Raw genomic sequence first — 57,671 nt, forward strand, 5'->3', positions numbered from 1 at the left:
TTCCCACATCGTGATACAGTGCTCCTACCCTGACCAACATACTGTTGGCTCCAATCTCATTTGCGGAAGCTTCAGCTAGATTCGCGACGTTTAAGGAATGGTGAAACGTTCCCGGTGCTTTGTTTGATAGTTCCTTTAATAACTTTGAATTGGTATCGCTCAGTTCTAACAGGGAAACATCTGAAACCAAACCGAAAATCTTTTCATAAAAATAAATCAATGGATGCGCAAAAAGTGTTGCCAAACCGCAGAGAATGAAATACTGGAAATTCTGCCATTCCATTGTCTGGATGTTACCTTCCTGAATAACGAAAAAGGCGAAATAACCGAGAATATAAATCAAGGTTATCTGTCCAACAGAAATAAAGAGATTGGCTCTTTTATACAATTCTGAAACAGTAAGAATTGTAACAATACCTGCAATAAACTGCAGGAACATATATTCAAAACTGTTGGGAACTATAAAACCGAGCAAAAGAATGGTCAAAACGTGGACAAATAGCCCGACGCGCGGATCGAAAAATGCTTTTAGTATAAGCGGCAGGATACAGATAGGCACCACGTAAACATAGTCTGCGTGTACTTTCAACACTAATGTGGTTAGAAAAACCATCAAAAAGATGTTGAAAAATATAAATGTGACCTTTGTATTGTTGTTGTATATATAAGGTCTGTAATTTTTCAGAAATAGAAAAAGCATTAAAAACACCAGTGAAACAAGCATGGAATACCCCACCAGCAACCACAAATAATTGTTCTTGCTCCAAATCTGACTGTCAAATTCAGCTTTTAATGAATTTAATATCTGAAACTTATCACCCTCAACAACTTCACCTTTGGCAATAATTCTACCACCTTTTTCAATGACTCCCCTGTTGGGGTTTAATGCTTTTATTTCAGCATTTATAGCCGTTTCAGTTAATTTAGAATTGAGTTTTACGTTGGAGGTTATTACTTCACTTAAAATGGTATAGAGCAGCGCTTGAATATCTTCGGTTTTACTCTTTTCTACGAGATCCCGAACTTTTTTATTGAGATTGTCTTTCTTAAAAATCTGCGAATAGGTGCGTTCCGCAATCTCATTCCCCTTTTTTAGGTAAATAAGCCTGTCACCATCATACGCGTGGATTTCATCAGTAACCCCGTTTTTATAGGCATCGGCAATAAAGCGTTCTCCCAATCTTTCAACCGTCCGTGCCGGAGTGGTATAAAGGCTGTCTATATATGTTGTTTTTAGGTTGTTTTGGAAATCTTCTACAACTTCCTGCTGTACTTCACTGTCATATTCAAAATACGGGACAGCATTGGCTCTAATTTTTTCCCTTTCCTTTTTAAGAGTGTCCTCATCTTTTTTAATGGTGAAACTGAAGGGCGCATAAAGGTTTTCATACTGCCAAGGCTTTCCTTTTTGGAAATTATACTTAAATTGCCCTCCTTTCGGCAGAAAATAAATAACTAATAGCGTAGAAAATATGAAAAGAAAAACCTTATAAATAAGGGATTGATTTTTTGCGAACAAAGAAAAAAGGTTCTTCATAAAATTATAACTTGTAGTAAAGGTATAAATAAGGAATGAGTTATCCCAAAACCATTACCTGCAAAGATTGATATTTAAGTTAGAAATATGTAATTTCGCAGTCCTTATTTCAAATATAAAAAACAGTAGCATGAGTAATAAAGTAGTTATAGTATCCGCAATCAGAACTCCAATTGGAAGTTTTATGGGCAGTCTTTCATCATTAACGGCAACTCAATTGGGTTCTGCCGCAATAAAAGCTTCCTTAGAAAAAATAAATCTTGATCCAAAATTGGTGCAGGAAGTTTATATGGGTAATGTAGTACAAGCTGGTGTTGGGCAAGCTCCCGCACGGCAAGCTGCTTTAGGTGCTGGATTGTCTGAGGATGTTCCCGCTACAACAATTAATAAAGTATGTGCTTCAGGAATGAAAGCGGTAATACAGGCTGCTCAAGCAATAGCTCTTGGTGATGCCGATATAGTGGTTGCTGGTGGAATGGAAAGCATGAGCAATATTCCACATTACGTTCATATGCGTAAGGGAACAAAATTTGGTCCAGCTACTTTGATAGATGGGATGCAAAAAGATGGTTTGGTAGATGCTTATGATAATAACGCAATGGGAACCTGTGCCGATTTATGCGCAACAGAATATAGTTTTTCACGAGAAGACCAAGATGCGTTCGCAGTTAAGTCCTATGAACGTTCCGCAAAAGCTTGGGCCGATGGAAAATTTAATGAGGAAGTTGTTCCTGTGGAAGTGCCACAGCGCCGTGGTGAACCAGTTGTAGTTTCTGAAGACGAAGAGTTTAAAAATGTTAGAATGGACAAGATTTCTTCTCTGCGTCCGGCATTTACAAAAGATGGAACTGTTACTGCTGCCAATTCATCAACAATAAATGACGGTGCAGGTGCTGTGGTTTTGATGAGTGAAGCAAAAGCAAAGGAATTAGGCCTTACTCCATTAGCTTATATAAAAGGTTACGCCGATGCCGCTCAAGAACCAAAATGGTTTACAACGGCTCCAGCAAAAGCCCTTCCTAAAGCGATTGCCAAAGCTGGAATTGATATTAAAGATGTTGATTATTTTGAATTTAATGAAGCCTTTTCAGTGGTGGGACTTGCCAATATGAAAATATTGGGTCTTGATGATAGCAACGTAAATGTTAACGGTGGTGCTGTTTCTTTAGGGCACCCATTAGGATGTAGCGGCGTTCGTATCTTGATAACACTTCTAAATGTGTTAAAGCAAAATGATGCTAAAATTGGTGCCGCAGCAATCTGTAATGGCGGTGGTGGTGCATCTGCAATGGTAATTGAAAGAATTTAAATAGAACCGTAACTGTTATCAACAATTTCTAAATGGATTACGGTATCTGTAATTTAAGCATTGTCCCTATTCGAGCGGAAGCTTCAGATATGAGTGAAATGGTGACGCAATTACTTTATGGCGAACATTTCAAAGTTTTGGAAATTCGAAAAAAGTGGAGTCGCATCCGTTTGGCATTTGATGGCTATGAAGGCTGGATTGATAACAAACAATACATAAGTATTTCTGAAAAGGATTATTCAAATTTTGAAAATAAAGCGGTTAAGCTTTCTTCAGATTTGGTCGATTTTGTAACGGGTTTAGATAAGCAATTGTTCTCAATCTGCCTGGGAAGTACTATTTCTTCTTCAGAATATTTTAACCATAAATTTGAAGGAAGATCGCTTTCAAAACTTCTTCCGAAGAAGCATTTAATTGAAACTGCCCTACTCTATTTAAACAGTCCTTATTTATGGGGAGGAAAAACCCCTTTCGGAATTGATTGCAGTGGTTTTACGCAAATGGTTTACAAGTTGAACGGCCATAGATTATTGCGCGATGCCAGTCAGCAAGCAACGCAGGGAGAAGCGTTAAGTTTTATTGAAGAAAGTGAACCTGGTGATTTGGCATTTTTTGACAATGAAGAAGGAAAAATCACGCACGTTGGTATTATAATGAAAGATAATTACATTATTCACGCCCACGGAAAAGTACGTATTGACAGACTGGATCATAGTGGGATTTTTAATTATGAGGTTCGGAATCACACCCATAAGCTTCGAGTTATAAAACGGATTATCTAATACCAGCTGGATTTTTAAATGGCGTTTTAAAAAAAATTAATCTAAAAGTAAAAAGCCCCTGATCGATCAGGGGCTTTTTACTTTTTATAATTAGATAACTATATTATCCTTTAGTCTCTAAAGCCTCAAGCTTGGCCTTCAATTCCTTAAATTTTGAATCGTCTCCCACTTGACCGTACATATTCATTAAAGTTCTAATAACTTCCACATTATTTGGATCAAGTTTATGTGCTTTTTCTAAATAAGGAATAGTTTCCATATAAAGATCTTTTCGTTCCTGCTTGAGTGCATCGTATTTCTTATTATCAGCGGCAGAACTTCCAAGACTATTCATTTTTTCAACGAGTTCGTTTTCTCCAGAAAGTTTTAAAACAGCTAAATTTATTAAGGCTCCATTATAATCAGGTCTCAATTCCAAAGCTTTTTTATAATATTCAATTGCTTTCTCCTTATCTCCTATATCTGCACTTCCAACACCTAGGTTGAAATAGATTTCTGGATTTTCTGGGTCGGAGGCCACAATTTCACTCATCAATTTATTATATCTTGCTACATCGCCCATTTTATAACTCATATCGGCATCTGCGCGCATAAGGTAAACATCATTTGGGTTTTCAGCGCGAGCTTCTTTCATTAAACTTACCGCTTTTTCGTCATCATCTTTTTCAATATAAATCAAGGTCATATTACGAAGGATTTCACCTTTTCTGGATTCAGATACACTTGTTTCAGGTTTAATGTATTGACCAGCTTTAACGGCAATGTTTCTTAGATTTTCAGAATCAAAAGATTCTACTTCTCCAGTTTCTTTATTGGTGGCTACGAACTCTTCAGTTTCTCCCGTATATCCAGCATCAAGTAACATTTGATAATACTTTAAAGCAGCATCGTAATCCTTTCCAGTAACCGCATTTGCGGCAGCGAAATACAGATCGGAATTATCTTTAGAGACCGTATAACTCGTGTAAAGCTTTTCCGTAGCTAGTTCATAACGCTCTGCTTTTTGATCTGCCACTGCTCCATTTATTAAAGCTGCACGTAGGTTTTTTAATTGAGGTGCCAATTGCTCCTGCATTTTCGGGTCAAGTGAAATTGCTTCGGCAAAAGCTGAAGCGGCACCTTTCAATTTTGCGAAATCGGAGCCTGCAGAGCCCAAAAGAGCTTCGCCTTTTAATCCGAAATATTGCGCTTTCATGGAGTTGTCTACAGAGCCAATCATAGGTTCTGCCTCGTTAAGATAGTCTAAGGCTTCATTATAGGAGTTTGACTTTATTGATTTTTCAGCTTTTCTGATTTCTTTCTTTTGACCAAATGAAATAGCAGATACAAAAGCCAGTCCTGTTATTAGAATTCGTTTTTTCATGTGTTAAAGTTTAATCGTTATTTTCGGTTTGAGTTCCATCATTATCAAGAGTGGTGCCATTATTGTTTTCGTCGGTAGTTTCACCTTCAATTTCAATGTCCTCAATATCTTCTTCATCCTCTTTCATTGCTTTTGCAACTGCAGCAATGGCATCGTCCTCTCTTACTTTTATTAAACGAACGCCCTGAGTAGCGCGCCCCATAACGCGAAGATTTGCAACTGCCATTCTAATAGCAATGCCAGATTTGTTGATAATCATTAAATCATCTTCGTCGGTTACATTTTTAATGGCTACTAATTTACCGGTTTTTTCTGTAATATTAATAGTTTTTACTCCTTTTCCACCACGGTTGGTGATTCTATAGTCATCAATTAAAGATCTTTTACCGTAACCGTTTTCAGAAACAACAAGTATATCTGAATCACCTGGATTTACCGCAATCATTCCTATAACTTCGTCGTTTTCATCACCTAAGGTAATTCCGCGAACTCCGGAAGCGTTTCTACCCATTGGTCTTGTTTTCTCCTCTTCAAAGCGAATTGCTTTTCCTGAACGTACCGCGAGCATTACTTGACTGTCGCCCGTTGTAAGTTTTGCTTCAAGCAATTCATCGTCTTCGCGAATTGTTATGGCATTGATACCGTTGGTTCGTGGACGTGAATATTGCTCTAAAGGCGTTTTCTTGACTTGCCCCTTTTTAGTTGCCATAATCACGTAGTGACTATTGATGTATTCTTCATCTTTTAAATCTTGGGTACAGATAAAAGCATTCACTTTATCATCTGGCTCAATATTTATTAAGTTCTGAATGGCTCTACCTTTTGATGTTCTAGATCCCTCAGGAATTTCGAAAACACGCATCCAAAAGCATTTTCCCTTTTGGGTGAAAAACAACATATATTGGTGGTTGGTACCCACAAATAGATATTCCAAGAAATCTTCATTTCGTGTAGATGAAGCTTTTTGGCCAACTCCGCCTCTATTCTGTGTTTTATATTCTGAAAGCGATGTGCGCTTAATATAACCTGCGTGCGAAATGGTTATTACCACTTGCTCATCAGCAATTAAATCGGTTATGCTAACGTCACCACCTGCATATTCTATAGTAGAACGGCGTTCGTCACCATATTTAGTGCGAATTTCTTCAAGTTCTTCTTTTATAATTTGCATTCTACGTTCCTTACTAGCTAGAATATCTCGGTAATCTTGAATTGTTTTCATCAATTCTTCATACTCCGTTCTAAGCTTATCTTGTTCTAGACCTGTTAATTGGCGTAAACGCATTTCAACAATGGCCTTGGCTTGAATTTCACTTAGCTTAAAGGCTTCAATCAGCTTCCCTCTGGCTTCATCGGCATTGGAAGAAGCGCGGATTAAGCGAATCACTTCGTCAATATTATCTGAAGCAATAATTAATCCTTCTAAAATATGGGCGCGTTCCTCTGCTTTTCGAAGTAGATATTCCGTACGGCGAACTACAACTTCGTGGCGGTGTTCCACAAAATAATGGATCAGCTCCTTTAAGTTTAGCATTTGCGGCCGTCCTTTTACCAGTGCGATATTGTTCACACTGAAACTGGACTGCAATGCAGTGTATTTATATAAGGTGTTTAAAACAATGTTTGGGATTGCATCTCGTTTTAAGATGTAAACAATGCGCATTCCATTTCTATCACTTTCGTCACGAATATTTGCAATGCCCTCTATCTTCTTGTCGTTTACCATATCTGCGGTCTTCTTAATCATGTCCGCCTTGTTTACTTGATATGGAATCTCAGTAACAATAATACATTCTCTACCCTTTACTTCTTCAAAAGTAGCTCTCGCTCGCATAACTACACGACCACGGCCCGTATGGAACGCTTCTCGCACGCCTTCATATCCATAAATAATTCCGCCGGTAGGAAAATCTGGAGCTTTGATGTGTTGCATCAAGCCATCAATATCTATGTCATTATCTTCAATATAGGCAATGGTTCCGTCTATAACTTCAGTTAAGTTATGTGGCGGCATATTGGTTGCCATACCTACGGCAATTCCAGATGCTCCATTTATTAAAAGTCCTGGAACCCGTGTTGGTAGCACAGTTGGTTCTTTCAAGGTGTCATCAAAATTCAATTGGTGATCTACTGTGTCCTTATCAATATCTGCCAGCATATCTTCAGAAATTTTCTGCATACGAGCCTCAGTATATCGCATTGCTGCAGGACTATCGCCATCAACAGAACCGAAGTTACCTTGGCCGTCTACTAATAGATAGCGCAAACTCCATTCTTGGGCCATTCGCACCATGGCATCATAAACGGACGTATCACCATGAGGGTGATATTTACCGAGAACTTCCCCCACAATTCTTGCAGACTTTTTATGCGAGCCGGTCGCTCGTATTCCTAATTCGTGCATCCCGAACAAAACCCTTCTGTGTACCGGTTTCATCCCATCCCGCACATCTGGCAGCGCACGTGACACTATGACCGACATCGAATAATCGATGTAGGCAGATTTCATTTCATCTTCAATGTTTATAGGGATCACTTTCTCACCTTCAGTCATAAAAAATAGAATTAATTATCGTTATTAAACTAATGGAGCAAGATACATATTTTCGTAGGCTTAATGGGGTTTTTACGAGTACTTATTCGCCTTTTTATTAACAAAAATGGGGGGCTAAATCGTTAATAAGTATCTATGGAAAAACTTTGAGTTCCAGCATATATTTTGTCCTTTTACTAAAATGATCTGAAAGAGGAACAGTTTTTGTCCTATTTTGGTTAATTTAGTAGTTTAAAAAAGAAGAGAGGATATTTAAGATATGGATGATAATTTTTCCCCCAGAGTAAAAGATGTAATAGCTTACAGCAAAGAAGAAGCTCTTCGCTTAGGTCACGATTTTATTGGTACTGAGCATTTAATGCTCGGTTTATTAAGAGATGGCAATGGCAAAGCGGTGAGCATTCTCAATGCGTTAGCCATAGATTTAAACCATTTAAGAAGAAAGGTTGAAATATTGAGCCCTGCAACTCCAGGGGTTACAACAAACACAAACGATAAAAAGAACCTTCATCTCACCCGCCAAGCGGAAAGAGCGCTGAAGACTACATTTTTGGAGGCCAAGCTTTTTCAGAGTAATTCTATTAATACCGCACATTTGCTTTTGTGTATTCTGCGGAACGAAAATGACCCCACAACAAAATTGTTGAACAAAATGAAGGTTGACTATGACGCTGTTAAAGACCAATTCAAACTTATGATAACAAATGATGATGATTATATAGAATCTCCCAGAGCCGAATCATTTCCAAATGATGATGATACATCTTCGGATGATGCCAACAAAGAGAATTTGTTTGCCGGAACCACGGCAAAAACGAATAAAAAGTCAAAGACGCCTGTTTTAGATAACTTCGGAAGAGATTTAACAGCTATGGCCGAAGATGGAAAACTAGATCCAGTGGTGGGTCGCGAAAGTGAAATTCAACGTGTTTCCCAAATTCTAAGCCGAAGAAAAAAGAACAACCCATTGTTGATTGGTGAACCTGGAGTTGGTAAATCTGCAATTGCCGAAGGTTTGGCTTTGCGTATTATCCAAAGAAAGGTATCGCGTATTCTCTATGACAAAAGAGTTGTAACTTTAGATTTGGCGAGCCTTGTAGCGGGAACTAAATATCGCGGACAGTTCGAGGAACGGATGAAAGCGGTTATGAACGAACTTGAAAAGAATGAAGATATTATTCTTTTTATAGATGAAATCCATACTATTGTTGGTGCCGGTGGCGCAACAGGCTCCTTGGATGCTTCCAATATGTTTAAACCAGCATTGGCCAGAGGTGAAATTCAATGTATAGGTGCAACCACTTTAGATGAATATCGCCAATATATTGAAAAGGATGGAGCACTAGAAAGACGTTTCCAGAAAGTTCTGGTAGAACCAACAACGGTTGAAGAAACTGTTGAAATCCTTCAGAATATAAAAGATAAATATGAAGCACATCACAATGTTATCTATACTGACGATGCAATAATTGCTTGTGTTAAGCTTACCAATAGATATATGACCGAGCGCTTTCTTCCAGACAAAGCTATTGATGCTTTAGATGAAGCTGGATCGCGCGTTCATATCACCAATATCCACGTACCTGAAAAAATCTTGCAAATTGAAAAACAATTAGAAGAAGTACGGGAACTAAAAAACACTGTGGTCAAGAAACAGAAATACGAAGAGGCAGCAAAACTTCGCGATGACGAAAAGAACCTTGAAAAAGATCTTGCTACACATCAAGAAAAATGGGAAGCAGATTCTAAACTTCATAAAGAAACAGTTTCTGAAGAAGACGTTGCAGAAGTAGTTTCCATGATGACTGGCGTTCCAGTGAATAGAATTGCACAAACGGAAAGCAAAAAACTCGCTGCCCTCCCCGACCGTATTAAAGGTAAAGTGGTTGGACAAGATGAAGCAGTTGCAAAGGTGGTAAAAGCAATCCAACGAAATCGTGCAGGATTGAAAGATCCAAACAAACCAATTGGCTCCTTTATTTTCTTAGGTCAAACTGGTGTAGGTAAAACGCAATTGGCTAAGGTTTTGGCCAAGGAGTTGTTTGACTCGGAGAATGCGTTGATCCGTATTGATATGAGTGAATATATGGAGAAATTTGCCATCTCCCGTTTGGTGGGTGCACCTCCAGGATATGTTGGTTATGAGGAAGGTGGCCAGTTAACCGAAAAAATTAGAAGAAAACCTTACGCCGTAGTGCTTTTGGATGAAATTGAAAAAGCGCATCCAGATGTTTTTAATATGTTGCTTCAGGTTTTGGATGATGGTTTTTTAACCGATAGTCTGGGAAGAAAAATTGATTTTAGAAACACTATTATCATTATGACTTCAAACATTGGAGCTAGACAAATTAAAGATTTCGGACAGGGTGTTGGTTTTGGAACTTCCGCAAAGAAAAGTCAAGAAGCCTCTCATACTAAAAGTGTAATAGAGAACGCGCTGAAGAAAACTTTTGCTCCAGAATTCCTAAACCGTATTGATGATGTGATGGTCTTTAATGCTTTGGAAAGAGAGGATATTCATAAGATCATTGATATTGAATTGACTAAATTATTCCTTCGCATTGCTGATTTAGGTTACGATCTTAAACTTACTGACAAGGCCAAAGATTATATTGCCGATAAAGGTTTCGACAAACAATATGGAGCAAGACCTTTAAATAGGGCTATTCAGAAATATATTGAAGATGCCTTGGCAGAAGAAATAATCAACAGCAGTTTGCAGGAAGGTGATGCCATAACAATGGATCTCGATGAAAAGACGAACGAGCTAACTATTAAAATAAAGAAGCAGAAGAAAACTACAGAATCATAGTTATTTAATGCAATCCTTACCATTAATCTTCCCTAGGTTTTCCTAGGGAAGATTTTTTTTTTATAAACATTGTTAAGTCAACTAATTAAAAAACCCTATTTTAGATGTGCGGTAATCTTATTCTATGGTAAAAACCCTACATTTTGAATTTGGAGAGATTCGAGTCTTTCAAAGTTTTGTGGTGGTTGTCATGAAAGAAGGTATTACTGTTAAGCCAGAGCATAACGATGATTTAGTAAATATTTCAGAAAAATACTTTAAAGACAAACCTTTTGGTTATATAACCTACCGAAAAAATAGTTATGCGGTAAATCCAATGGTTTATTTAAAAACTTCAGAAATTGAAAATTTGGTAGCTTTTGCTGTTGTTTGTAAAGACGAATTGAATATAGGCAATCTGGAAGTGGAAAAAATGTTTCTTAAAAAACCTTTTAAGCAATTTATTTAGATGATGCAAAAAATTGGGTGAAAGAATTAATTCGAACTAGCACCAATTAAATCTCAATTTTATTATTTCACAATTTTAAAGGATTTCTTAGTGTCACCGAATCCAGTGGCCAAAATTATATACACACCATTTTGATAATCTGATAAATCAATTCCAATGGAGTTGCGTCCTTCGTTATTTATTCCATGGAGTCTTTTTCCAGAAATATCGAAAACACTTACATTTTTTACATCTTGCGTATTGCTCAAGAGGCAATTATTGCTATTGTTTTGTTTTGATACAACGAGATTTTTCAAATTATCCTTTTTTATTCCTAAATGAAGCGGGATACAATCATCAATAGAATCGAGGTTTGCATAAAAAATTTCGGTGTTTTTAAAGAAACAACTTAAATGCCCAGCTCCGTTTATATCTGGCTTACCTCCTGGAGCATTGATTAAAGATAAAGACCCTGCTCCTTCTATCCAAACAGCATTGTTGGTACTTGTTGTATTTCCGGGGGCAGGTGAAAAATAAAAATGATTATAATTATTGCCATCGGCCAAAGGTTTCGCAACAATGGAATCAAGTAAAAAAGCACCTCCATCCTCAGGGAAAGGACTTATTGGGTTTTTCATATTAAAAACGTCTCCTTCGCTCAATGAAAAGTCATAAAGCAAAAAATCTTCATTAAAGCCTTGATTGACAATATTTAAATACACTTTTCTATTTGCAACGTCTTCACGGAGCAAAAAGGTACGCGAAATAAAATGATACCCATCTAAAATTTTATAAGTCTTGCCATCTACAATCGTGTCACTGTCGGTATAATAAACATCAGTATGGCAACCGAAATAACAAGAGGTAACATGCCATTCATTAATAGTATCCAAGAGCGGTTTATAATTTTGAGAAAAAGCAGCGGTTCCAAAAATTAGAAAACTAGCAATGACTACAATTTGTTTCATGGTTTTAAATTTGATTTAGCAAAAGATTATTTCAGAATCAATATCCATAGCTTTCAAAAATGCAACACTGGCGTGGATATCTTCCGCCATCACTCTATCATTTTCTATAAAAGGAACGATAGAACGATAGGGTTTTAGGAAGGATTCTACAAAAGGAGATGATTTTTTTGAATCTCTAAAACTAAGGGCCTGAGATGCATTCATGAGTTCAATAGCGAGAATGGTTTCAATGTTTTCAATGACACGCAAGCATTTTGTAGCGCCATTTGCCCCCATACTCACATGGTCTTCTTGTCCATTAGATGAAACAATGGAATCTACAGAACTTGGGGTTGTCAATTGTTTGTTTTGGCTTACGATACTTGCCGCTGTGTATTGTGGAATCATAAATCCACTGTTAAGTCCTGGGTTATTAACTAAAAATGCCGGTAATTCACGAAGTCCAGAAACCAATTGATAGGTTCTTCTTTCTGAAATACTTCCAAGTTCAGCCATTGAAATAGCTAAATAGTCAAGCGCAAGTGCTAAAGGTTGTCCGTGGAAATTCCCTCCGGAAATAATAAGATCTTCTTTTATAAAAATATTAGGGTTGTCTGTGACTGAGTTAATTTCAGTTTTAAAGGTCTTGTGTACAAAATTCAAGGTGTCCTTGGTTGCGCCGTGCACTTGAGGAATACAACGAAAGGAATACGGATCCTGCACGTTTTTCTTTTCTGAAAGGCCTAATTCACTTCCTTCCAAAAATTCTAAAATTTGCTCTGCAGTTTTCACTTGTCCACGATGTGGTCGAACTAAATGTACCAAGGCATTAAAAGGGCTCATATTGCAATCAAAAGCATCTGTTGAAATAGCTGCAATCAAATCGGCTAAATAGGATAATTTGTAACTTTTCAGAAGACAATGAACTCCATAAGCGCTCATAAATTGGGTTCCGTTTAGCAAAGCCAATCCTTCTTTTGCCTGAAGGGTGATAGGTTCCCAATTAAACTTCTTGATCATTACCGCTGAAGCAATTTTTTTTCCGCCGTAGTAGACTTCCCCTTTCCCAAGTAAGGGTAAAGCAAGATGAGCCAAAGGAGCCAAATCACCAGATGCGCCAAGACTTCCTTGTGTATAGATTACAGGTAAGATATCATTGTTATAAAAGTCAATCAGCCTTTCAACAGTTTCAATCTGAACCCCACTATAACCGTAGCTTAAGGATTGAATTTTAAGCAAAAGCATTAATTTAATAATGGGCTTCGGTACAAACTCACCAGTACCACAAGCATGAGACATTACTAAATTTTCTTGTAACTGTGAAAGGTTTTCAGCAGAAATCTTTACGTTACACAAAGACCCAAAGCCTGTGTTTATTCCATAAACGGGCGTGTCATTATCCTTCATTTTATGGATTAGGTATTCGCGGGATTTTCTAATGTTGAGTTGCGCTTCTTCAGATAGCGCTAATGTTTTATGGTTTTCGATTATTTCCTTCACTAAAGATAAATCGAGAATTTCTGTACTTATATAATGGGTCTCTTGCATGGGAATCTATTATTTCTGCAAAAGTACAGATTTTTAATCTTTGTTCCAGTTTTCTTCCACTTCAAAGCGAATACTTGTTGCTTATTTCAGGTTTATAATAGTCTTTAAAATAATTAAGCTGCAATGAAAGTATATGCCTGCACAATTTGTAATTTTACAAGCATATCAAAAAATAGTTCTATATGAAAAAAATAATTCTAATTTTCTCTGTGCTTGCAGTTATGTCTTGCAAACAGGAAGAAAAACCTACCTATTCTATTATTGACGGAACGGTAGAAAATAATACCGCAGACAACGTAGTCATTCGAGGCAATTCTATTGAAACCAAACTTCCAATTGATGGAAGTGGAGGTTTTTCCGATACTGTTCATATAAAAAATGATGGTTTTTATGAAATGTATATCGGTAGAGAACGCACCGGAATCTATCTCGAAAAAGGTAAAAATCTTTCCGTGACAGTAAATGCCGATGGGTTTGATGAAACTATAAAATATTCAGGCGACTTGGCAAATACCAACAATCTTTTAGCTTCAAAGTTTCTTTGGGAAGAACAAAATACCGATTATAAAGAACTCTATACCTTAGATGAAAACAGTTTTTTGGAACGAGTGGACCAAAGACAAAAAAGTCTTGATAGTCTTTATTTGACCAGTAATATTGCTAACGAGGTTTTCAATAATGCACTTCAGGATGAAGATAGCTATTCAAAAGCTATATTGATTGAAAATTATAGCGATGCCCACAGCTATTTTATGGGAAAAGAAGATTATAAGGTTTCTGATAATTTTTACGATCAGGTAAAAGGTATAAATTATAAGGACACGGTAGCCTACCGTAATTCCGTAGCCTACCAGAATTTATTGAATGCCCACTTTAATCGTTTAGTAAGTGAAGAAACTGCGAAAAACCCTGATGGGAACGAGACTCTTTTATACTTAAAGAAAGTAGATGCCGCACTTCCAAATGGATATGCAAAAGATAAAATAATGAGTTCTTATTTGCAATTTGGTTTAAAAGCCGATGCGTCACTTGACGAGGCATACACTATTTATAAAGAAAGCAATCCGAACGCAGAAAACCTGGCTAAAATTACAGGACATTACAATAAACTAAAGTCAATTACTGTGGGCAGCCCATCCCCTACTTTCAATTATGAAAATCATAAAGGTGGAACTACAAGTTTGGCAGATCTAAAAGGAAAATATGTTTATATCGATGTTTGGGCTACTTGGTGTGGACCATGTATTCGCGAGATTCCTTCGCTTAAAGAAATGGAAAAGGACTACGGTGATAAAAACGTTCAGTTTGTAAGCATTTCCATAGACGAACCGAAAGATTACGACAAGTGGAAAGCGATGGTTTCTGAAAAGGAATTGGTTGGAATTCAGTTGATCGCAGACAACAATTGGAAATCTAAATTTGTGGAAGACTATGCAATCCTCGGAATTCCAAGATTTATATTGCTTGATCCAGAAGGAAACATTGTTTCATCTGATGCACCTAGACCTTCAGATTCACAGCTTAGAAAAACTTTTGACGAATTGATGTAATCTTCTTTTCGACTAAGATTTTAAGCCACGAATTCACGAATATAATTTATAATTCGTGAATTGGTGGCTATTTTTTTTCCTCTGGTTCTGTTGGCGCTTCATTTGCATCTTCATTTTGAAATAAATCGAGATAAGCTTCTGATAAATTTTCTACGATATCTCCAGACATTACAGCCTCATATCCCATTTGTCCCGCAGCAATATCTCCAGCCCTTCCGTGCATATAAACTCCAAAAACAGAAGCTAATAGTGGATCATATCCTTGAGAAAGTAATCCTGTTAATACGCCACTAAGCGCATCTCCACTTCCTGCAGTGGCCATTCCTGGATTTCCAGAAGTATTGATATAAAGTTGATCGCCAAAAACAATAGCGGAATATGCGCCTTTAATAACCACAACAACTTCGTGTTTATTTGAAAATTTCTTTACTTTTTCCAGTTTATCGTAGTCGTTTTTCCATTTGTCGATAAGTCGCTTTAATTCGCCAGGATGTGGGGTTAAGATGGAGTTCTTCGGAAGTAATTTTAACAAATCCTTGTTTTCTGAAATATTGTTTAATGCATCGGCGTCAATGACGAAAGGAGCTCTATTGTTTTTAAACAGTTTTTCAAGTGCTTTTACAGTTTCTTTGTTTTTTCCTATTCCCATGCCCACTCCAATTGCCGAAGGTTCAAAATCCAAAGTGATATCACTTATAAATTTCTCTTCTTCATCAGTAATCACCATGGCTTCAGGAATTGCTGTTTGTAGAATAGTGTAGCCACATTTTGGGATAAAAGCTGTTAGCATTCCAGCGCCTATTCTAAACGCTGCGGTGGTTGAAAGAACAGCAGCTCCTATTTTACCATAACTTCCAGCAATAATCAATGCGTGGCCATAAGTATTTTTATATCCGAATTTTTCCCGAGGTTTATAAAAATGCTGGGCTTCAGCTTTTGATATCAGCTGGGCCAAAGGTTCAGTATTATGAAGAAACTCTTCATCTAGACCTATATCCAATACATCAAAATTTGTTGCAAAAGGAGCGGTTTCGGGTAAAAAGAAAGCCAGTTTTGGGGCTTGGAAGGTTAAGGTGTGATCTGCTTTTAAAACCGCATCAGGATCAGTGATAGGTGAATTTGAAAAAAGACCACTGGGAATGTCAATAGCCAGTTTATATGCATTGCTTTCATTTAGATATTGAATTAATTTTTTCACCCAACCTTCTGGGCACCGATTTAAACCAATACCGAAAATAGCATCCACAATAATATCATCATCATTAATTTCGGGAAAATCTGCTTCTCCTTTCATTAAAAATCGCCCGTTGTTGGTTATGGCTTTTATTTTTTGATAGTTATGAAGAAAATTTTGCGAACGCTTATCGCTGCAGTTTACTACATATATCAAGACGGTATAGCCATGTTCCAGCAAAAATCTACCAAGCACAAGACCATCGCCGCCATTATTCCCGATACCACAGAAAATACGAATAGGAACTGGCGCGTTGTTTAAACGTTTATGGAGCCAATTGAAAACCTGCGTTCCCGCATGTTCCATAAGTTCTTCAGAAGTGATTTGGTTTTTTTTGACAGTGGCTTTGTCGGCTTCGTATAGTTGTTCTGCAGAAAATATTCTCATAATACTATTTTTCGTTTTTCAATATGAATGAAGCGGTGGCACTTTTATTTAAAGTAAATGTCGCCGAATAATAAGTTAATTAGTCAAAGATAATAACAATCTGCCGCATTGTTGAAAAGAACGTTTATAACTAAATGCTAAAGTCTCAAAAAACCGATCTGAAATTTATAATTTTAAGAAAAACCAAATTATGGAAACGAGAGACAGCTTACTACTAAATATGCGCCCGGAAATTCCAAGTGCAAAAATTAACTCTAATATGTCTGCCGACGAGTGTTTTCAAAATAAAACCCTTCGTCCAGTCATAAAATTTCAAAACTATCTTTTGCTCGCAGCTTTTAAAAATTATGTGAACAAACATAAGAATGTGTTTTATGATCTAAATGTAGAAAAGAAATTGGATTATATTGAAAACGCAATCCACAAGGATATGAAGTTCCGAAACTCCTTAAAAGGGATGATTATTGGTCAGTTCACTATAGAAGAATTTGATATATATATTCAAAATTCTTCCGCTTTAAATAAACGAATGATGGATATGGTAAAGGAAAGACTGAAAAGCAATATTCAACTTTTGGAATATGATTTTGCTTGATAGTTGGAAGGCATCCGTTAATTTTTTAAATAACCATTCATCATACCTATTCCATTAGAAATTTTCTAACAGACTCGTATGAATTTATATCTATCAGTTTAATGAAATACAGACCCTTTTCTAATCCAAATACATCAATAACATCAATTCCGCGAGCATTTTGTTTAATTAATATTGGTTGTCCCAATTGATTGTATACCTCTGCACTCACAATAGTCCCTGTAGTTTTAATGTGTAAAACGTCCTTTGTAGGATTTGGATAGATAGTTATTTTGTTTGTTTTAAAGTTTTCTATACTTAATTCATCAACAATGGTAGTTGTTACTGTATTTGTGATAATAGGCGCATTAAAATCAAAGTATATATTGGCAAGATTTGAAATGTTGTCTCCTATATCCAAGGAATTTATAGGTTTTATTTTATATTGAATATACCCATGTGATTCATGTTCATTAATCGTGGATGCGGGTAGATTAATACCATCAAACCTGAAGGTCAATTGACCGCCATCTCTAATTTCTACAACTGTATTATGACTTGTATTTTGCAATTGAAGGGTGGTCCAATCTAAATTGGCGTCAAGACTATTTGTAACCTTCACGTTTATTGCTGCAGCAGTACCAACATTTTGAAAACGAATAATATAATGTAGAAAATCATCAGCTTGCTCAAGTAATATTTCATCACCTTCCAAAACCTGAATATCATTTGGATCAAAAGAGTTGACAACTGTTTGGTTACACGTAAAAATATTGTCTTCTTCAGTATAATCTCCACTAACTGGAGTTATTTCTGCAACAAAAGTCAATATATCGCCCTGTTGGTTGATTGGTGGAACCGCCACTTCTAAATTCACATCAATAGTTCGAGTTTCAAAAGGTAGGAATTCAGCATAATCAAAAGTTAAACTGTTAGTTGTTTGCGATGTAACTGGTTCGCTGGCGTCAAGAAAGCTAAGTTTAGTTCCATCAAAAGTTAAATTAATGTTTCCATTTAGTTCTGTTGAACCTACGTTAGAATAAACTATTTGGTAGTTTGCATCAAAACCTGGCTGAGCCTGACTTAAAGGATAAACGGAAATATTTAAATCATTAATACTTTGATTGCGCTGAATGCAGAAATCTGCAATTGCTACTTCACCTAAACCAGTGAAATTTGAATTATAAGAAACAGGATTGATATCATAATAAAACGGAAGCTCATAGGCAATAGTCGTAATAAAATTACCTTGCCCAGTATTTATTGAATATAAGCCATTGTTTTGTGAAAATGTTGCATAACTATCTGTTCCATTATCAGTAGTTATAAGAACATTGGCTATTGCAGAACTGTTTGTGCTACAGCCATTGTTTTCAGTATCAAAACTTATTTTTCCGTTTACGGCATTATAGATTGTTCCCAAGTTTTCATACCAAGCTATTTTATTATCATTTTGCGATGCAGAAAGAATATCCATATCACCATCTCCATCAATATCCTTTGCATACACGTAGTGGGCTCCATCAGCCACGGAAGATATAACTTGTTGAGCTCCAAAGTTTCCGAGGCCATTTTTATTTTCGTACCAAGCAATTTTATCGTCGTTAAAAGATGCAGAAATTACATCTAAATCACCATCATTATCAATATCTGCTCCAAATACTGATCTGGCTTCTAAAGCATTCGTTGTAATTATACGTGCTTCACTAAATGTACCAGTACCATCTAAATTTTCATACCAAGCAATTTTATTGTCCGATTGTGAAGCAGAAACAATGTCATTATCACCATCATTGTCTACATCAAACCCTTGTACTGAATGTGCTCCCATAGCATCTGTGGCAACTATTTGTTGGGCGCTAAAACTTCCCTGACCATCAGTATTTTCATACCAAGCTATTTTATTGTCTCCGGAAGAAGCTGAAACAACATCCATATCAGTATCGCCATCAAAATCGCAAGCGAATACACTTTTTGCAGAAAGGGCATCTGTACTTATAATATTCTGAGGGCCAAAATTGCCAGCGCCATCTGTATTTTCAAACCAAGTTATTTTATTGTCATCTTGCGAAGCGGCCAATATATCCATGTCGCCATCACCATCAAAATCAGCTGCAAAAATTGATTTTGGCTCAAGGATTTGACTATTTATTCTAATTGCAGGTCCATAATTACCCAACCCATCAAGATTTTCAAACCAAATAATTTTGCTGTAACTATTATTATTATAAATAGCTGTTACAAGATCGTTGTCGCCATCACCATCAATATCTGTGTAAATGACAGTATATAATTCATTCTCGTTGCTTTCATATACAATATTTTGGTGGCTAAATGAACCTGCACCATTTAGATTGTTATACCAAGCAACCTTACCATCTTGCCAAGATCCAGAAACCACGTCTACTGTACCATCATTATTTATATCTGCTGCTACCACACAACTGGCACCATCTGCGTTTTCAGTAATGATTTGTTGTTCGCCAAAAGTACCAAGGCCATCTATGTTTTCGTATAAGGCAACTTTATCTTGTATTTTAGATGCAGACACCACATCCAAATCGCCATCAGAATCAGAGTCAAAAACATATATAGAATAGGTTCCAGGAGCATTACTACCTATTGTTTTCAAAGATCCAAAATTACCTTGACCATCAATATTTTCAATCCAGAATACATTTAAGGCATTTCCTTCTTTGCCAAACACAAGATCCATATCTAAATCTCCATCTATATCAGCCGCTTGTACGGACCTTAAATCACTTATGTTTGTTATGATTATGGGTGTTGCAAAAGTTCCTTGTCCATCCGTATTTTTATAAAGTAATGCCTTATTTTCGACATTAGTAACTGCAATAATATCCTTATCACCGTCATTATCAATATCAGTAACAGTAACGTCATAAAATCCTGTAGTGTTACTGTCAATTAATCGAACGCCAGTACCAAAACCTCCTACTCCATCTAAATTTTCAAACCAATAAACACCTCCATAACCAACTTCCCCTTTAGCAGCAATTATGTCTAAATCGCCATCGCCATCTAAATCATCAGCATAAACAGCATTAACTTTTCCTGAGACACTTTGTAACAAAATTTGCCTTGGTCCAAAATTCCCTAACCCATCCAAATTTTCGTGCCAAGAAACTTTAAGATCCCAACTGCCTGTTATTACGTCCATATCACCATCACCATCTAAATCAGCAGCAAAAATTCCTCCAACAGGACTTGGGTAGCTTGAGGGAAATAAACGTTTTGGACCAAAATTTCCTAACCCATCTAAATTCTCATACCAACCTATACTCGGCTCATTACTATCACCAAAACCTGCAATAACATCCATATCTCCATCGCCGTCTAAGTCTGCGGCATATACTTTTCTGGAAAGATATTCTATGTCTGTAATAACGTTAACTTGTCCGTATTGAAAGCTTCCGTTGTTGTTAGCGTACCAAGTAATACCACTTGTAATAGAAGCAGATAGCAAGTCTTCATCGCCATCACCATCGATATCTGCAGCAAAAACAGAAGTAGCTCCATCAGCAGCAAATGTTTTATCGATAATGATATGCTCTGTAAAACCAATTTGTGAAAAAATTGGTAAAGATGTTAGTACAAAAATGAAAGTTTGTATTAATATTTTCATAGATCCTAAATAGTTTATTCTTACAAAAATATGTGAATTTTGTTAAAATATTATCTTCAATTTATATTTTCCAATTGATATTATTTAAAAAATGATCGTTATATCCAAAATTCATCTGCATTAAATAAACGAATGATGGATATGGTAAAGGAAAGACTGAAAAGCAATATTCAACTTTTGGAATATGATTTTGCTTAAATTAAGCTTTACATTCTAAGGGATAGCTTGTAAAATTTTCTTTATTTTTCTGATTTGAAACTAATTAGCAATTACGCTAATAATTTCTCCCATCTATTCTATTTCCGAAAAAGGGATATTCTGAATTCGATATGATTCCCAACCCTGAAAATCAAAATGCCACCATTCAAATTCGTAAACCTTAAAGCCGTGTGCTTCCATTTTACTTCGCAGAAGGTCTCTCATTTCGCGTTGTTCAGCAGTTCCTCCTTCATATTCTGGGTAGGAACGCTCAGTCATCTCGTCATATTCACCCGTCATTGCTACTGGTTTTCCTGTGCTTAAATCTAATAATGTTAAGTCCACAGCGCAACCTCTATTGTGGCGAGAGCCTTGTTTGGGGTTTGCTACAAATTTTTTATCTTCTTTCGAGGTTATATCCCAAAAGACTTTGGTTACACTCCAAGGGCGATATCCATCAAAAATAATTAGACCATAACCCAGTGGTTCAAGCTCCTTGTTTACTTTCACCAGCTGCAAAGCCGCTGGGCGTTGTAGAAAAGCCCTAGCTTCGGTATAAACTGGTCTTCCCACAAAATTATTGCTACCCGCATAGCGAATGTCTAATTTTAAAGTTGGATCTAGCTTTATTAATTCAACTAAATCAGTTTGCTGAAAATTTCCTTTTTCCTGAGGTGGTTTTACCGCACAACTGCTTATTAATAATACAAAACAAAGAATGAAAGTAACTAAAAGGAAGTTTTGTTTTTTCAGAAACATAGTGAAATACTTTATTGATTTAAATTTGCTAATGATAATTTAATATTTTCTTCTAAAACAAGAAGACATTAAATTCTTTGATTAAGAATATCAAAGGTGCGATTATAAAATTTATATTCTATAATTAATTTCAATATGATTTATACCAGAATTTCCTACTAAAAGTGTTTGCTCTTCTAAAACTTACTCCAAAAGGGAAACTCCATTCAAATCTGTGGTTAAAACATCGCTCATATAATCAAAAAATGGACGGAGTAAGCTATAGTGATGAATCAGGTTTTCCTTAAAGTCGGGCGCAAAAACCTCTTCATCTGTAAAGTCATGTTTAACAGTAAAACTTTTAAGACGAATTAAATCTATGTTTTCATCTTCTGCATTAAAACCTCTTGGCGCTGTTTTAACTGCATTTCTTTGTATAAAACCTCCAAAGGCTTTTTTGAAATCCTTCTTCGCTAAAATCTCTCGAACTTCAGAAGGATCCATTTCAAACTCTTTTCTTATTCTTAATAGATCTGCGGGATTTGGATCAAAAAATCCTCCGGCCATATAACTGTTTCCACACTCTAAACGCAGGTAATATCCGCCACGGCGCTGTGCTCCTGCCCTACTGAAACTAACACTCCGGTGCGAATTATAAGGCGTTTTATTTTTACTAAACCGAATATCGCGGTTTATTCTAAAGATTTTAGTTTTTGAAATCTCATCGGTTATATTCAAACTCTTTTCTACTTCGCTATAAAATTCCTTTAAAGCTTTTTCGTTGGTTAAATATTCTTTTTTATGCTCCTGCATCCAATCGCGATTATTGTTTTCTTTTAATCTTAAAAGGAATTCAAAAGCCGATTTTGGTATGATCGGATTCATGTTTTTTTTATTTTGAATCATTAGTGTCCGATTAAAATATCACGAAATTTTGTTCAGCCAAAGCTGACAGGCGCTAAAAGCAGTTTTATTAAGTGACAGCTTTCTGTTAGGTTCACTATTGAAATTTAACAAATAAAAGGTGTGTTTAATCAATTTGACCTAATTATCAAGCTATTAGCAAGCAAGTCTTATGTCTTACCTCTATCAGCGAAGCGGCCCGCCCGCCGTAGGAGGGTCTTACATCTTAGTCGGACACGACTAATTTTGAAAGCAAATATAGGGCTTACAAAAACAACAAAATGATAAGCATTCACTTAACTCAGCTCAAAATATTATTCGATTCTAAAACGTTTATCTGGGCTTCGGGATCAATTTTGTATATTATGTTTTTTATAACATCAAGTTTTTTGGTATTTCGGGTTACCAAAATCATTTTTTCATTGCTATCGTGGTGAATCAATTTTAAGATTCCATCGGTGCTTTTTCGGTTTAATAAAATCTCCTCTTGAATCAAAAGGTTTTTGGTAGAAAAGACTAGAATGGTTTTGTTCTGTACGGACTTCTTCATATAATATTCTATGGTCTTACTGATGGCTATGATAGCCACGATACTATAAGCAGCCATCGTGAAATCTGCAAACACCATGGTGCCCAAAAATATTACACTACCATCTACAATCAACATCAACTTATTATAAGGCAGTCTTATTTTAGTGGAAAGGATTCTAACCAGGATGTCATTCCCGCCCGTTGTTGCGCCAGCGTTCATTACGATAGCAACTGAGAAGCCAATGATCACACCTCCAAAAATTGAAGACATAAGAACGTCATCTATAAAAACCTTTCCTTCAGTTATGGATGAAATAATATCAATATAGAATGATACAAGCACCATGGAGAACAAGGTTTTTAATCCTGTCTTATTTCCCAAAACCTTCGTGCCCCAAATTAAAAGAGGGATATTAAACAACAATGCAACCCAACCGATTGAGAAACCCGTTAATTCTTTAATTACGATACTCAAACCCAAGATTCCACCGGGAACTATATTATGCGGAATGATCAACAGCGCATATGCTGCTGCCAAAAGCGTGGAGCCTAAAAGCACATGAGTATAGCTTTTTAACTCGCTTAATACTAGTTGCTTTTCTAATTTGATGGCAAAAACATTTTTCATATTTAATCTTCTGGTTTTTATTTTGTTTAGGATGTAATTGGTATCAATAATGGAAATAAGTGTCGTGCGTCTTAACTTTCTAGCTTACTTCATTAAATAAAAAAAGTCCCTTTGATTTTGGGTTTATCAAAGGGACTTAAAACAATTATTGAACTTTGTTTTATTCACTTTGATAAATATGTACATGCTTATGGAGGTTTCTCAACATCCAATGTTTATTATAATTGTAATGGGATGATTTTTTCATTTTATAAAGTGTACTATACTAAAAAAGCGTTCCTTTTGGGGGAACGCTTTTTATAATCTATTTATAATCGTCCTATACCCCAGAGAATTCTCTGTACATTTTACAAATTGTATGTGAATGTAAGTGCTTCATTATTAGAGCGCGAAATTAGGACTATTTTTATGCTATTAAAATGGGCTTTATGAAAACTTTGACGTTTTTAAACCACTTCCTCAACAGCACGTTTTGATTTTCTATAAAGATAGTTTGGATAAATTGTCCGTTTTGCAAAACGGTTAAGCTTATCGCTATTCACCATCTTGATATATACTTGTCTGGTTACTCCAAAATACTCATACGTACTTCCATCTAAATAGGTAATCTCCAAAAGCATTCCTTTGTGTTGAAAATCGGCTATTCCCGAATTAGTAACAGTTTCGGTGTATTCTGCAAGATTTGCTTCTTTTGTTTCAGGAGCTATGCTTACAAGAAAATGATACCCATCTATTATTCTTCGGCTATTTACTTCGGCCTCCTCCTGTCTTTCATCTCCATCTTGAAATTTATCTGGATGCCACTCTTTAACCAAATTACGGTAACTGGTCTTTAGAGCTTTTAATTCTATTTTTTGTTCAACCCCGAAGAGTTTTTTGTATTCATTAATACGTTTCATACTTTGTTTTTTCGAAGGCGCGAAATTACAGTATAATAGCTTACGAATTACATTTTTATGAAAAATAAAGATTTATTTAAAAATTCGCTTCACATTGTATTCTGAAATTGTATCTAAGTGTGTAACTGTATACCTCAATTGTATAATAATTATACACTTTCTAAATCACGTGTTTTTGAACACACTTGTATTTCAGGGTGTTATCCAATGGCATAGGAGTTGACAATAGGGACACGAACCAAAATACATTAAAGCATCCCTACAATGAAAATGGAAATAGAGACACTTACCTCAAACAATACAATCGATCAAACTAATATAAATTCATCTACTACTTCTTCAGAATATAAGAGAACGGAACAACTGGAAGAGATAGAATCGAAAATAAATAAAATGGAAAAACCTGGGAAAAAACGATCAAACCCTTGGGGTATTTTCGTTCTGTTCAGTACTTTTCTATTAATGATTGGAGCGACTTATCTTTTCTTCTATCTGGATACTGACTTTGCTGCATTTCGCGAAGAACGCTTAAGTTCAACTTGGGGCTTTGCTTTTTTAGTATTGGCTATGGGGCTATTTGTTTTTAAGGCGGGATTCTTTGTGTATACACTCTACCAATATTTTAGATATAAAGCTATTGAGTCTGTATCAAATGAGGAATTGCCAACTTGTACGGTTATCGTTCCAGCTTACAACGAAGGAAAACAGGTTTATGATACTTTAATGAGCTTGGCAAATAGTGATTATCCTGAAGCTAAATTACAGCTACTTTCTATTGATGATGGTAGTAAAGATGATACTTGGTACTGGATGAAGGAGGCCAAGAAAATATTGGGTGATCGTGTTGATATTTACCAACAGCCAAAAAACAAAGGAAAACGTCACGCATTATACCGTGGTTTTAACTTAGGCTCCGGCGACGTTTTTGTAACAGTTGATAGTGACTCTATAGTGAAAGCGGACACTTTAAGAAATTTAGTAAGTCCGTTTATCGTTGACGAAGATTGCGGTGCGGTTGCGGGTAATATTCGTGTGTTAAACAATAAAAAAGCACTTCTTCCAAAGATGTTAGATGTGAGTTTTGTATTGAGTTTTGAATTTGTGCGTTCGGCAGAAAGTAATCTAAACTCTGTATTATGTACACCGGGCGCCTTGGCAGCCTATAGAAGAACTGCTGTTTTTGCCTGCCTTCCAGAATGGATCAACCAAACTTTTATGGGGAAACCATCAGATATTGGGGAAGACCGGGCCATGACTAATATGATCTTAAAACAAGGTTATAAAGTATTGTTCCAAAGAAACGCTTATGCCTATACCAATGTACCAGAAAATTACACTGGACTATATAAGATGTTTATTAGATGGGGCCGAAGTAATGTTCGCGAAAATATTGAAATGTCAAAATATGTTTTCACAAATTTTAGAGAAGAATCAAAAACAGGAATCCGCTTGCTATTTGTAAGCCAGTCGCTAAAGATTATAATGAGCTATCCGTTTATCTTATTTATGATGTTCTTTATTGTAACGCATCCTATTTTATTCCTCAGCTCGACACTATTTGGAATTCTGATATTCTCAAGTTTCCCGATGTTATTTTATGCGAAAAGATATAACTTATCAGAATCCTTTTGGGCATTTTCATACAGTGTATTATACACATTTGCCTTATTCTGGATTACTCCTTATGCTATTGCAACCGCAAGTAAAAGAGGTTGGTTAACAAGAGGCTAGACATTAATTAAATTGAAATATTTTATTTCTTTATATTTAGGGAACACCCGCATTACCAAGTTAAACAGCTATTAACCAACTAAAAACTAGTTTTGCGGGTGTAATATAAAAGATTGAAATTGGTTGTATAAACCAAAAAGAGACGTTAAGAAGGTTTGAAATAAATTCAGCTTCATAAGGTCTTTTTTTATGGAAACTTGTTCGGGTTTAGATGAGTGAAAACGTATTAGGTTTTAAAAATATTTATTACAAATCTATTTTCCGCTTAATATTATCACCAAGTATTACTGAATGCTTGAGTATATTCTTAATTACAGAGTTTTCATCTTTTTTGCGCCAATTAATATATAAATCTACTTCCTCGGGTAATTTGATGAATCTTACGTTGGAATTAGCTCCAAACTGAAATGAATACGGCAAAATAGAAATTCCTAAACCATTGGAAACCAAATTTAATATCAGCCCTCCAAAATCGGTTTCTATATTGGTTTTAGGATTAAACCCATAAGTATTAAATATTTTTCTTAATAAAGAGGCGAAATAAGTGCTATGATGTAATCCTGAAAGTATAAAGCTTTCCTTTTCCAAACTTCTTAAATCTTGGAAGTCTTCCTCAAGTAGCCAATGATTTTTTGGCACCACCAAGCACACCGGCTCCGAATATAACTTACGTGAAGAAAGCGCAGGATGTTGCACTGTATCTCTACTGAATGCTATATCAACATGATAATCCAATAGCAATTTTTCATTAATAGCATCTGTAGGTTCTACAAGTTCCATTTTCATGTCTGGCATTTCGGCCGTAAAGGTTCTGAGTAATTCAGGTAAGAAAGTGGTTGAAATAGAACCTGGATAACCAATGGATATAATACCGGTGTTTCCAAGGCTGATTTTCCTGGCCTGTGTATGCGCACGCTCCATTTCGTCTACTATACCTTCCCAGCGTTCCTTGAGAAATTTTCCTGCGGCTGTTAGGTTTACATTTCTCTTATCTCTTTCAAACAACTTAAATCCAAGCTCTTCTTCCAATGTTTGGATTTGTCTGCTTAGGGAAGACTGAGAAATAAACACTTTCTCCGAGGTCTTCCAAAAATGTAGCTCTTCTGCAAGAACCAAAAAATATCTTATTTGTTGAGTAGTCACGATTAATTCATTTTATGCATTAATACGTCAAATATAAATATTTTTAAGATACTGCATATACCATTTCTTTGCATTATAATTGAAGAACTATAATCTACTAAGAAAACACAAATGGGAATCGAAAATTTTATGACCTTTGGGATGACGGCATTGTTTTTTATAATGATTCCTGGAACGGATACCTTGTTTGTTTTAAACAGAACGATAAGCCAGGGAAGGTCTTCAGGCACCTATGCTGCATTAGGTGTAAATGCTGGTGTTATCGTCCATACCCTTTTGGCTGCCTTAGGTTTATCTATCCTTGTTGCCCAATCTGATTTAGCTTTTAAGGCAATTAAATATGTTGGGGCTATTTATATTATCTACTTGGGTGTGGCTCAAATAAGAACGAAGGCAACTCCAATGACCATAAACGGAGTAATTCCAATTAAAGGCACACGGAAGAGCAACTTTGTTTCGGGCTTCTTTACCAATGCTTTAAATCCGAAAGTTGCATTATTCTTTTTGGCATTCTTTCCACAGTTTATAACTCCTAGTCAAATTCAGAGTCCAATTCCATTTCTTGTTTTGGGTATCACCTATACCTTGATTGGAATTGGATGGTATCTTTTTTTAACTTTTTTTGCGGGTCAATTTTCTAAAAATTTTCAGGAAAATCCAAAAGCAAATCTATGGATTAATAAGATTTCGGGGATTGTTTTTGTCTTGATGGGACTTGGAATTGCATTTGCAGGGTAAAACATTAAAATCTTTATCTCCAAGATATTTTGGCTGAATAATACAATCCCAAAATTAAATTATATAGGATAGGTGGAGTGCAGGAATATGATTTGGACTGTTGTAAATTCTAACTCAAGTTTTCATATAAAAAAAGACCATCCGCTAAGATGATCTTTTAAATATTTGATTGTTAGCTTGTTAAATCAACTTTACTTTTACTGCGCTAGGGCCTTTTTCATCTTGTTTCACATAAAACTGAACACGGTCATTCTCACGAATTTTATCAATTAGATTGGTTGAATGAACGAAAATATCTTGATCTGAGTCTTTTTCTTTTATAAAACCAAAACCTTTCTTCACGTTGAAAAATTTTACGGTACCTTCTTTGAGAACCTTCTCTTCTTTATTATTATTGAATAATCTATTTATAAATTCTTTTAACATTATTTCTGTTTTTAATTAAAAACCTGCTTTCCACTCATTGTTGGGTACACAGTTTCTTTTTCCTAAATTTTTATACGTTTAAAATTGGGCTATAGCCACAAGCCCTAATTATTTTTTAAATGAAAAGCTGCATTGTATTCTTCAGAAGCTTTAACTACAAATTTATATATTTTACTCAATCTGCATAATGTCAAAACCTAAAAAACCTAAATATACTGATATTTATGTCGTGTATTTTGGAGATATAGTCCTTTATGTTAAGGGATTAATATACATATAAATAATTAAGCGAAGCAAAAGCTATAGAACGTAAATTCGCACTTTTTTCTTTTTAAGTCGGCTATTGTTCAGTTTGTCTACCAATTGATTTGCCAAGACTAAGGGAACGGCAACAAACGCACAATCTTGTTTTAACTCTATAGTGCCCAGTTCTTCTTGGCTAATTCCGCCTTGCTTGATAAAGAGCCCAGCGATATCCCCTTTGGAGATTTTATCTTTTCTTCCGCCAGAAATAAAGAGGGTTTCCCATTGTTCAGACAGTTGAGAATTTGATTTCGGAATTTCAATAGGCTCGGTCTTTTCAATAAACTCTGGTAAAAGTTGGTTTTTCCATTTTAGTACGTAAGCGGTACCTTTTTCATTAACTCTTGCTGTTCTTCCGTTTCTATGGGTAAACTCTACTGCCGAATGCGGCAACTCGTAATGAATAATAAATTTCAACTCAGGAATGTCAATTCCTCTGGCCGCAAGATCTGTAGCCACTAAAATTTGACTGGTACCATTTCGAAATTTTATAAGCGCTCTTTCTCTGTCTTTCTGTTCCATTCCGCCGGAAAAACAAGCGTGACTTATTTTGTTGTTACTAAGAAAATCACTTACCTTTTCAATACTATCCCTAAAGTTGCAAAAGATGATCCCAGGTTGATTTCCAAGGTATAAAACAAGTTTCAACAAGGTGTCCAGCTTATCTTTATCCGGAGAGATTATCGTTTTAACAGCAAGTTTAGGATCCACTTTTTCCGATAGATAATCTAAGATCGTTGGCTTATCAAGTTTTACAAACTTCGGAACTCCAATTCCTTGTGTAGCAGATGTTAATATGCGCTTACTTACATTTGATAATGAATGGATGATCTCACTCATTTCACTCTCAAAACCTATCTCTAATGATTTATCAAATTCATCCAATACCAGTGTCTCGATACTGGCTTTTGAAAATCGGTCATCGTCAAAGTGATCTAAAATTCTACCAGGCGTTCCAACCAAAATTGCTGGAGTATGTTTTAACTCTATCTTGTCCTTGCTCTTAGCCCTACCTCCATAAACCGCGTTCACTTTAAAGCCCGACCCCATATCGCGAATTACTTGCTCAATCTGGATGGCAAGCTCCCGGGTGGGAATTACAATTAAAGCCTGTACTTCTGGATTGTCAGCATTTAAATTCTTAATAATCGGCAATAGAAATGCCAATGTCTTCCCTGTGCCGGTTGGGGATAATAGAATAGTATTTGCAGTTTTTTCAATAAGGGCAATTGCTTCCTCTTGCATTGGGTTTAGCGCAGCAATATTTAACTTTGCTAAAATATCCTTTTGGTCTTTTATTTCGTTTGCCATTATTGTTTCTTCTTCTTTTTCTTAGCAGGTATTTCTGCTTTTGGAGGCACAACAGTAGTCTGCGCCAATTGATGGGCCAATATTTTATCTATCAGCTCCTCTTTGGTTAAATGGTGGAATATCGTACTTATTTTTTCCTTAAACTCTGGAGAAATAGTTCGATTCGGTTTTGTTTTAAAGATTTTCTTTGCCCACAAAAGCGTATTGTTTTCCTCGGTGCTTTGGGCATCTGGTTTTTTCATTTCGTTAAAAACAATACCTAATTCTTCTTCAAATTCTGGGATTTCAAAGACTTCTTCTTGTTGAAGTATGGTAACCGAAAGGCCTGCTGCCCCTGCCCTGGCCGTTCTTCCACTTCGGTGTACGTAGGTTTCGTAGGTGTCTGGTAAATGATAATTGATTACATAGCTAATTTCCTTTACATCCAGCCCACGTGCCGCAAGATCTGTTGCGACGAGAATATCTATATGCCCTTCTCTAAATTGCCCCATTACGCGGTCCCGTATAGCTTGGGTTAGACTTCCGTGAATGGCTCCCGAGGAGAACTTATTAATGGCTAGGTTTTTCGCTAGTTTATTGACTGCCGCTTTTGTTTTACAGAAAATGATGCCTCGTTCTCCTTCCTTCCCGCTTAAAAAATGCATCAGCACCTCCAGCTTTTCAATTGGTTCCACCACCATAAATTGATGGTCGATACCTTGGTGGCCCATAGTTTCCATATCGGCTTCTATGTGCAACACGTGTTTGCTCATATAATTTTGAACCAATTGCTTGATGGTGCCGGGCATGGTGGCCGTAAACAGAAGCGTTCTTCTGGCTTTGGGAATTTCAGCAATTATGGAGTCCAAATCGGTTTTTAAGGCACTAACCATTTCATCGGCTTCATCCAAAACCAAATAGGTTACATTTTTAAGGTCAATAGCGTTGCGGTTTATTAGATCTACCAACCTTCCCGGAGTTGCCACTACAATATGGGTAGTGCTTTTTAAACGCTCTATTTGAGGTTTTATAGGAATACCGCCACAAAGGGAAGCAATACAAATTTCAGGACTATGAGCGGAAAAGGCAACTAGGTTACTGTGTATTTGCTGCCCAAGTTCTCGTGTAGGCGCTAAGATGATAGCCTTAATATTGGTGTTTTTAGAATCTATAAGTTGCATTAATGGCAACCCAAAAGCAGCCGTTTTTCCACTTCCTGTTTTTGCCAAGGCCACTACATCTTTAGTTTCCTTTAAAATGAGTGGAATAGTTTTCTGTTGAATATCGGTGGGTACTACAATGTTTAGATCAGCTAAACCTTCTTGTAGTGAAGAATTAATTCCTAAATCGGAAAAAGTATTGGGCATAAATTGATTTTTTGCAAAGATAAGGCGGGTTTTGGTGGAAAGACTTAAATATTGAAGGAACTTAAGACTGTTTCCTTAGAAAATAGAAAAATTAATAGGAAGCGAAATGTTGTTTAGATCTAGTAACACATTTTAATTGGATGGATAAAATAGACGTACCAATTTAACTTGGTTCCAAGAATGGTTTTATCTGATACCTTCTTATCCTTTCAGTTAATTAATGATTTGATTCACTGTGCTTTAAAGATTAGAGTTTATCCTTAAAATTAAGGATAAACTCTAAAAATCCATTAGGCTGGGACTTCCTCAGCAATTGCCATTCGTTCCCAATTTCTATGTTGTTTTATGGCTTCTATAAAGGCAGTTGCATCTTCATCTACTAATATTGCTTTGTCATTTGTGTGCTTTCCAGCGTAAGTAGTTCTTAGAAACTCTTTCCCTTCCCCATCAACTGCGATGGCTTTACAGTGTTTAAATGCTTCATTTACGAATTTAATATACTTCGCATTTTCTCCTAAGGCATTAATAGATTTCTTACCTCCGGGAATGTAAACAGCATCAAAAAGAACACTTTCCGTGGTCATTATGGAGGCATCTACTTTGTGCTCCATATTTTCATCGCACGTAATAGTGCCGCCCATTGGTGCAATTATATTAACCGAAGCACCTTCTTCTTCAAGTGAAGACTTCATTTTCTCTAAATTCTTCATACTAAACCCATCCCCAACCAACACTGCTATTTGACGGGTTTCAATACTATCAAATTTGGTTTTCGCCTGACTTAAAGCGGGTGATTTGTCCAAATAGTTTTTCTTTGGTCCAGGTTGCTGTTTTTTTACATCTGCATCGGCGCCGATGGATTGATTTATAGGTTCATCAATTTTTGACGGCACTTTTAATCCCAATCCTTGCGCCACTTTTTTGGCCAAGTCATGATCTATCTGGTCAATCATATAGAGCATGCGCTCTTTTATATGGTCTATTTTACACTTTCCTAGTTCGAAAGTATAAGCGCCAGCAACGTGTTCTTGTTCCCATTTATCCAAGCTTCTATAAAAAAGTGCGGGTTGAGAAAAGTGATCGCTAAAGCTCTCACTACGGTTCCGAACTTTTTTCGCATCTATACGCTCTTCATAACTCCCAAAAGCACCTTCAGCCATTTTGGATAAATGAGGGCATCCGCCACTAATGGAATTTGGAAAATAAGCTGTTTGGCCTTTGGGTATGTCCATTTGCATTTGTCCGTCGCGCTCATTATTATGCGATTCGACTACGGGTCTATTAATTGGAATTTGATGAAAATTGGGTGTACCTAAGCGTGAAAGTTGCGTATCTCGATAAGAGAATAAGCGACCTTGTAAAAGAGGATCATTTGTAAAGTCAAGTCCCGGAACAATATGTCCAGGTAAAAAAGCAATCTGTTCTGTTTCAGCAAAGAAATTATCCGGGTTTTTATTGAGTGTCATTTTTCCAATAATTTGTACAGGAACCATTTCCTCAGGAATAAGTTTTGTGGGATCGAGTAAATCAAAATCAAACTTATGCTCATCTTCCTGCGGAACTATTTGTATTCCAAATTCCCATTCAGGAAAATGGCCGGCATCAATAGCTTCCCAAAGGTCGCGGCGGTGAAAATCTGAATCGGCCCCGTTTATTTTTACGGCTTCATCCCAAGTTACGGAATGTACACCCAATTTAGGTTTCCAATGAAATTTCACAAAGTGGGACTCTCCTTTCTCATTGATAAAACGAAACGTATGAATTCCAAAACCCTCCATCATTCTAAAACTTCTGGGAATGGCTCTATCGCTCATCGCCCAAATATGATTGTGCAATGTTTCGGTAGCGTGAGAAACAAAATCGTAAAAAGTATCGTGAGCGGAAGCTGCCTGGGGTATTTCATTGTTTGGCTCTGGTTTTACCGAATGCACCAAATCTGGAAACTTCATCGCATCCTGAATAAAAAAGATTGGCATATTATTTCCAACAAGATCCCAGGTACCTTCGTCGGTATAAAATTTAGTTGCAAATCCGCGGACATCTCGCGCCAAATCTGGAGAGCCTTTGGAACCGGCAACTGTAGAAAACCGTACAAACACAGGGGTACGCCGATTGGTATCATTAAATATTCCCGCTTTGGTGTATTGAGGTATTGCTTCATATAGTTCAAAATAGCCATGTGCTCCACTTCCCCGTGCATGTACAATACGTTCTGGAATGCGCTCATGGTCAAAGTGGGTTATCTTTTCGCGAAGCAGAAAATCTTCCAATAAGGTGGCGCCCCGCTCCCCAGATTTTAAGGAATTATTGGTGTCGTTTACCTTCACTCCTTGGTTCGTTTTCATAGTAGAACCTTCTACTTTCCAAGTATCTTTTTGAAGTTGTTCGATTTTTTTAGTTGGCTTTTCGGAGGAATCGTTTTTCTTTTTCATAGTAATTTTTTTAGACTTTATTGCTTTTCTTTAAAATTACTGTATTTAGGATTATTTATGTTTTTTTGAAATGATTTAGTTTTAAAAATTATCAATACTTTAACAATAGTAAGCTATAATTGTGATTATAACAATCGTTTAAATTGTTAATTTTGAAGAGAATATGACATTTAGGTAATATCAAGGGAGAGCCTTCTTTTATTCGAAGAAATCTTACGGATCCAAAAAATAAAACCATTAAGAAGTTAAGAGGAATTAAGAGTATTGTTCTAAATTACTTATTGGTTTAAAAGACAATATTGTAAAATAACAAATTGTGAAATATTTCTTGAGTTGTTACTCCAAAATAGAGTATATTTTAATTTAAATGAATAATTATGGGAAATGTAGAAAATGGTTTCAATAAAAAAAGAGATCACAATCAATATGGAGAAGAGAATAAAACTCCTGAACAGGAAGATAAACATAGAGAGCTCCCAAAAATGCCTAATAAAGGTACGCAGCCTAAACCGAATAAAGATAAAAAATCCAAGTCTAAGTAAATATTCGATTTTTTGTTCTTGGGTAACTATTTGCGTTTTTGTAGTAAAACCTAGCTTATAAAGAAAAACAAAGCCGCATAAAGCGGCTTGTATAATTATTCTTCTGTAAAACAATCAGTTTTTATTAGCTCAACTTCAAACCATTAATATCGATTCCTAAAGCTTTTGCAACACCCATTCCATATTCCGGATCTGCTTTATAGCAATTGGCAATATGTCTTTCTTGAATAAATTTTTCGGCACCGCCAACTTCTGCAGCGGTATTGCTAAACAAAACCTGTTGTTTCTCTGGCGTTAAAAGCCTAAACAGATTGCCGGGTTGTGTGAAATAATCCTCATCTTCTCGGTGATCGTAATGAAATGCCGCACCTTCTAATTCCATCGCTGGTTCCGCAAATTCCTTTTGCTCTTGCCATTGTCCGTAGCTGTTAGGTTCATAATGAATTGTTGAACCTTCGTTGCCATCAACGCGCATGGCGCCATCTCTATGATGATTATGGAATGGGCATTTTGGTTTGTTTACGGGTATTTGATAATGGTTTACACCCAATCTATAACGTTGTGCATCTCCATATGAAAACAAACGTCCTTGTAACATTCTATCGGGAGAAAAGCCAATTCCTGGAACCACATTTGCCGGATTAAATGCTGCCTGTTCCACCTGTGCGAAATAATTATCAGGGTTTCTATTCAGCTCCATTACCCCCACATCTATCAAAGGATAATCTCCATGTGGCCAAACCTTCGTCAAGTCGAAAGGATCAAAACGATAGGTTTTGGCATCGGCTTCAGGCATAACCTGAACTTTAAGTTCCCATTTAGGGAAATCTTCATTTTTAATAGCGTTAAATAAATCCCGCTGATGACTCTCTCTGTCATTACCAATAAGTTCCTTGGACTCTTCATTGGTCAAATTTTCGATGCCCTGCATACATTTAAAGTGAAATTTCACCCAATGTCTTTCATTTGCAGCATTGATAAAACTAAAGGTATGGCTTCCAAAACCGTGCATATTTCTATATGATTTCGGAATTCCCCTATCGCTCATTACAATAGTAACTTGATGCAATGCTTCTGGTAGCAAGGTCCAAAAATCCCAATTGTGGTTGGCGCTTCTAAGATTGGTTTGTGGATCGCGTTTTACCGCCTTGTTTAGGTCCGTAAATTTATACGGATCTTTCATAAAAAATACTGGCGTGTTATTTCCTGCTAAATCCCAATTGCCTTCTTCAGTATAAAACTTTAAGGCAAAACCACGGATATCCCTTTCTGCATCTGCCGCTCCACGCTCTCCAGCTACGGTTGAAAATCTAGCAAACATTTCGGTTTTCTTACCTATTTCAGAAAATAACCTTGCTTTGGTGTATTTGGTAATGTCGTGTGTAACGGTAAAAGTTCCAAAGGCTCCTGATCCTTTTGCGTGCATTCTTCTTTCGGGAATTACCTCCCGGTCAAAATGCGCTAATTTTTCAAGAAACCAGAAATCTTCCAATAACAAAGGTCCATGTTTTCCTGCGGTCTTTACGTTTTGATTTTCGGCAATGGGCCTCCCTGAGACCGATGTAAGTTTTTTCTTTTCTTCCTCCATTTTGTTACAGTTGTTTACAGTATTAATTGATTAGATTTAGTGTTTAAATTAATTTGAGTATTTGTTTAAAGTTTTATTGACGTTTTAAGCAGTCCAATTTAATATGGAAAGCACACTATGAGATACTTTAGCGCTACTTTTTAAAACCGAATGGGCAAAACGTGGCTCTTTACTTCATAAATTTAGAAGTGCCAATTAAACATTAAGCTAAAGATACTAATTATTGGGAAGAATGGGAATGTGAAAAACGAAGCTATTGCGATCTTCATATTCGTCTATTTCTGAAAACTAATATAATGCTATAAAACCTAAAATTTAACAAGAAAAAGTCTCTGAGAAGTATTGCATGTTCAAAACACGAGCTCGTCATAAAGAACCTCGTCTGCAATAGTCTCCACATTCCCAGGATATGCTTTCCCTCGCAGTTTAGCAACTGTATGTGCCGCTAGTTCATCGTGAGGGTATTCCACAATCAATTCCTTTATTTTTTGAATGTCGAGATCATCATTGATTTTATCTAACCATCGATCTTCCAATTCTGTGGGCAAAATAACTGGCATTCTTGGAGCTTTTAATTTAGGATTGTTATGAATTTTTGCCATCATGGAATTTCCACTGGTAGTAACGATCGAAAATGTATTTAAAACTCCCCTAGTATCTGGATTTTTCCATTCACTCCATAATCCAGCGAGTGCCATTGGGTTTTTGTCTTTTCTGTAGATAAAGAAGGGATAGGTGTTTCCATCAAAATGGTGGTGTTCATAAAAACCATCTACATAAATGATGCATCTATTGTTTTTTGCGGAAGTTCGAAAGGATGATTTTTCAAAAATGGTCTCTCCCCTAGCATTTAATGTATTGTTCCATTGCTTTTTTAGATCATCTTCATTCTTCACCCAATGTGGAACCAAGCCCCAAGTTGAAACTTCTGGATAATTTGGTGATCTATCAGTGTATATAAGGAGTTCGGAATGGCTAAAACCGGAAGTGTGATAAAGGGGTAAATCGGTTAAGGGAATAAGTTTTTCAAGTATTTCTTCTATAGCTTGTGGATCGCCTTTTCGTCTTGCCCTGCTCAATTGTGATTCTAAACTCGCTTTAATATCGTAACACAAAGTATTATTTGTTTAGATTTTTAATAGATTTATCAAAAGAGTTGAAACCTGAGATTTCTCTATTACCGATTTTATTTCGTGAACTCAAAACCAATTTCTTTAGGCATTATATGAAGCGCCCTCAAATCTCTTTTTACCTCAATTTGATGCCATAGATTGGCCGGTACTACTAAACTGTCCCCTTCAGCTAATACATGATCCTTATCATCAAAGCGTATAACACACTCACCTTCTATAACTACAAGTATGGATTCATGAGACGCCTTGTGTTTAGGCAAAAATTGCCCCGAATCTCCGCTCATTTGCTTTATTCTCAAGTTTTCACCATCTTCCAAAAGCTTTACTTTTGGATTGCTTATCATCGTCATAATAAAATATAATTTTTAAATGATTGTAATTAAATGAACTAAACATAAAGATAACCAAATGATTTTTTCTTAAGCAATTTACCCTTGCAGATCTTAAAGCTTCCATCGGTATGAAATTGATAAAATTCCTGCTATACCCAATCAGAAGCAATAGTTTATATAATTGAAGCTTTGCAGGTTCAATTACAATTGACCGTTATACTTTTCTTTTAAATTCCTCAGCTTTTTTCTCGGCATTGAAAATCGAAAGCTTGTTTTTTTATCGGTTGAAGTAACCTCCATTTTGCCACCATGAGCTTTGGCAATTTCCGAAGAAATATATAGTCCTAAGCCTAATCCCGATTTGTTATTAGCGGAATTGGTTGTGAAAAAAGGTCTAAAAAGATTGAGCATTTTCTTTTCCGGAATTTTTTTACCTGAATTTGAAACGAGGATTGAAAAGATACCTTTCTCCGATTTCACCTCTGTAAAAATGGGTTTGTCAACAGCCCCGTGTTTCATCGCATTTCCTAAAAGATTAGAATACAGCTGACTTATTCTATTGATATCACATTCAACCTCTTCGTCTAATTCAATACTTAGATTGATTTCGTGATTGAGGTCAATGGTTTTAATCTCTTTCGATATTTGTTTTATCGATTTTTTTAGTGCTTGATTGTTATTTTCAAGATCCAATTGAATTCCCTCGCCCAGATGGCCCTTCGCAAAATCCAATAAGTTATCGATAAGCTCTTGCATCCTGTATGAAGTGGCCTTTATGGTACTAGCTTGTCTATTTGCCAATTCCGGAAGGTCCATTTGCAAAAGAACGTCGGCACACATTCGGGTTGTGCTAACAGGATTACGCAAATCGTGTCCTAAAACCGCGATAAAAGTTTCCCGCAATTCCCCAATATGTCTTTCTTGTCTAAGACTTTCAGTTAATTCTCTAACTTCCTGTAAGGCATCTAAATGAAATGAAATTAATTGAGTATAAAGCACAAACAACTCCCTTGTTTCCTTATTGTCAATTTTAGCGGGTTCTGGGTCTATAGCACAAAGAGTTCCAAAAAAACTTCCATCTTTTCTGAAAATAGGGTATGAAATATAGCTCTGAAAACCGTATTGTAAAGGTGTACGATGATTGCAAAACACATCGCTTTTGGCAACCTCTTCTATTATAATGGGGTTATGATGTTGCCTTATTTCGTTGCAGAGTGTTGTTTCCAAAACCAATTCATCTCCCGATTCCAACCCGAAGTTAATGTCGTCTTTGGACATACAGGTTATCCATTTTTCATCTGTAACTCTGGCAACGGCAGAAAACCGCATCCCTGTAATTTTACAGATAACGTTTAAGATTGACGGGATTGCACTTATTTGAACAATATCCGCAATGTCCTTATGCAAATCAGGATTTAATCTGTTTTTCATTATTGGTAGGTTGAAGAATTAAAGATAGGGATTATTTTGTTAATTGGTTTTCCGCTAAACGCCTTGAAGTTACAGAATGCTACGTTTTATTTGCTCGGAAACTTGAATACTGATTTTCTCGTTTTTATAAACTTCGTGCGCTCCATCTTTTATAATTTCCAATTCTAAATTTAGACTGGCTATCCATTCTTCCTTTGGACTAAATGTATCTTTTTCACCGAATAATAGATGGATTTTACAATCTGGTTTTTCGGTTTCATATCTTAATCGCGTTGACGAAAGAGCATAAAGATTAATAATATTTAGTCCGTTTAAGCCTGCTTTCCAGGCTATGGTTCCCCCAATACTAAATGCAAGAATATGAACTGGGGCTTTTTCCAGCTTAACAAGATTTTCAACAGCAGTTTTAATTCCATAGTTGATAAAATGGGCATGGATTTGTTTTTCGTTTAAAGCTGTAGATTCAATTCCTGCTAGTTTACAAGAATCATAAATTTTTAATTCAAAATGAGGTTCTAGTAAAACCTTATACTGATCCAGCCAAGATGAATCTGCTAATCCCCATAAATCTGTCAGTATGATAAGTTTTGATTTCACTTATAAGGTTTTAATAGCTAAAGTTTAAAAGAATTAGAAAGGAAGCAATAAACAACTACTTTTTGGATAAACAAAAAACGGAAGCGCTTTTGTCTATTTTTCGAAAAGTAATTTGATTTCCTGAATTTCCTCTCAGGCTTATTGCTTTTACCAACATCCTCCCAAATGCCCAACCCACGTAAATCCTTTTCACTCAAAGAGCTTAGCCTTACATGTGGTTGGGTTGAATTATTTCTCGAGTTCTATTGATGTGAATACTTTTAATTAAACACTTCCAATTAACCCTGCATTAATGAGTATTTTTGCCTATTCTATTATTTAAAAGGAAATATGCAACATTTTAAAGAGACCACAAAAAACAAAGACAAATCAAAGCCAAAAGTTACGATGCTTCAAGCTTTCAGAACTATAATTTGGCCCAGGCGAAATTTAGTTTTTATCGGCTTAATTTTGATCGTTCTTAGAAGTTTGTCTGGGTTGGTTTTACCGTGGCAAAGTAAAGTGTTACTTGATGATGTGGTTCCCAATAAAGATTACTCCCAACTCTATACCCTAATTATCATAGTGATAAGCGCTATAACAGTGCAGGCGGTAACCTCGTTTTTACTCACTAGAATCTTAAGCGTACAAGCGCAGTATTTAATAAGTGAATTGCGATCTCAAGTACAGAAAAAAGTACTTTCATTACCTATCAGTTTTTTCGACAACACCAAATCTGGCGCGCTGGTTTCAAGAATTATGACCGATGTGGAAGGCGTTAGAAACCTTATAGGTACAGGCTTAGTGCAACTGGTAGGCGGTTCCTTTACAGCTATAGTGTCCTTAATTATCTTAATAAAATTAAATGCTTGGATGACGCTTTTTGTATTTGTGCCCTTGTCCATATTTGGCATTATAGCCCTAAAAGCTTTTAAATTTATCAGACCAATTTTTAGATCCCGTGGTAAAATCAATGCTGAAGTTACCGGAAGATTAACCGAAACCCTTTCGGGAGTTCGTGTTATTAAAGCCTTTAATTCCGAAGAACAAGAAAATATCGTTTTTGAAAAAGGGGTTGACAGATTATATCAAAACGTAAAAAAGAGTTTAACGGCAACCGCCTTGATGACGAGCTCTTCCACATTTTTAATTGGAGTAGCCACAACAGGAATTATGGGAATGGGTGGTTATTATATGATGATTGGCGAAATGACCACTGGAGATTTTCTTTTCTTCACTTTAATCCTTGGGTTTATGATTGCTCCAATTATTCAAATGAGCAATATAGGAAGTCAGCTAACCGAGGCCTTAGCTGGTTTGGATAGAACGGAAGAACTTATGAATATGACGGCGGAAGAAGATAACCAAGACAGAGATATTCAGCTAGAAACCCTAAAAGGTGATATTGAATTCGATGATGTTTCCTTTTCCTATGAAGAAGGGAAGCAAATTTTGCACAACATTAATTTCAAGGCACCAGCGGGTTCTGTAACGGCTTTAGTGGGAAGTTCAGGTTCTGGAAAATCTACTATTGCTGGTCTTTCGGCTACCTTCTTAACGCCACAATCAGGAAAAGTTACTATTGATAATCAAGATTTATCACAAGTTAAACTAAGCAGCTACCGTCAATATTTAGGCGTGGTTTTACAGGATGAATTTTTATTTGAAGGAAGTATTCGTGAAAACATCATGTTCCCAAGACCCAATGCCACTGAAGCAGAAGTGCAAAACGCAGTAAATGCAGCTTATGTAAACGAATTTACGGATAGGTTTGACGAAGGCTTGGATACTTTAATTGGGGAGAGGGGCGTAAAACTTTCTGGCGGACAAAGACAGCGTTTGGCCATTGCTCGCGCTATTTTAGCAAACCCAAAAATTATCATTTTAGACGAAGCCACTTCAAGTCTAGATACCCAAAGTGAGGCTTTAATTCAAAAGAGTTTAGCCCAATTGATTAAAGACAGAACCACGATTGTTATTGCACACCGTTTAAGTACCATTAGAAAGGCAGATCAAATTTTAGTGATTGAAGCCGGACATATAGTAGAACGTGGCAACCATGACCAGTTGATTGCTAAGGAAGGTAGGTATTATGAATTGTATACCTATCAAGCGAAGATTTAAGGGATTAACTTACTGTGAGGACACGGACGGGACGCCTGCCCCAGCGGGGAATATTACAGATTAATCCATTTCCACTACTACAAGCCCAAAATCATTAGTGCTTTTGATTGTAATTGAAGAAATTTTGAGGTCTTCAATAAGCATTAAGTTTCCGGTTTCCAGTATATAATTATCATTCATAAGATGTAAATGGATAGTACCAGAAGTAGCGGATAAGAATAAATTCTTGCAAGTCTTTTTAGGTTTTAGCGTATAATTCTTAGTCGCCAAACTCGAAATATGATATAACTCGCTGTGCTTTTTACCTTTGGTCATCACATTAAAATCTGTGCAGGTGCCAATGGCTGAGGTTTTCCAATCTCCACTAAATTCATCTACATCAAAAGGTTTTAGATGCTTGCTGTAATGTTCTTCATGAGTAATATTTATTTCTCCTTCCAAAATCATAAGCTTACGGTCTATACCCGGCAAGGCAGTAAAAGTAGATTCTTCAACTTCTACTTTTGCCTTACTTATCCGTAACTCAAAATTGAGCGCTGCATACGAAGCCGTGGCAGGGAATATATAAAGTTGCGTAGTGCTGCCGCCAGACCATTGACTGGTGTGGAAATGTTGAAGGGAGAAGATTGTTGTTTTCAAAAAGTGAAGGTTGTTTTGTGAGATAAAGATAGGATAATTTGGGGATGGTTTTTATAGGTTGATGTAATTATCAGCAAACGTGTGGGACGCCGACACTTGCAAAGTATTTAATCTTTTCCGGGTTAATTCCCCGAGGCTCTGCCTCGCATTGTTTTTTTTATGGAACCTGCCCGTCCGGTTCACCCGCCGTAGAAGGGCAGGCTGGTTTGGAGTTTGTTTTTTGGTATTTTATTAGCTACCTTCTGTTATAATTATTAGAAAAACCTACCATATGCACTCCAATAACAAGTTGGGAAAACAATTTATATCTATTACATACATTTTCGCATATTGATGACTGGTTCTGTGTATTGCACTGTCCATTACTTAGACAAAAATTAAGATCGTTAGCATTTTCTATAGTGCTATTCATATTTAAAGCAGCCGCCCCCATATAATAGTTACCTCTTCCTATGTGGGTTTGAAATGAGAATGTTTTAGAGACATTTTCAAATTGTCCGTATTCATTTGTTTCCATCGCATAGCCTCTGTATGCTTCTCTATTTACTTTTATACCATCATACCGAAGTATGGGGCCGTTTCTATAACTCAAATTCAAATCTTTTTGATACATCAAATATCCACCGTCTATTGCAACTATTTTTTGTTGAAAATTATTAGCATCATTCACATATCTTAAAGTGGGATTCGGATCTAAATATTTATTATAATATGGATCTATTATTATTTTTAAATCTTCATCACCAAAATCCCCCATTATCAGATCATTATTTACGCTAAGCTTTGTTCCTTGAGGCACACAGATTGTCAAACCTGAATGTAGATCTTCATAAATGTCATATTTAAATTGAAGGTAATTGGTGTTATTCATCATGGAATAACCATTTATTATTTGTTGAAGTCCGGCTGGATCATCAATGGTGTACATCATTTCTTCAACCGATCTAACCTTTGTTTTAATAAACTTAAATTGACCGTATTCAATATAATCAACATGGCTCTCTTCTAATAAATTTTCCGAAGCAAATGAAACCTTAGCACCGGTTCCGCAATTTAAAGAGTGTGGAAATGATTCATTGGAATTGAGCAATGTAGCCAGTCTATCAGCTTTTACGCCCCAACTAATGGAACTAGCCCCCTCTTCCAAACCGCCATCTGCAATTCCAACTAAATTGCCGTTGCCGTCAATTATTGGGGAGCCAGAAAAACCCGGTAATAACGAACCATCTAGATAAAATATTTCAATGGAAGGGTTTGGCCTTTTACAAATATTTAGGGCGTCCTTGATTGTTTTAGATAGGAGACCTTCAAGCTTTCCATTTGAATTATATCCAAGTCTTAATGTTCTATCTATTATAGAATTTAAATTACCCTTTCCATTGTACCCCATAGTATAGAGACTGGAATTTATTTGGGGTGAACTATTAATGTTTGAGATAATTGTTAAATTATTTGAGGCCGATTCAAGTTCAAGAAGTACGAGATCGTGCTCCTTTAGCACCTTAAGGACCTTGGCACTCTTGACGTCATTTGCAAGGGTAATCTCAATTTTAGAGAAATTATCAATTACGTGTAATGTTGTGACCACCCAATTTTTATTTTTCCATAAAAATCCTGTACCAATATTACGTCCACTTTCAATTCTAACAATAGCACTCTTCAAGTTTTCGATGGTTGTATTTGAAGGTTGTGCGCTCGATAAAAAGGATATAAAAAGCAGTAATTGAAAAACGATTATTTTCTTTAAGTTATTCCTCATTACATAAACATTTTCGAAATATATGAAGTGTTGATTTTTGGCTATTAACAGCTACATCTGACTCAGTTGCGACGGCAATTTTCTCCCAGATCCCTCCCATTCGCTTATAGGAGTTCAGTTCATTTTCTATTGGAAAACCTTCATAGCCTCGTAACTTTTCACAATTTGAAATTGATATTTCACTACCGTATAGAACCGAAGTACCTACTTTTCTGTCTAATGTGGAATCAATTTTAACTCCAGAAGGAATAAACCCAAAGCGTTCATACAAGACGTACGTTTTGGCTTCATTTAAACTAAATAAACTATCAGAAGTCCACTTTTCAATTTCTGACTTCACGCTTGGAGTAAAGGAGTTGTTAGCTCTAAAAAACAACCCCGTTAAAATTGCCAAAGAACAAAAGAAGCCAAAGGATCCAACTCTTAGGGTTTGCAAATTTGAGTCCCCTTTTTCTTTAAACCCTAATAACACAAGAAGCACTGAAGCTAGCGCCCCTATAACCAATCCAACAGTTCCAGAGGTGGACATACCAATAAGTAAACCTATCAAAATACCCAATCCGGCTCCTCCAAAAATTACGGTTGACTTCTTCATAAGTAGTAATTATTAATTAAAATAAACTTATAGCAATTGGCTTTTCATATTATAGCAATAGCACAACTTTAAATCAAATTATTAAATCCATAATGGTTTAAATTTTTTCACGCTCAAAACCTCAAAAGGAGGTTTTGAGCGGTTGAGGTTAATCTAGAAGTGAGGAGTAAAGCAAAACAGCTTTAATTCAAATGTATTAAAATTATTAATTACTTTAACATAATTATCTTAAAAAAATTAACATATTGTGTCTATTTGTTGATATATATTATTAAACAATAATAATTTATATGTTTGGATGGGTTTTATGCAATTAGTTTATCCTCTTAGTGAAAGCTCAGTTTTTTGAAATAAGATAGGATCTAACAAAAAGATTAACAAGTCTTCCTCCTCCGGCGGACAAGTTTAAACCTGTTAGGTCTGAGATGAGATTAGGCTTTAAAACCCTTTGAATAATGATTAAAGACCGGAGTTTAGTAAATAAAATCCGAATCAGCCGGCTGGCCGGCAGAAAATCCGTGCGTCCCGTTAGCTATGGGGATTCGAAAGTAAGCAAGTTGTAAGCTATAAATTACGATGTTGTGTGCGGCGATTATATTCCGCCAGACTTTACACTTTCTTGATACGGAATTTTAGAGATTCAACTTTTTTTCAAATAGGTTAATGATTTGCATCATTGATCTCGATCCAATATCCGTCAGGATCTTGAAAATAAATTTGTCTTACACCATCTGTTCTTAATTGGATTATATTGCTCTTTCCTGAAAAATTTGAATATGTAATGCCTTTTTCATTTAAATATTTTAAATAGTCATTAAAGTGTTTTACGGCAAAAGCAAGATGAAGCACCTTATTAACTTTTATATCACCATACTTATCAATCTGTGCTTGCGCTATGTGAAGTTGTTGATTCTTTCCAGTTTCAAAGAACCGTATCAATTTATATTCTGGCCAAGGGGTTTCCAGTTCCTTTAGATTTAATATGTCTTTGTAAAACTCAGCGCTTATATCAATATTTTCAACTTGAATTGTTGAATGGTCATGTTCCAGTCCAAAAGATTGCGTATTAGCGTAAATTGAACTTAAACTTAAAGTGAGAAATAATATCAAGCTTTTCATTATTGTTGGCTTTCAGTTAAGATATGTAAGGTACATAAAAAACTGATAACTACTTCTATTTGAATACCGTACACTAATTTAGTAATGTTGCGATCATCAATATATACAACATGTAATACCATATATATGGCAATTATCCCCAGGTTTTTTTACTTATCAATCTTTCATAATTGAACTGGGAACTAAAACCGGAACAAACTGCTAGCATTATTGGGTTCAAACTTTTCACACAGAACAAAGCATAATCTTTTAATATCTTTTCTTAAATTCTATTACTTTTAGCTCCTGCTCGTAAGTTATATATTGGGGTTGCTCGCCGTTGTGGAAGAAAGGGCGTGGTTGGGCTAGTCGTAGAATTTTGCCCTCTATAGAGGAGGGCAAAATAAAAGCCACTTAATAGCGGCTTATATGGTTTCGGTTTTTATAAAATTATGAGGTTGTGCAACGGTTACTGACGTGTTGTACGGTTATTGCTTACTTAGTATAATTTGATCTGTAAAACTCTCTGATCCAACAACACAAGATCCATCACTGTTGCTACCACCTATTATTTGAATACTGTCTGTGCCTAAAAATTTATTTGAATCAAATTCAAAATTTAAATTCTTTTGCGAAATATATTGACTTATTACTTCTCCCTCACAATGTTCAGTTAATTGCGTATAACTTATAGTTAGAGAATCTCCATTTAAACTATAATTATTTACCGTTAAATCTCGGTTTAACTCAGGATGACTATATGTTACGCTTCCGTTGCTGTTAAAAATCAGCAATACATCTTGAGCACAATCCGAACAATTTGTAATTGTGAGAAGCCATTCTCCAGATAAATCTATACCAGTACTTGCATTAAAAGTAACTACGCTGCCAATAGTTGTTCCATTAGCCTTTTTGACGGTTGCTTCAACAGTTTGATTTTCATTAGTTTCTCCTAAAGTCCATGCAACTTCTGCGTAACCATTACTATCGGTCATTACAATTTGGTTGTCAATCGTTCCGTTTCCGGACGCAACGTTAAAATGGACAGGAACATTTTTAAGATAAAATAAACCAGAATTATCCACGATTCGTACTTTCAACGGATTAGCCAGTTCCTCTCCCTGATTTCCTGTTTGGTTATCTCCTGAGATCAATTCAATTGAATCAGGTGCATTCCAAATAGGTTGTGTATATATATTATAAGGTATAAATGGTAAGGAAATTAGAGTTTCGCCTAATATACCAATACTTGCCCCTAGGTTTATATCAAACTTTGCATTCAAATACGCATCCCAATCTTGAGATGCTCCCACGTTCACTCCAAAGTTACCTGATAAGATAGGGTCAATTTTTGGACCATTTATTCCATAAAATGCAATAATCACTTCAGGTACGATTGCTATTTTTTCATTGACATTTATATATGAACTACCTAACTCAACAGGATGATTAACGAAATTAGGATCAATATCAGCAATTGTTGTCCAAGTATCGTTTTCGTAAGTTGCCCCTAAATTAAGTATAGTGTTATGTTCCAGTTTTTTAGAAAGGGAGAGCGTACCTGCGGTTTCTATTTCAGAAGTGGCTTTTACTTTGAGATAAACGGTTGCAACAACCGGAATATTACCAATAGGTTTTACAAAAGTCTTGCTGTTTTCATACAATATATACTCCGTAATAGGAATTGTAGTACCGGCATTCGCAGTTAGGTTAAGCGTTAATTCTGTATTGAGTTCCGCATTTTCTGATACAAATTCAAATCGGTCTAAAGAGAAGAAACTATAATCGAGATCAAACTCAAACATAGGATTAAATGTTAAGGAGCCACTGGTTATTTTTAAATCAGCATATGCATTTGAGCTAATTTCAACATTCGCAAAATCCAATGTAAAATCATCTCTTCTACTGACGCCTTGCCCAAAATTTTCATAATTTAATCTTTGTGAGCTATTGCTAGAACTCAGCCTGTTGAAAGTCGGTAGGTCGGTTGAAAAGTTAATATTGGTATTGCCAAATACGTCTTCCATATTAGCTTGATCCGTTTGCATGGTCAGCACATTATTGGATGAACTAATGCTAACGACCTTTCTTAAAAACCCCAAGCCTTCATCACCAACTATGATGTCATTAACTTCTATTTCAGGTGGAGTTTCATTAAATCGTATTTTATAAAGACCACTCTCTAGTTCTAAATCCGCACTGATTAATTCCGAATTTTCTGCTAAAATAACGACAACATTATCTGCAATTATTGCATTTGGGTCTTGTGCTTCAGATTCCTCACTATTTGAATCATCTTCTAAACATCCAAAAAGAATTAAAAGTGATAGTAGAATGGCTATTTTTTTCATATTACGTTGTTTTATATGTAATGTTAGTCAATAGTTCAGTTCCATTCAATACCCTATAGAAGGTATATTGAGCGAGTTCTCAAATTGCGCAAATCATAAAGTGATGTATATAGCGTACTTCTACTTAGGTTTTTCTAGTAATTTATTTTCTAAAATTTAGTAGGCAACTAAAATATCAATAAGCCAGTAGAGTTATTAGGCTTAACTTTTTTAGGGAGGATAAAGCAAAAAAAATTGTGTTTCAAATTGATTAAAATTATTTAAACCGTTAACGCTTATGCCAAATTTACTGATGGATGATCCCAGCTGGGAGTCTTTTCTAAATTCTATTACTTTTAGCTCCCGTCCGTGTACTTTTTAATGATTTATTTAATTTTTCTATATATTCTTTTTGTTCAAGTAACAGACTCACATCAGTGACAAACGTTTGTGTTTTGTTTAATTTGGGGAATGATAATTTATTCTTGGCGATTGAATTTGAAATCAAAATATTGAAGTAATTATAAATTAGTATTATTTTTTGCAAAATGTCAGTTTCAACAATTTCAAAGCCAATTTTTTCTGCGGTTCTTTTATTTATTATGTAGCTTGTACCACGAATTTTCATTTTCTTATCATTCTTATACTTTTCAATTAGGTGCAATAATCCATCTAAATACTGTTGGATTATAAAATCAGTTCTTTGTTTTCCATTCATTTTTTTTTCAATTACGAAATAGTAATCAAATAGAGTTCCTCCGTGAATTTTAATTAGGCCGTCTTTAGGTTTTTCAGTTATAAATAAAGGAGAATGATAAATCATTTTCCCACTTTTTTTTAAGGAAGGCATATCAAAGAAAGGTGCAATTATAGATAAGGTTATTACAAACGTCAAAATTCCAATCAGGTATATTTCTGAATAGATTGATATGATAATGGACAATAATATAATTGTAAGAGAACAAATCGCTATCACAATTAAGATTCTGCTTTGCTCTTTTTTATTTTTATTATAAAATCGATGGTTCAATTTTTTTGAATGTGTTTTTGTATTAGGCTAACGTGTTTATATCCAACATGAAGTGACTTGGATATCGCACTTGTACCCTAGTTTTATTATTAAACCCTCAAAATTTAATAGCCAATTAAAACCACAAGCAGCTGCTAGCATGAGTGGGTTTAAGTTTTCTGAGGAGAATAAAGCAAAAGCTTCAGTCTCAAATATATTAAAACTATCTAATGATTAGCGAGGTTTTTTGAGGAAAAAGTTGTTTGGATGTTCAGGGGCGGAATGTACACGCCAACCTGGGCGGTTGCAAGACCTAACAGGTCTTTGAGACCTGTTAGGTCTGAATAATATGAAATCTAGGAATTACCCTCGCCCATCCATCCCATTAATAAATGTCTCCACAAACTCAACAACCTTGTTTAAAAGTCTGTCGCCAATAGATTTGCGTTTTAAGACGGAAGGTTTATCAACGTCGATTTAATCAAGTAGCTCATCTCGCCAAAGGCTTATAATATTTATTGAGACTGTTTTTTCACTTCATCTGATAATGATGGATTGACAATTGGAAGTATGGCTCCATTTAAAAATGTTCCTCTGAATACTCCATACATTACTCCTCTTATTGTCGAAATTGAAACGGAGTTTAACGTAACAACTGCTTCTTGAGGTAATGAAGTTGTATTATTCTCTTTATCTATATATTTTTCTAGTTTCTTCACAAAGTATAAGCAACTTGCTTCAAGATGGCCTAGTTTATTTTTTGTGTCATTATCGAATACATTAATTAAACAAGTAACAATTACTAATTCTCTCTCTAAATTAAAACTTTGTTTTAACTGTAGATCAAAACCAAATATAGTATTAACATCTATACGATTTTTAGGTGCAAGAATACTTGTTTCAAGTATTTCAATTCCTTTAATTTGAAAGTTGAACTCCTTATTTTTTTCCATTTCTATGCTCTATATTCTAAACATCTATTTTGTTGGGAACCTGAAAAATCTATTCTATGGGAATTAAGTATAGAGTCTAAACTACTATAACTATCAAATCCGCTCGTTTTATTCTCCATCACGGGAAAATCAAATTTAACAGTAATATTTTCCTGTTCTTTTGCAAAAAAATCTATGTTTAATACTTCACCTATTTCTACTAAAGTGTCTTGGGTGAAATTATGTGTGCCACTAAGCCATTTTGTGATAATGCTTGGACTATTTCTATTTAAGGCTTCTAAGAGTCTGTTGTTATTCCAGCCTTTAGCATCCATAGCTTTACGGATTTTTTCCGCATTAAGCATACGTTGTTCGGTTTTTTTCATTTCTAAAGGTGATATTTCGTCTAAAATATCCTCTAAAAAATCAAAGTTTTGGTTTTTAATATTATTCATAATCAAGTTTTTCAATGGTTAATTCTCCTTCAAAATCCAATCCATCTTCACTTAATTGGATTTCTTTATCCTGCATTTTTTCAGTTATAAGTTTTGATAGATCTCTGAGGATGTAGTTTTCTCGCTTTAAATCAGGGTCATCTTGCAAGGTTCTAATTGTTTTTGGTTTTTGGGCTCCACCACCGAGTATTATCAATTGTGAACCATACCTTATACAATATAGCCTTAAATTACTTTTATCTTTATCATAGAGAGCACATACCCCATCACCAGGATTTCCTTCATATAGTTTGAAATAACCTTCATTCATTCCTCTTTTGAATCCCATTACCTTTAGACGAGAAACTATATCATTAATTTCACTTTTAAATGAAATTTTGTAACGGGAAACAAATTTTTGAAAGGGAGAAATTTGTTCATCATCAATCAATATTGTATACACTGAACCTTTCGGGCCACTTAATTGTGGTATTTTAATTAATTGACATTTAGAAAACATATGGTTTGCAAATATACAGTTATTTTACTTATAAGTAAAAACATTTTAACCATCCATCCCATTAATAAACGTATCCACAAACTCAACGACCTTACTCAGAAGCCTATCCCCAATAGATTTGCGTTTTAAGACGGAAGGTTTACCTCCATCAATTAAATCTAACAATTCATCTCGTAAGGGTTCGCGTTCGGCGTAGAGGTAATCTTCTATGAGTTTTTGGGTTTTTTCGGAAGATAGGTGTTCTTCTTTTACAAAAGCTTCAAAGGCTTTTTGTTGTTCTTCGGTCCAATACTTATCAAACTCTTGTGGGATGGTGTCGGAATCTTCAATTACTGGTAAATTCTCCTGAATAAACTTTTCAATCAATTCACGTTTGCTGCGTAAGTTGGCTTCTCCAGTTAACAGATCAACGACTTCTTTTTTCTTGGCTTCTTGCTCTTCTTTGTTGGCGCCTTTCATATCTGCCAAGAGTTTTAAGATATAGGAAACGTTGATGTCGTCACGGTGAATCAATTCCAATTCAAAATCTACATCTTCAAGAATGGAAACTTTTTCTTTGCTGTGGTCTTGTTTTACTTTCTGCCATAAATCTAAATACTTACTTCGGAAATCATTAAACAGTTGTTCCTTCATTTCCAAGTCTTCCCAATCAAAATTGGCAAAAGTGGTCATCGTATTTTTTAAACGCATCAACTCTCTAAATGCTTTGATAAACTCCAATTCGTCTTCTTCACTTACAAGATCGTTTACGCTGTTAACCGTTGGCGTGATTTCCAGTAGATTTTTATAAGCTTCATTAAACTTGGTTGCATAATCCTCATAAGGCTCCATAATAATCACCTCAATCGCTTCTTTATTGCTAAAGAGAGTAATGGCCTCATCGGTAACTTGCTTTAGGTTTCGGAAAACAACGATGTTTCCTTGCGATTTTAATTCATTAACAATCCTATTGGTGCGGGAATAGGCTTGTATTAATCCGTGATATCTTAGATTCTTATCGACATACAAGGTATTCAGTGTTGGGCTGTCAAAGCCTGTTAAAAACATATTTACTACCAGTAGGATATCAATTTTACGCTCCTTTACTTTCTTTGAAATATCGTTGTAATAATTATAAAAAGATTGACTGTTCTTCGTTGTGAAATTGGAACCAAACATTTCGTTGTAATGCCCTATATAGCTTTCAAGTTTATCACGTTTATGCAGACTTAAATCGTACATTCCTTCCTGTTCTGCCGCCATTGCCATTTCATCTGGAATATAGCCGTTGGCATCGGCATCTTCTTCATTGGCTACATAGCTAAAGATGGTTGCTATTTTAAGATTGTGTTTCCCTTCTTCTTTTTTACGGTGAAAAATATCGTAATAGTTTACCAACATATCGGTACTGCTCACGCAAAACATTCCTGTAAATTCCCGCGCGTGGGTTTTCCGGTCGTGATTGGCGATGATGTAATCTGCAATCATCTCCAGGCGTTTTGGCGATTCCATCAACTCTCTACGGTCAATGTCTTCTACTTCAATATCTATCTCGGTGGCACTTTCCTTTCTCTTGTATTTCCCTACGTATTCTACAGAAAACTTTAGAACGTTTTCATCTTTTATGGCATCGGTAATCACGTATTTATGAAGACAATCGCCAAAAAGTTCTTTGGTAGTTCGTTTTCCCAATTCATTTTTTACAGCATTATCTGCAAAAATTGGGGTGCCAGTAAAACCAAACATCTGGTGGTCGTTAAAGAAGGCTTTTATGCGGTTATGGGTTTCGCCAAACTGACTGCGGTGGCATTCATCAAAAATAAAGACAATGCGTTCATCTTTCAATTTATCCATCTTGGCCAGATACTTCTTTTTACTGATGGCTGTATTTAGCTTCTGAATAGTGGTTACAATCAATCGCGTATCATCACTGAATTGTTTAACCAAGGCTTTGGTATCGTCTGTGCCGTCAACACTGCCTTTGGAAAAGCTGTTGAACTCTTTAATGGTTTGATAATCCAAGTCTTTTCTATCTACCACAAACACCACTTTTTTTACTTGTGGCAGTTTCATTATTATCTGACTTGCCTTAAATGAAGTAAGCGTTTTCCCCGACCCTGTGGTGTGCCAGATATAGCCGTTGTGATTGCTATTCTGAACTTTATCAATAATGCTTTCCACCGCGTAATACTGATATGGCCTTAGCACCATCAGTATTTTATGGGTTTCGTTTAGCACGATGTATTTACAGATCATTTTAGAAACGTGGCAAGGTTCTAGAAATTCACTGGTAAACCCGTTTAGAATATTGGTTAATCTGTTGTTTTCCTTATCTGCCCAATAAAAAGTCTGTTTAAAGGATTGGTTTCTGTTGTTGGCGTAATACTTCGTGTTTACGCCGTTGCTGATTACAAAGATTTGTACGTACTGAAACAATGCCGACTTTGCGCCAAATGAATGCCGTTGGTAGCGGTTAATTTGGTTAAAGGCTTCCTTCATTTCCAGACCGCGACGCTTTAGTTCTATCTGAACCAAAGGCAAACCATTTATCAGTAGCGTTACATCGTACCTGTTCTTATAATCCCCTTCCATAGTAACCTGTTGGGTTACTTGGTATTCGTTTTGGCACCAATGCTCGGTGTTTAGAAACTCGAAATAGAGGTTATCGCCATTATCACGGATAATATGTTGCTTTTCGCGAAGGGTTTTTGCTTTTTCAAAGACAGAACCTTTGCTTAGAATATTGAGCACACGATCAAACTCCTTATGTGTAAACGTAGTTTTGTTATGTTTTTCTAATTGGGTTTTTAGATTGGCCAATAATGCCGTTTCATCCGGAACACTAACTTTTGTGTACCCAACAGTTGATAGCTGCGCTACTAATTGGTTTTCTAATATTTGTTCTGGTTGATTTGCCATAAAGTACTTCAGTTACATTGAAAATTTATCGTACACATCTATAAAGCAGCGATTTGCGCAGTAGGTTGTACTACTTAGTTACATGCTGGTTACATTGTTATTGTGCCCAATATGGAATATATGTTTTGGAATTTTCGTATTCTGCTATAAGTCCATCTACTATCGCCTGTTTTATTATTCTTGAAGCTTGAGGGTAGTTTTTATCATCTATCCCAAAACGTAATCTGAGAGAAGAATTCGACATATACTCATTTGATAAATATTTTAATACGCAATGTTGATAGGTTGCCCTTACCTTATCTTTCTTAGTCATCTGACGTAACGACTTGGTCGAAAACATTTTTACCCGAGTATAATTATCACCTTCGATAAATTCAGGTGCTGGTAATTGGTAGGTTTCTACTTGTGATATAACCTTGTCAATACCGCTTCCTCGCTCCTCACAGATCTTTAATCTCCTCATAAATCTCGCTAAAGCTTCGTTTCTGCTTTCGGGACTATGATCTATAAATCGATTCGTGTCAATCATTGGTTTACCGGGATTAGTTATTTCAATACGGTCTGAATATATCTCAATCATCACTCCAGTTCCTTTTATACTGAAGTCTTGATGTATTATTGCATTTGCAACTAGCTCTCTTATTGCTAATTCAGGATACATTTTAACTTCTTTTCGAAACACTCTTCCTATTTCTTCATTCGAGGGTAATTGGTCATTTATATAATTTATTAAACCCTTAAAACCAGTTGCATACCCTTTTTTTCCTTCTTGTTCTTTTATAGTTACTAACTTATCTTTTCCTTTATAGATAATTACCCTTGGTACTTTTCTACTTATTTCTGGAAATTCATTTAAGTCATTTGCAAATAATATGGCACCAAGATTAGTTACCGCGTACTTTTTGAGCTTTAAGTGAATTAACTTTTCTTCTACGAGTTTTTCCAATATTGCTTCTCTACTTTCAGGTAAAGGAATGCCAAGCATTTTAAAAACTTGTATAAAAGCTATCTTTTCTATAACATCAGTAGGGTTCATGTAACTTGTTGCCAAAGTTTTTTCGAATACTTCTTTATTTAGTTTTCGCCATAAACGTGCTTCCTTATCCGCATGATCCTTAAGTTCCTTGGTGTAACTACCCACACGGATATAAGCAATACCTTTGTATCTTAAAGGATGTCCGATAGGAGTATTTATTTGGAATATTACAATATCTAAATCTTCAACTTTATGTTTGATAATGTTAAATGTTGTACGGGGCTGTAATTGCGTAGCTATATAGTTTTCTATTTCTTGCCCTTTAATTTTGACTTTATCAGGATCGAAATTAGTTCCTTTAATGGCATGGGTTTTATCTTCTATACCGTACACGATATAACCATATCTTTTACCCTCTAATAGTGCCGCATTTGATAAAGCCGAAATATTTGAACCTAACTTATCTGGGTTCCAATTATCTCCTTTAAATTCGACCCATTCACTCTCTCTAGGCAACGCCTGTAATTCATCAATTAATTGGTCTATATCTTCTTTATTCATCGTACAGTTACTTACTAGTTACATTCAAAAAGACCTGTTTTACTGGGGGTTACGGTTGTTTAAACAAGCTTAGTTACATGCGTGTTACATTGTTTTAACATTTACACAAACATCTGTTGCAACAACCCCTTTTTATAGGTTTTGGTTTTTTCTATTTGCTCATTGACCAATTCAATTTTTTTATCAATTGCCGATAAGAAATTGGCGATTTTGGTTTGTTCTTCTTTAGAAACAGGTAATAATAATCTCTTAGACAGAAATGTGTTATTTGTTATGTTGATTGTATTCTTAGCACCTTTTTGAATTATTGAACTCAAATAATTTGATGTGTTTATAGGCGATTCAAAATATACGTGTAACATATATCCCAAGCCTTTAGTTTCAGGAGTAAAAACTCCATATAACGGCGAGATAATTACGTCCTTCTGGATGTGGTTTTGCTTAATAATTCCCAATGGAAAATCTCCTGTTGGACTTTTTGTATAAATGATATCATTAGGTAAAGCTCTACTGTAATGATCTGTATTTTTAGCTGAAAAACTTCTTCCTAAATGCTCAATTTGGTTAATAACTCCTTTATGAACAGAAACTGAGTGCACTTCTTCATTTCCTGTACTTTTTAATTTGTGCTCAAATAGCACATCAGAAAACCTACGTTTCTCCCATTTCGGAAATTCCTTACCATTCTCGTTTTTAAACCTAATCTCCTGTTTAAAAATCTGCTGCATCACGCCTCTTTTATAATCCTCCAAAAGGCTTTTCTTTTTTTCTAAGTTTTGCAGACGGCTGTCTATGGAAGTTAGGAAAGTGGCAATTTTTTGTTGTTCTATATAAGTTGGATGATACATTTTCATATCGAAAATCATATCTCTTCTCACTGAATCTACTGAGTTCTTTGCGCTTAGTCGCATAACCCTTTTATAAAATTTTTCAGAAAAAAATTGATAGGTAAACTCTATTGAGAAATCATTTTTGAAGTCCGTTAAGGCATATACTCTTTGGTGAACATCAAATTTACCGTTTACTAAATGATAAATTTTCCCAACTCCTGCACCATCACCTGAAGTTAAAATTGCAGGTTTATCAAATGAGTAAGAATTGATTTTTTCAATAGTATTTGATCTGACATAAAATGGATACAACCCATCATCTACTTTATCCTGCGTGTCTTTACTGCCTGTTTGAATTTTACATACTTCACCTAAAAGTTTAAAAGACCATTCCCCTTCAAACTCCGGAAAGCGTACTTGTGGTGTTAATTGTCGTGTTTTCATAGGTTAGCCGGATTTGCGTGAGGGATAGTATGGGAAATCCTTTTTGCTTTTTCGCAAAAAGATTGTACAGGATAGCCCGACCCTTGGGGCACGCCCAAAATAATAGTATTTATATCCATAGCTTAAAACGGAGTTTCAATGTTCAATTCTTCACAAAAGGAAGCGATACGAGCATCGGTTTTTTTTAAATGGGCATCCAAGGTCTGTATTTCTTGGGCTACAGCTTTAATATCCACAGGGGCTTCTTCTTCAAACGTATCTACATAGCGCGGGATGTTTAGGTTGTAGTCGTTTTCGGCTACTTCGCTTAAAGTGGCTACATAGCTGTATTTATCTTCGGTAGTGCGGTTGCGGTAGGTGCTTACTATCTTTTCGATATCGGTATCGCGCAACATATTTTGGGTTTTCACCTTTTCGAAATGTTCGCTGGCATCTATAAACAGAATATCGTCTGGGTTTTCCTTACACTTTTTAAACACCAAAATACAGGTGGGAATGCTGGTGCCGTAAAATATGTTTGCCGGCAAGCCTATAACGGCATCCAGATAGTTTTTGTCCTTGATAAGATACTCGCGGATATGGCCTTCGGCACCGCCCCTAAACAGCGCGCCGTGCGGCAATACCACTGCCATTTGTCCGTTTTCGGCCAGATGGTGCACCATATGCTGTACAAAGGCGAAATCGGCCTTGCTTTTGGGTGCCAGTTTTCCGTATTGGCTAAACCTATCGTCACTCATAAAAAGCTGGTTGGCACTCCAATTGGCAGAAAATGGCGGATTGGCGACAATGGCCTCAAAGCGGTGTTCCAAATGTTGGGGATGCTCTAGGGTGTCTTCCTGCTTGACATCAAAATCGCGGTAATGTACGCCGTGCAAGATCATATTCATCCGCGCCAGGTTGTAGGTGGTGCGGTTTAGTTCTTG

General features: G+C 35.8%; 44 protein-coding genes and 1 pseudogene (2 of these 45 cut by a window edge). 11 read left to right on the top strand and 34 right to left on the bottom strand.

Annotated elements, in window-relative coordinates:
- Positions 1-1,537: the 5' portion of an HD family phosphohydrolase gene (locus G440_RS0102910; protein WP_026449923.1), read on the bottom strand. It extends 509 nt beyond the left edge of the window; the window shows 1,537 of its 2,046 coding nt (coding positions 1-1,537); it begins with the start codon at positions 1,535-1,537; its stop codon lies beyond the left edge, outside the window.
- A gap of 130 nt (positions 1,538-1,667) precedes the next feature.
- Here G440_RS0102910 and G440_RS0102915 point away from each other — a divergent pair, with 130 nt between their 5' ends.
- Positions 1,668-2,846: an acetyl-CoA C-acyltransferase gene (locus G440_RS0102915; RefSeq protein ID WP_026449924.1), complete on the top strand. Its 1,179-nt coding sequence runs from the start codon at positions 1,668-1,670 to the stop codon at positions 2,844-2,846.
- Positions 2,847-2,878: 32 nt separating this feature from the next.
- Positions 2,879-3,628 carry a C40 family peptidase gene (locus tag G440_RS0102920; RefSeq protein WP_026449925.1) on the top strand — a complete coding sequence of 250 codons (750 nt, stop codon included), beginning with the start codon at positions 2,879-2,881 and terminating at the stop codon, positions 3,626-3,628.
- Between the two features lie 103 nt (positions 3,629-3,731).
- Here the strand turns inward: G440_RS0102920 and G440_RS0102925 are convergent, their stop codons facing one another.
- Positions 3,732-4,991: a tetratricopeptide repeat protein gene (locus G440_RS0102925; RefSeq protein WP_026449926.1), complete on the bottom strand. Its 1,260-nt coding sequence runs from the start codon at positions 4,989-4,991 to the stop codon at positions 3,732-3,734.
- 10 nt (positions 4,992-5,001) lie between these two features.
- Positions 5,002-7,545, bottom strand: a complete 2,544-nt coding sequence (gene gyrA / locus G440_RS0102930; protein WP_026449927.1) for a DNA gyrase subunit A — start codon at positions 7,543-7,545, stop codon at positions 5,002-5,004.
- 259 nt (positions 7,546-7,804) lie between these two features.
- Between gyrA and G440_RS0102935 the strand changes: the two genes are divergently transcribed.
- Together G440_RS0102935 and G440_RS19355 are read left to right on the top strand one after the other, a co-directional pair.
- A complete protein-coding gene (locus G440_RS0102935; protein WP_026449928.1) occupies positions 7,805-10,357 on the top strand; it encodes an ATP-dependent Clp protease ATP-binding subunit in 2,553 nt (850 codons plus the stop codon).
- A gap of 124 nt (positions 10,358-10,481) precedes the next feature.
- A complete protein-coding gene (locus tag G440_RS19355) occupies positions 10,482-10,805 on the top strand; it encodes a hypothetical protein (protein ID WP_051285114.1) in 324 nt (107 codons plus the stop codon).
- A 62-nt stretch (positions 10,806-10,867) separates the two neighbouring features.
- Here G440_RS19355 and G440_RS0102945 read toward each other — a convergent pair whose 3' ends face one another.
- Both G440_RS0102945 and hutH read right to left on the bottom strand, forming a co-directional pair.
- On the bottom strand, positions 10,868-11,752 hold the full coding sequence (locus G440_RS0102945; protein ID WP_026449929.1) for a T9SS type A sorting domain-containing protein: 885 nt from the start codon (positions 11,750-11,752) through the stop codon (positions 10,868-10,870).
- Between the two features lie 15 nt (positions 11,753-11,767).
- Complete coding sequence (hutH, locus tag G440_RS0102950) at positions 11,768-13,279, bottom strand: histidine ammonia-lyase (RefSeq protein ID WP_026449930.1); 1,512 nt, start codon at positions 13,277-13,279, stop codon at positions 11,768-11,770.
- A gap of 182 nt (positions 13,280-13,461) precedes the next feature.
- Here hutH and G440_RS0102955 point away from each other — a divergent pair, with 182 nt between their 5' ends.
- A complete protein-coding gene (locus tag G440_RS0102955) occupies positions 13,462-14,829 on the top strand; it encodes a TlpA family protein disulfide reductase (RefSeq protein WP_026449931.1) in 1,368 nt (455 codons plus the stop codon).
- 67 nt (positions 14,830-14,896) lie between these two features.
- Here the strand turns inward: G440_RS0102955 and G440_RS0102960 are convergent, their stop codons facing one another.
- Entirely contained in the window at positions 14,897-16,450 is a 1,554-nt protein-coding gene (locus G440_RS0102960) for a bifunctional ADP-dependent NAD(P)H-hydrate dehydratase/NAD(P)H-hydrate epimerase (RefSeq protein WP_026449932.1), read from the bottom strand.
- Positions 16,451-16,640: 190 nt separating this feature from the next.
- Between G440_RS0102960 and G440_RS0102965 the strand changes: the two genes are divergently transcribed.
- On the top strand, positions 16,641-17,045 hold the full coding sequence (locus G440_RS0102965) for a hypothetical protein (RefSeq protein WP_026449933.1): 405 nt from the start codon (positions 16,641-16,643) through the stop codon (positions 17,043-17,045).
- A 46-nt stretch (positions 17,046-17,091) separates the two neighbouring features.
- Here G440_RS0102965 and G440_RS20535 read toward each other — a convergent pair whose 3' ends face one another.
- Positions 17,092-20,670 carry an FG-GAP-like repeat-containing protein gene (locus G440_RS20535; protein ID WP_026449934.1) on the bottom strand — a complete coding sequence of 1,193 codons (3,579 nt, stop codon included), beginning with the start codon at positions 20,668-20,670 and terminating at the stop codon, positions 17,092-17,094.
- Between the two features lie 99 nt (positions 20,671-20,769).
- Between G440_RS20535 and G440_RS21450 the strand changes: the two are divergent.
- Positions 20,770-20,868: pseudogene (locus G440_RS21450) on the top strand (glyoxalase); the annotation flags it as partial.
- Between the two features lie 93 nt (positions 20,869-20,961).
- Here the strand turns inward: G440_RS21450 and G440_RS0102975 are convergent.
- From G440_RS0102975 to G440_RS0102990, 4 genes are all read right to left on the bottom strand, one after another.
- The gene (locus tag G440_RS0102975) at positions 20,962-21,627 is read right to left on the bottom strand and encodes a M15 family metallopeptidase (RefSeq protein ID WP_034258895.1); all 666 of its coding nucleotides are present in this window, start codon (positions 21,625-21,627) and stop codon (positions 20,962-20,964) included.
- Between the two features lie 183 nt (positions 21,628-21,810).
- A complete protein-coding gene (locus G440_RS0102980; RefSeq protein ID WP_026449936.1) occupies positions 21,811-22,491 on the bottom strand; it encodes a DUF2461 domain-containing protein in 681 nt (226 codons plus the stop codon).
- Between the two features lie 319 nt (positions 22,492-22,810).
- Complete coding sequence (locus G440_RS0102985) at positions 22,811-23,668, bottom strand: YitT family protein (protein ID WP_026449937.1); 858 nt, start codon at positions 23,666-23,668, stop codon at positions 22,811-22,813.
- 446 nt (positions 23,669-24,114) lie between these two features.
- Complete coding sequence (locus G440_RS0102990) at positions 24,115-24,567, bottom strand: KTSC domain-containing protein (RefSeq protein WP_026449938.1); 453 nt, start codon at positions 24,565-24,567, stop codon at positions 24,115-24,117.
- Positions 24,568-24,960: 393 nt separating this feature from the next.
- Between G440_RS0102990 and G440_RS0102995 the strand changes: the two genes are divergently transcribed.
- Entirely contained in the window at positions 24,961-26,298 is a 1,338-nt protein-coding gene (locus tag G440_RS0102995; RefSeq protein WP_157417851.1) for a glycosyltransferase family 2 protein, read from the top strand.
- Between the two features lie 246 nt (positions 26,299-26,544).
- On the opposite strand, the gene G440_RS0103000 is transcribed toward G440_RS0102995, so the two are convergent.
- Positions 26,545-27,441 (bottom strand): LysR family transcriptional regulator, encoded by an 897-nt coding sequence (locus G440_RS0103000; RefSeq protein ID WP_026449940.1) that lies wholly within the window; start codon positions 27,439-27,441, stop codon positions 26,545-26,547.
- 111 nt (positions 27,442-27,552) lie between these two features.
- Here G440_RS0103000 and G440_RS0103005 point away from each other — a divergent pair, with 111 nt between their 5' ends.
- Positions 27,553-28,179: a LysE family translocator gene (locus G440_RS0103005; RefSeq protein ID WP_026449941.1), complete on the top strand. Its 627-nt coding sequence runs from the start codon at positions 27,553-27,555 to the stop codon at positions 28,177-28,179.
- 180 nt (positions 28,180-28,359) lie between these two features.
- Here G440_RS0103005 and G440_RS0103010 read toward each other — a convergent pair whose 3' ends face one another.
- The 4 genes from G440_RS0103010 to G440_RS0103025 all read right to left on the bottom strand — a co-directional run bounded on the left by G440_RS0103010 (position 28,360) and on the right by G440_RS0103025 (position 33,997).
- On the bottom strand, positions 28,360-28,605 hold the full coding sequence (locus tag G440_RS0103010) for a cold-shock protein (protein WP_051285116.1): 246 nt from the start codon (positions 28,603-28,605) through the stop codon (positions 28,360-28,362).
- 300 nt (positions 28,606-28,905) lie between these two features.
- Positions 28,906-30,219, bottom strand: coding sequence for a DEAD/DEAH box helicase (locus G440_RS0103015; RefSeq protein ID WP_026449943.1), 1,314 nt, complete (start codon positions 30,217-30,219; stop codon positions 28,906-28,908).
- Entirely contained in the window at positions 30,219-31,565 is a 1,347-nt protein-coding gene (locus tag G440_RS0103020) for a DEAD/DEAH box helicase (RefSeq protein ID WP_026449944.1), read from the bottom strand. Before G440_RS0103020 ends, G440_RS0103015 begins: the two co-directional genes overlap by 1 nt.
- 290 nt (positions 31,566-31,855) lie before the next feature.
- On the bottom strand, positions 31,856-33,997 hold the full coding sequence (locus G440_RS0103025) for a catalase (protein WP_026449945.1): 2,142 nt from the start codon (positions 33,995-33,997) through the stop codon (positions 31,856-31,858).
- Between the two features lie 377 nt (positions 33,998-34,374).
- Between G440_RS0103025 and G440_RS21155 the strand changes: the two genes are divergently transcribed.
- A complete protein-coding gene (locus G440_RS21155; RefSeq protein ID WP_157417838.1) occupies positions 34,375-34,539 on the top strand; it encodes a hypothetical protein in 165 nt (54 codons plus the stop codon).
- Between the two features lie 124 nt (positions 34,540-34,663).
- Here G440_RS21155 and G440_RS0103035 read toward each other — a convergent pair whose 3' ends face one another.
- From G440_RS0103035 to G440_RS0103055, 5 genes are all read right to left on the bottom strand, one after another.
- Positions 34,664-36,127 carry a catalase gene (locus G440_RS0103035; RefSeq protein ID WP_026449946.1) on the bottom strand — a complete coding sequence of 488 codons (1,464 nt, stop codon included), beginning with the start codon at positions 36,125-36,127 and terminating at the stop codon, positions 34,664-34,666.
- A 350-nt stretch (positions 36,128-36,477) separates the two neighbouring features.
- The gene (locus tag G440_RS0103040) at positions 36,478-37,242 is read right to left on the bottom strand and encodes an SOS response-associated peptidase (protein WP_026449947.1); all 765 of its coding nucleotides are present in this window, start codon (positions 37,240-37,242) and stop codon (positions 36,478-36,480) included.
- Between the two features lie 71 nt (positions 37,243-37,313).
- Complete coding sequence (locus tag G440_RS0103045) at positions 37,314-37,610, bottom strand: cupin domain-containing protein (protein WP_026449948.1); 297 nt, start codon at positions 37,608-37,610, stop codon at positions 37,314-37,316.
- A 183-nt stretch (positions 37,611-37,793) separates the two neighbouring features.
- Entirely contained in the window at positions 37,794-39,023 is a 1,230-nt protein-coding gene (locus tag G440_RS19365) for a GAF domain-containing sensor histidine kinase (protein ID WP_051285118.1), read from the bottom strand.
- A 69-nt stretch (positions 39,024-39,092) separates the two neighbouring features.
- Positions 39,093-39,620: an alpha/beta fold hydrolase gene (locus tag G440_RS0103055; RefSeq protein WP_026449949.1), complete on the bottom strand. Its 528-nt coding sequence runs from the start codon at positions 39,618-39,620 to the stop codon at positions 39,093-39,095.
- A gap of 330 nt (positions 39,621-39,950) precedes the next feature.
- Between G440_RS0103055 and G440_RS0103060 the strand changes: the two genes are divergently transcribed.
- A complete protein-coding gene (locus G440_RS0103060) occupies positions 39,951-41,723 on the top strand; it encodes an ABC transporter ATP-binding protein (protein ID WP_026449950.1) in 1,773 nt (590 codons plus the stop codon).
- Positions 41,724-41,783: 60 nt separating this feature from the next.
- Here G440_RS0103060 and G440_RS20540 read toward each other — a convergent pair whose 3' ends face one another.
- The 13 genes from G440_RS20540 to G440_RS0103130 all read right to left on the bottom strand — a co-directional run.
- Positions 41,784-42,362 carry a HutD/Ves family protein gene (locus G440_RS20540; RefSeq protein WP_051285120.1) on the bottom strand — a complete coding sequence of 193 codons (579 nt, stop codon included), beginning with the start codon at positions 42,360-42,362 and terminating at the stop codon, positions 41,784-41,786.
- Positions 42,363-42,597: 235 nt separating this feature from the next.
- Positions 42,598-44,121: a S1 family peptidase gene (locus G440_RS0103070; RefSeq protein ID WP_026449951.1), complete on the bottom strand. Its 1,524-nt coding sequence runs from the start codon at positions 44,119-44,121 to the stop codon at positions 42,598-42,600.
- Positions 44,111-44,716 (bottom strand): hypothetical protein, encoded by a 606-nt coding sequence (locus tag G440_RS0103075; protein ID WP_026449952.1) that lies wholly within the window; start codon positions 44,714-44,716, stop codon positions 44,111-44,113. Before G440_RS0103075 ends, G440_RS0103070 begins: the two co-directional genes overlap by 11 nt.
- A gap of 660 nt (positions 44,717-45,376) precedes the next feature.
- Positions 45,377-45,835: a VOC family protein gene (locus G440_RS0103080; protein ID WP_026449953.1), complete on the bottom strand. Its 459-nt coding sequence runs from the start codon at positions 45,833-45,835 to the stop codon at positions 45,377-45,379.
- A 467-nt stretch (positions 45,836-46,302) separates the two neighbouring features.
- Positions 46,303-48,165: an Ig-like domain-containing protein gene (locus G440_RS0103085; protein ID WP_026449954.1), complete on the bottom strand. Its 1,863-nt coding sequence runs from the start codon at positions 48,163-48,165 to the stop codon at positions 46,303-46,305.
- Positions 48,166-48,484: 319 nt separating this feature from the next.
- Positions 48,485-49,174, bottom strand: coding sequence for a hypothetical protein (locus G440_RS0103090; RefSeq protein WP_026449955.1), 690 nt, complete (start codon positions 49,172-49,174; stop codon positions 48,485-48,487).
- Between the two features lie 494 nt (positions 49,175-49,668).
- Positions 49,669-50,106, bottom strand: a complete 438-nt coding sequence (locus tag G440_RS0103095) for a hypothetical protein (protein WP_026449956.1) — start codon at positions 50,104-50,106, stop codon at positions 49,669-49,671.
- Positions 50,107-50,108: 2 nt separating this feature from the next.
- Positions 50,109-50,540 carry a helix-turn-helix domain-containing protein gene (locus tag G440_RS20545; protein WP_051285123.1) on the bottom strand — a complete coding sequence of 144 codons (432 nt, stop codon included), beginning with the start codon at positions 50,538-50,540 and terminating at the stop codon, positions 50,109-50,111.
- Positions 50,533-51,039, bottom strand: coding sequence for a hypothetical protein (locus G440_RS0103105; RefSeq protein WP_034258898.1), 507 nt, complete (start codon positions 51,037-51,039; stop codon positions 50,533-50,535). The genes G440_RS20545 and G440_RS0103105 overlap by 8 nt, the downstream gene beginning before the upstream one ends.
- A gap of 45 nt (positions 51,040-51,084) precedes the next feature.
- A complete protein-coding gene (locus tag G440_RS0103110) occupies positions 51,085-53,937 on the bottom strand; it encodes a type I restriction endonuclease subunit R (protein WP_026449958.1) in 2,853 nt (950 codons plus the stop codon).
- A 97-nt stretch (positions 53,938-54,034) separates the two neighbouring features.
- The gene (locus G440_RS0103115; RefSeq protein ID WP_026449959.1) at positions 54,035-55,474 is read right to left on the bottom strand and encodes an ATP-binding protein; all 1,440 of its coding nucleotides are present in this window, start codon (positions 55,472-55,474) and stop codon (positions 54,035-54,037) included.
- Between the two features lie 101 nt (positions 55,475-55,575).
- Positions 55,576-56,748, bottom strand: a complete 1,173-nt coding sequence (locus tag G440_RS0103120) for a restriction endonuclease subunit S (protein WP_026449960.1) — start codon at positions 56,746-56,748, stop codon at positions 55,576-55,578.
- A gap of 122 nt (positions 56,749-56,870) precedes the next feature.
- Positions 56,871-57,671, bottom strand: the final stretch of a protein-coding gene (locus G440_RS0103130) for a type I restriction-modification system subunit M (protein ID WP_026449961.1). The gene runs 813 nt beyond the window's last position; only the last 801 of its 1,614 coding nucleotides appear in the window; its start codon lies beyond the right edge, outside the window; its stop codon occupies positions 56,871-56,873.

Source organism: Aequorivita capsosiphonis DSM 23843, assembly GCF_000429125.1.
Taxonomy (GTDB): domain Bacteria; phylum Bacteroidota; class Bacteroidia; order Flavobacteriales; family Flavobacteriaceae; genus Aequorivita; species Aequorivita capsosiphonis.

Excerpts from the sequence above, each read along its gene's own strand:
- G440_RS0102915 (WP_026449924.1), top strand. The coding sequence starts at position 1,668 with ATGAGTAATAAAGTAGTTATAGTATCCGCAATCAGAACTCCAATTGGA.
- G440_RS0102920 (WP_026449925.1), top strand. The coding sequence starts at position 2,879 with ATGGATTACGGTATCTGTAATTTAAGCATTGTCCCTATTCGAGCGGAA.
- G440_RS0102925 (WP_026449926.1), bottom strand. The coding sequence starts at position 4,991 with ATGAAAAAACGAATTCTAATAACAGGACTGGCTTTTGTATCTGCTATT.
- gyrA (WP_026449927.1), bottom strand. The coding sequence starts at position 7,545 with ATGACTGAAGGTGAGAAAGTGATCCCTATAAACATTGAAGATGAAATG.
- G440_RS0102935 (WP_026449928.1), top strand. The coding sequence starts at position 7,805 with ATGGATGATAATTTTTCCCCCAGAGTAAAAGATGTAATAGCTTACAGC.
- G440_RS19355 (WP_051285114.1), top strand. The coding sequence starts at position 10,482 with ATGGTAAAAACCCTACATTTTGAATTTGGAGAGATTCGAGTCTTTCAA.
- G440_RS0102945 (WP_026449929.1), bottom strand. The coding sequence starts at position 11,752 with ATGAAACAAATTGTAGTCATTGCTAGTTTTCTAATTTTTGGAACCGCT.
- hutH (WP_026449930.1), bottom strand. The coding sequence starts at position 13,279 with ATGCAAGAGACCCATTATATAAGTACAGAAATTCTCGATTTATCTTTA.
- G440_RS0102955 (WP_026449931.1), top strand. The coding sequence starts at position 13,462 with ATGAAAAAAATAATTCTAATTTTCTCTGTGCTTGCAGTTATGTCTTGC.
- G440_RS0102960 (WP_026449932.1), bottom strand. The coding sequence starts at position 16,450 with ATGAGAATATTTTCTGCAGAACAACTATACGAAGCCGACAAAGCCACT.
- G440_RS0102965 (WP_026449933.1), top strand. The coding sequence starts at position 16,641 with ATGGAAACGAGAGACAGCTTACTACTAAATATGCGCCCGGAAATTCCA.
- G440_RS20535 (WP_026449934.1), bottom strand. The coding sequence starts at position 20,670 with ATGAAAATATTAATACAAACTTTCATTTTTGTACTAACATCTTTACCA.
- G440_RS0102975 (WP_034258895.1), bottom strand. The coding sequence starts at position 21,627 with ATGTTTCTGAAAAAACAAAACTTCCTTTTAGTTACTTTCATTCTTTGT.
- G440_RS0102980 (WP_026449936.1), bottom strand. The coding sequence starts at position 22,491 with ATGAATCCGATCATACCAAAATCGGCTTTTGAATTCCTTTTAAGATTA.
- G440_RS0102985 (WP_026449937.1), bottom strand. The coding sequence starts at position 23,668 with ATGAAAAATGTTTTTGCCATCAAATTAGAAAAGCAACTAGTATTAAGC.
- G440_RS0102990 (WP_026449938.1), bottom strand. The coding sequence starts at position 24,567 with ATGAAACGTATTAATGAATACAAAAAACTCTTCGGGGTTGAACAAAAA.
- G440_RS0102995 (WP_157417851.1), top strand. The coding sequence starts at position 24,961 with ATGGAAAAACCTGGGAAAAAACGATCAAACCCTTGGGGTATTTTCGTT.
- G440_RS0103005 (WP_026449941.1), top strand. The coding sequence starts at position 27,553 with ATGGGAATCGAAAATTTTATGACCTTTGGGATGACGGCATTGTTTTTT.
- G440_RS0103010 (WP_051285116.1), bottom strand. The coding sequence starts at position 28,605 with ATGTTAAAAGAATTTATAAATAGATTATTCAATAATAATAAAGAAGAG.
- G440_RS0103015 (WP_026449943.1), bottom strand. The coding sequence starts at position 30,219 with ATGGCAAACGAAATAAAAGACCAAAAGGATATTTTAGCAAAGTTAAAT.
- G440_RS0103020 (WP_026449944.1), bottom strand. The coding sequence starts at position 31,565 with ATGCCCAATACTTTTTCCGATTTAGGAATTAATTCTTCACTACAAGAA.
- G440_RS0103025 (WP_026449945.1), bottom strand. The coding sequence starts at position 33,997 with ATGAAAAAGAAAAACGATTCCTCCGAAAAGCCAACTAAAAAAATCGAA.
- G440_RS21155 (WP_157417838.1), top strand. The coding sequence starts at position 34,375 with ATGGGAAATGTAGAAAATGGTTTCAATAAAAAAAGAGATCACAATCAA.
- G440_RS0103035 (WP_026449946.1), bottom strand. The coding sequence starts at position 36,127 with ATGGAGGAAGAAAAGAAAAAACTTACATCGGTCTCAGGGAGGCCCATT.
- G440_RS0103045 (WP_026449948.1), bottom strand. The coding sequence starts at position 37,610 with ATGACGATGATAAGCAATCCAAAAGTAAAGCTTTTGGAAGATGGTGAA.
- G440_RS19365 (WP_051285118.1), bottom strand. The coding sequence starts at position 39,023 with ATGAAAAACAGATTAAATCCTGATTTGCATAAGGACATTGCGGATATT.
- G440_RS0103060 (WP_026449950.1), top strand. The coding sequence starts at position 39,951 with ATGCAACATTTTAAAGAGACCACAAAAAACAAAGACAAATCAAAGCCA.
- G440_RS0103070 (WP_026449951.1), bottom strand. The coding sequence starts at position 44,121 with ATGAGGAATAACTTAAAGAAAATAATCGTTTTTCAATTACTGCTTTTT.
- G440_RS0103075 (WP_026449952.1), bottom strand. The coding sequence starts at position 44,716 with ATGAAGAAGTCAACCGTAATTTTTGGAGGAGCCGGATTGGGTATTTTG.
- G440_RS0103080 (WP_026449953.1), bottom strand. The coding sequence starts at position 45,835 with ATGAAAAGCTTGATATTATTTCTCACTTTAAGTTTAAGTTCAATTTAC.
- G440_RS0103085 (WP_026449954.1), bottom strand. The coding sequence starts at position 48,165 with ATGAAAAAAATAGCCATTCTACTATCACTTTTAATTCTTTTTGGATGT.
- G440_RS0103095 (WP_026449956.1), bottom strand. The coding sequence starts at position 50,106 with ATGGAAAAAAATAAGGAGTTCAACTTTCAAATTAAAGGAATTGAAATA.
- G440_RS20545 (WP_051285123.1), bottom strand. The coding sequence starts at position 50,540 with ATGAATAATATTAAAAACCAAAACTTTGATTTTTTAGAGGATATTTTA.
- G440_RS0103105 (WP_034258898.1), bottom strand. The coding sequence starts at position 51,039 with ATGTTTTCTAAATGTCAATTAATTAAAATACCACAATTAAGTGGCCCG.
- G440_RS0103110 (WP_026449958.1), bottom strand. The coding sequence starts at position 53,937 with ATGGCAAATCAACCAGAACAAATATTAGAAAACCAATTAGTAGCGCAG.
- G440_RS0103115 (WP_026449959.1), bottom strand. The coding sequence starts at position 55,474 with ATGAATAAAGAAGATATAGACCAATTAATTGATGAATTACAGGCGTTG.
- G440_RS0103120 (WP_026449960.1), bottom strand. The coding sequence starts at position 56,748 with ATGAAAACACGACAATTAACACCACAAGTACGCTTTCCGGAGTTTGAA.